Raw genomic sequence first — 57,671 nt, forward strand, 5'->3', positions numbered from 1 at the left:
TGAACTGACCGAGAAGATTGAGCAGTACGAGCGGGAAGGCCGTGCTGAACACGGTCAGCTGGACAAGATTCAGGATTTTATTGATGAAGTCAGCAAGTACGCTGGCATCACCGAACTGAACTATAAGATTCTGCATCAGCTGATTGACAAGATTCTGGTATCCAGAGCGGAAAAGGTCGATGGCGAATACGTCCAGAAAATCCAGATTTTCTACCGCTTTATCGGCCCATTGGATGCCATCGAGTAACAATGTCAGAAAAGTCACCTCCGAGAACTATCCTACAGAGGACGGAAAAACAGAGTAAAAGAGTTTTTGATATTGCAAGCAAGCCGGGCCTGCGGGTCTGGCTTGCTTTTTTTTGAACAACGCAAAACTTGAAAAAGTTGTAAAACCGCGCTATACTTACACATAATTATAAATGGGAAAGGAGGGCAGGCCCATGCTTTTTCGTTCACCGTTCGTGCGCTTTTTCAGCCGCATTCTGAACCGCGTCACCATCACGGTGGTGTTGGTGGCATTGCAGCTGCTGTGGCTGTGCTGGGTGGCGTTTGCCATCACCACCGGCACGGGCCGCGTGTGGGTGAACGGCCTGCTCAACGCACTGAGCCTGCTCATCGTCCTGTACCTTGTGCGCAAGGATGAGAACAGCGCCTACAAGGTGGGCTGGATCGCGCTGATCGGCATTCTGCCGCTGCTGGGCGGTGCGCTGTATCTGGCCTTTGGCAACAAACGCCCGGCCAAGCGTCTGCGCCTGAAAATGCAGGCGGTGGAGGATGCCCACAAAAAAGACCTTGTACAGGAGCCGGGTGTGCTGGAAGGTTTGGATGCCCGCGAGCAGGGGCAGAGCCGATATGTGGCAAAGTACGGCCCCTATCCGGCGTGGCAGAACACTCGCACGCAGTATTTTGCCTGCGGCGAAGCCATGTATCCGCAGCTGCTGGCCGATCTGGAAAAGGCTGAAAAGAGCATCTTTCTGGAATTTTTCATCGTGAGCCACGGCTGCATGTGGAACGGCATTGAAAAGATCCTGCGCCGCAAGGCTGCGCAGGGCGTGGATGTGCGCCTGATCTACGATGATTTTGGCAGTCTGCTGGGTCTGCCCGCCGATTTCATCGTGCGCATGGAGCGGGCGCACATCCGCTGCATCCCGTTCAACCCGGTGGTGCCGCTGCTCTCGCTGGTGATGAACCACCGCGACCACCGCAAGATCGTAGTCATTGACGGTACGGTGGCCTACACCGGCGGCGTGAATCTGGCAGATGAGTATATCAATGCGGAGCAGCGCTTTGGCTACTGGAAGGATGCAGCCCTGCGTGTGGAAGGCGATGCCGCGTGGAACTTTACGGTGATGTTCCTCAACTTCTGGAACGCCTTCCGCCCCAGCGAGACGGATTATGATGCATTTCGCCCCATGCCGCTGGTGCCGCCGGTATCGGACGGCATCGTGCAGCCCTACGCGGACAGCCCGCTGGACGAGGAACCGATGGCTGAGACGGTGTACCTGAACATCCTTGCGCAGGCACAGCGGTATGTTTATATCTACACGCCCTACCTTGCCGTGGGCGAGGAAATGCTGGACGCACTGAAAAACGCGGCCAAGCGCGGGGTGGACATCCGGCTGGTGCTGCCGGGCATCCCGGACAAAAAGCTGGTGTTCCGGCTGAGCCGGTCGTACTATCTGCCGCTTTTGAGGGCAGGTGTACGCATTTACGAATATACGCCCGGCTTTCTGCATGCCAAGTGCTGGGTAAGCGACGATGTAACTGCCGTAGTGGGCAGCATCAACATGGACTACCGCAGCCTGTTCCTACACTTTGAGTGCGGTGTACTGCTGCAAAAGAACAGTCAGGTGGCAGTTCTGCGGGACGATGTACGGGCCACGCTGCCGCAGTGCCGCGAGATACAGGTGACGGAATGCCGCACCAGCCTGCCCGGCACGGTGCTGGACAGTGTGCTGCGGCTGCTGAGCCCCTTGATGTAAAGAAACTCCTTCAGTCACCTCCGGTGACAGCTCCCTCTGGGAGGGAGCCTTTGGCGAAGAAGAAAAGCTTTCTGCACTGCCAAAGCCTCCCTCCGGGAGACAGACTTCCCCCGGCCGGGGGAAGATGTCACGTAAGTGACAAAAAGGGGAACAGGTGGATGCGAACGAAGTGAGCAGACGGAAGGAGTTCCGTTTTATAAAACGTTCCTTTTCCGGGTAAACTAGCCCAAAAGCCCCTTTACGATGGGGGCAGGAAAGGGAGCGTTTTATTATAATGAAAAAGATACCTCGCATGATCCTGGGCTGCACGCTGGCGGCAGCTCTGGCCCTGACCGCCTGCAGCCGAAGCGATTCCGGTTCCTCCGGCAGCATGAGCACGAACATGGGCGGCAGTTCATCGCAGACGGGGCAGAACGCTGCATACCGCACCGGCCTTGGCATCCTGACCGAAGCGTCTGATCAGGAACGCGCGGGCAAGATCGATACCATCGCAGCTGCCGTTCTGCTGGATGCCGAGGGCAGGGTGGCAGATGTGATGCTGGACGAGGTGGAGATCTCGGTCACGGGGGACAGCACCGGCAAGGTGACGATGCCCACCGACAATCGCACCAAGCGCCAGAAGGGCGATGATTACCCGCTGGCGGCGGTGTCCTCGCTGAAAAAGGGCTGGGCAGAGCAGGCGGATGCCTTTGGCAATTATCTTACCGGCAAAACCCCGGATGAGGTGAAGAAGCTTGCCACCGACGATGACGGCAAGCCGAAGGATGCTGACCTGCTCTCCACCTGCACCATTGCGGTGGACGGCTATCGGGATGCTGTGGTGCGCGCCTGCGAGAATGCAAAGGCAGTCGGCTCGGCCCGCGGCGACCGCGCTGTGCTGGGCGTGTCAGTGCGCAATGACACCAAGGAACTGACCGCCGACGATGACCACGATGTGACCGCGCAGGTGGACATCACAGTGGCAGCCCTGACGCTGGATGCTGACGGCCGTGTGACCGGTGCAGTGGCGGATGTGGCAGAGCCTGCCCTTACCGTGGGCGCGGATGGTACGGTGTCGGCACCGGAGATGGTCAAAACCAAGGTGGAACTGGGCGACAGCTACGGGATGCGCGGGGCATCCAGTCTGGGCAAGGAATGGTACGAGCACAGCGAGGGTTGGTGCGATTACCTGAAGGGCAAGACCCGTACTGAGATCGCAGGCATCCCGGACGATGGTTCGGATGCCGACCTTGCGGCACTGTGCACCATCTCGGTGACGGAGCTGCAGAAGGCTGCGCTGGCGGCGTTTGCGGAAGAGTAAAGCGGAGAAAAGAGGGAAGGCGCAAAGCTTTTCCTCTTTTCTTTGTGCAATCAGACCAAAGAATTGGCGAAGAAAAGCCTTGAAAAAGACGAACTGCACTAACTTTTGCATTTCCTCTTGCCAAATGACTGCAAACGCGCTATTCTATAGTCACAGTTTAACACTTTAGCATGATAAAATGCTAAACCGAGAGGGAACACATTTGGGAAACAAAAAGGGAGGAACCTTTTATGAAACGTCTTGTCTCTGCTTTTCTGGCAGGTGCCATGGCACTGAGCCTTGCCGCCTGCGGCGGTGCCGCATCCACTTCCACCGTGGCATCTTCTGCCTCTGCATCCGGGAGCGCAGCCGCCTCCGAGACCGCAGCCAGCGATCTGGACTACATCAAGGAAAAGGGCAAGATGGTCATTGGCTACACCGTCTATGAGCCGATGAACTACACCGATGCCGACGGCAACTTTACCGGTTTTGATACCGAGCTGGCAACTGCCGTGTGCGAAAAGCTGGGAGTCGAGCCGGAGTTCGTGGAGATCAACTGGGATACCAAGGTGGTGGAGCTGGATGCCAAGAGCATCGACTGCATCTGGAACGGTATGACCCTGACCGATGACATCATGGCCAACACCGCCACCACCAAGGCCTACGCCAAGAACGCACAGGTCGTGGTCGTGAAGGACGGCACCGACTACAGCTCCACTGCGGATCTGGTGGGCAAGACCGTGGTTGCCGAGGCTGGTTCTGCCGGTGAAGCCGCCATTGAGGGCGACGAGAACCTTGCACAGGCCGATTATGTCTCCAAGAGCGTGCAGACCGACTGCCTGATGGAAGTTGCCGCAGGCACTGCTGATGCCGCTGTGCTGGATCTGACTCTGGCCAACGCCATGATCGGTGAGGGCACCGACTATGCAAGCCTGAAGATCGTGGACGAGCTGAACGCTGAAGAGTACGGCGTGGCCTTCCGCAAGGGCAGCGATGCCGCCGCAGCTGTGGATGCCGCCTTTGACGAGCTGAAGGCTGACGGCACCATGCAGGCTCTGGCCGACAAGTACGATCTGGCTCTGGCCGACTGAGTTCTATAAGAATGTAATTACTCCTTCCGTCATCGCTGCGCGATGCCACCTCCCTCGGTGAGGGAGGCTTTTTGTTGCCGATATGCGTGAGGCTCCCTCATTGAGGGAGCTGTCACCGAAGGTGACGGAAGGAGTTCAAAAAACGGATTGATGGGTGTGTTCTTGTGTCTGTGATTCTGAGTCGCCTTTCCGGCGCGTTTCTGCTCAACTGTGAGCTGTTCGCTCTGACCCTGCTGTTTGCGCTGCCGCTGGGTCTGGTGGTGGCTTTCGGCTCCATGAGCCGGTGTAAGCCGCTTTCCGGCGCGGTAAAGACCTTTGTGTGGGTCATCCGCGGCACGCCGCTGATGCTGCAGATCATCGTGATCTACCTTGGCCCCGGCCTGCTGGGCATGAATAACCCTTGGCCCTCCGGCTCCGGCGGACGCATGGTGGCGGCGGTGGTGGCTTTTGCCATCAATTACGCCTGCTACTTCTCCGAGATCTACCGCGGCGGCATCGAAGCCGTTCCCAAGGGCCAGACCGAGGCCGGTCAGGTGCTGGGCATGACCAAGACCCAGATCTTTTTCAAGGTGACGCTGCTGCAGGTGGTCAAGCGCATTCTGGCCCCCATGGGCAATGAGGTGATCACCCTCGTCAAGGATACCTCACTGGCAAACACCATTGCCAACAAGGAGATCATCATGATGGCCAAGGAGTACAGCGCAAAGGGCTTGATCTGGCCGCTGTTCTCCACTGCCATCTTCTTCCTGGTGTTCGTGGGTGCACTCACCCTGCTGTTTGGCTGGGCCGAAAAGAAACTGGATTATTTCCGCTGATGAAAGGGAGGAAATTGGATCATGGCACTGCTTGAAGCCTCCGGCATCGGCAAAAACTTTGGCGATACCAAAGTACTCAAGGATATCTCACTCACGCTGGAACAGGGCGAAGCGCTGGCGATCATCGGCTCGTCCGGCTCCGGTAAGACCACCCTGCTGCGCTGCCTGAACTTTCTGGAACGGCCGGACACCGGCATCATCAAGGTGAACGGCGAGACCATGTGGGACGCTGCCGACCCCGCCACCCAGCGCGAGAGCGAGATCCGCAAAAAACGGCTGCATTTTGGTCTGGTATTCCAGAACTTCAACCTCTTCCCGCAGTACACCGCCCTGCAGAACGTAATGCTGGCGGGTGAACTGCTGGCGAAGGAGCGCCCGGACTACAAGGCCAACAAAAAGGCCATCCATGCCGAGCTGGAACAGCAGGCACAGGAACTTCTGGCCCAGATGGGCCTTTCTGCCCGGGCAGGCCACTACCCGCACCAGCTTTCCGGCGGTCAGCAGCAGCGCGTGGCCATTGCCCGTGCACTGGCTCTGCACCCGGACATTCTCTGCTTCGACGAGCCGACCTCGGCCCTCGACCCGGAGCTGACCGGCGAGGTGCTGCGCGTCCTGCGCGACCTTGCCGACCGCAAGACCACCATGATCATCGTCACCCACGAGATGCACTTTGCCCGTGACGTGGCCGACCGCATCATGTTCATGGATGGCGGCGTGGTGGTGGAGGAAGGCCCTGCCAAGCAGCTCATTGAGCACCCGCAGGAGGAACGCACCAAACAGTTCCTTGCGCATTACTCGGAATAAGCAAAATCACCAATTCTTGCGGCAAAAATTCGTAAATGTTGATGCAATGCAAATCTTGTAAATCCTGCGTCACTCCACTATAATATCATTCATGAATGTACACGACGTCCTGCCCCTTTCCGGCAGGGCGTTTTTCACGGCAAAAATCACGACATCAAGCCGGTTCCCAGTGTGGCAGGAGGATTTTATACTATGACAAAGGATATGACCCAAGGCAGTCCGCTCAAGCTGATCCTTGCGTTTGCGGTGCCGCTGATGCTGGGCAGCCTGTTCCAGCAGTTCTACAATCTGGCCGATACCATCATCGTGGGCCGCTTTGTGGGCGTGGAAGCGCTGGCCGCTGTGGGCAGCGTGGGCGGTTTGAACTATCTGGTGCTGGGCTTTGTGAACGGCATCGCCTGCGGTTTTTCCATCCCCATCTCGTGGACTTTCGGCGCAAAGGACTACAAGGAGATGCGCCGCTACACTGCCAACACCGTGTGGCTTTCCATCTTCTTTGCGGTGGTGCTGACCATTGTCACTGTGGCGCTGACCCGCTCGGTGCTGGTGTGGACGAACACCCCGGAAAACATCATCGACCTTGCGGATATCTATATCCGCACCATTTTTGCAGGCATCCCCTTCACTCTGCTTTATAATGTGACCAGCGCGCTGATGCGTGCACTGGGCGACAGCAAGCGCCCGCTGTATTTCCTGCTGGTGGCAAGCTTTTTGAACATCGGGCTGGATCTGGTGTGCATCATCGTGTTCCAGATGGGGGCATTCGGTGCGGCATTTGCCACTGTGGTCAGTCAGGCTGTGGCGGGTCTGGGCAGTCTTTTGTACATCCTGCGCCACTACCCGGAGCTGCGCTGGAGCAGGGAAGAGGGCTGTTTCAGCCTGACCCACTGCGCAAAGCTGTGCAGCATGGGCATTCCCATGGGCCTGCAGTGCAGCATTACGGCCATTGGCAGCGTGGTGCTGCAGGGTGCGGTGAACGGTCTGGGCAGCGACATCGTGGCTGCGCAGACCGCCGGCGGCAAGGCTGCGCAGTTCCTGTGCGTGCCGCTGGAGAGCATCGGCACCGCCATGACCACCTACGCCAGCCAGAATATGGGCGCGAAGGATCTGGACCGTGTGGACCGGGGTGTGTACACCGCCCTCGGCATCGGCTGCGTGTACAGCATTGCGTCCTTCCTCATCCTGCGTGTGACGGATAAGCTGCTCATCGGCCTGTTTTTGGATGCCAGCGAGACTGCCATCATGGCCAATGCCCAGAGCTTCATCTTCTGGAACAGCGTATTCTACATCCCGCTGGCGGTGCTCATTATCTACCGCTACACCATTCAGGGTCTGGGCTTCTCCGGCCTTGCCATGTTTGCCGGTGTGGCCGAGATGATCGCCCGCGCCATGGTGGGCTTCTGGTTCGTGCCGCTGTGGGGCTACTTTGCGGCCTGCATCGCAAGCCCGGTGGCATGGTTCTTTGCCTGCTTCTTCCTCATTCCGGCCTACTTTGTGGTGCGCAAACGCCTGCAGAAGGAAAAGGACGTCGAGAAGGAACACGATGCCCGCACCGCAAACGCTTAAAGAATGTTCGCAAGCTCTCCTGCAAAGGGGAGCTTTTTTGCTGTTCGGGCTGTAGAGTAGGCCGCGTGCTGGGAGCTTTCTCCGCGAACAGCCCGGAACCCACGGTTCCGCCCCTGTGCTTACGCACGGGGCCCCACTTCCCGGACATTCGCTGGAGAAACTCCCAGCCCTTGGTTTCAGGGAACTTTATCAGGTGCTACTGTGGGAGTGTTATCTGATACAGTGACGGATTATTAACGCTGATGCGATGAAAAATACAGTGTATCAAGCTGATACAGTGCCCCTTGATTGATACAGTGAGTCAGTGTATCAGGGCAGGCCAGTGTATCAACCTGATACACTGGCAAAAAGAAACATAAGTAAGTTATATATTTCTCACTGTATCATGTGTTTCTCCACGGTAGGGCTGCACTGCAGTCTGCCCGGATGATTTACAAATCCCGCCAAAAGCGTTATACTACTTATGATTGTGTAATTTGGCAGGAGGTGAGCGCATGGCAGAGCAGCAGCTGGAACAGATCGAGGGCACCGTGGAGGACATCATCTACGAGAACACCGACAACGGCTATATGGTGTTCGAGGTGTCCGGCGGCGGTGTGGTCACAGTGGTGTGCGGCATTGTGGGTGAACTGCACGCGGGCGAAAGCGTGGTCTGCCGCGGCCGCTACGAGAACCACGCCACCTATGGCCGCCAGTTTCACGCACAGGAGTGCGAGACCGACATGCCCAAGGATCTGGAAGCGGTGTACGCCTTCCTTGCCAGCCGGTCACTGCCGTACATCGGGGCCAAGACGGCGGATAAGATCATCGACCTGTTCGGTGCCGAGGCGCTTGAGGTGATCGCCAACGACCCGGCCCGGCTCACGCAGGTGCCCGGCATCTCGGCGGACAAGGCCGACCGCATCCAGCAGGAGTTCAAGCGGATGTTCGGCATGCGGGAGCTGATCGCCTATCTGGCGCAGTTCGAGATCAGCCCGCGCCGCGCGATGGAAGTGTTCCGCACCTTCGGCCCCGGGGCCATGCAGGCCATTGCGGCAAATCCCTATCTGCTCTGCGGCGAACCGCTGCAGCTGGATTTCCGCCACGCGGACAGCATTGCCCAGTATTACCACATGGAAGGTGACTGCGCCCAGCGGCTGGAAGCGGCCCTGCTGCGCACCCTGCGCCACAACGCGGGCAACGGCCACACCTGCCTGCCGCGCACCCAGCTGCTGGAAACGGCATCCAATTTTATCCATCAGCCGCCGGAAAAGCTGGCTGCTGCGCTGGACGAGTGCATCCGCACCGAAGAACTGCGGGTGAAGCTGTTTGACGGCACACCGTATATTTATCTGCCCGACCTGCTGGAAGCCGAGGAGGACATTGCCGCCCGGCTTGCCATGCTGACAAAACGGGGCAAGAATACCGCCCACGGGCTGGATAAAAACATTCAAATTCTGGAACTGACGCAGGGCTTTGCCTATGCGCCCCTGCAAAAGGAAGCCATCCGCAAAGCCATGACCGAGAACTGCCTTGTGCTCACCGGCGGCCCCGGCACCGGCAAGACCACCACCGTCAACGCCATTCTGCAGCTGCTGGAGGATCAGGCGGAACGGGTGGCCCTGTGTGCGCCCACCGGCCGCGCGGCTAAACGGCTGAGTGAGCTGACCGGCCGCAAGGCCAGCACCATCCACCGTCTTTTGGAGGTGGACTACACCGGCGGCGTGGTCAGCTTTATCCACAACGACAAGAACCTGCTCAAGTGCGATGTGGTCATTCTGGACGAAATGAGCATGGTGGATGTGAAGCTGTTTCAGGCCCTGATCGCAGCGCTGCGCTACAGCTGCCGCATTATCATGGTAGGTGATGCCGACCAGCTGCCCAGCGTCGGCCCCGGCAATATTCTGGGCGAGATCATCCGCTCCGGGCTGGTGCCCACCGTGTGCCTGAACGAGATCTTCCGGCAGGCAAAGCGCAGCCTGATCGTGGAGAACGCCCACCACATCATCTCAGGTGAACCGCTGCAGAAGGGCGGTAAGACCGACGACTTCTTCTTTTTGGAATCGGACGGCGATGCGGCCCAGCGGTTGGTGTGTGATCTGGTCACCACCCGCCTGCCGCGCAGCTACGGCTTCGATCCGATCCGGGACATTCAGGTGCTGTGCCCCACCAAGCTTGGCCCTACCGGCACACAGGCACTGAATGTGGAACTGCAGAACCTGCTGAACCCGGAACAGACGGGCAAGCCCCAGCTGCAAAGCGCCGCCCGGGTGTTCCGCGTGGGCGATAAGGTGATGCAGGTGCGCAATAATTACGAGATCATCTGGAACCGCATTGGCGGGGAGCAGGGCGTGGGTGCCTACAATGGCGACATCGGCATTGTGGAGAGCATCAACACGCGGGATCGCTCCATGGTGGTGCGCATGGATGACAAGCGGCTGGTCTACCCGGCAGAAAACCTGGGCGAGCTGGAAATCGCCTATGCCATCACGGTACACAAAAGTCAGGGCAGCGAGTTCCCGGCGGTGATCTTGCCGGTGGCGCAGGTGCCGCCGCGGCTGTGCTACCGCAACCTGTTCTACACCGGCGTTACCCGTGCACGGAAGCTGTGCATCGTGGCGGGCCGCAGGGACGTTGTGAACCGCATGATGGGCAACATCCGCCAGAACCTGCGCTACAGCGGCCTTGCCTATCTTTTGCAGGCAGAGCTGCCGCCGGAACAGACGGAAGCAGAATAACTCCTTCCGTCACCTTCGGTGACAGCTCCCTCGGAAAGGGAGCCTCTGGCGAAGAGGAAAAGCTTTCTGCACTGCCAAAGCCTTCCTCCGGGAGACAGACTTCCCCCGGCCGGGACAGATTCTCCCCGCGCCGGGGAGAAATGTCACCACAGGTGACAAAGAGAGGAACAGATGTCACGTAAGTGACAAAAAGGGGAACAGGTGGATGCGAACAAAGTGAGCAGACGGAAGGAGTTCAAAACCGGTATACTTTTTACGGCAACTATGCTATACTGTAGGCTGGTATGATTTCCGGCCTGCATCAACAGGCCGTTGTTTCGATAGAGAAACCAGAGAAAGGAAAAAGAGAACTTATGGCACAGAACGATATCGGTATCGATCTTGGTACCACTACCATTATCATTGCGCAGGAGGGCAAGGGCGTTGTGCTCAACCAGCCCAGCGTTGTGGCAATGGATACCCGCAAGAAGACCGTGCTGGAAGCAGGCGATAAGGCCCTTGCTATGGTGGGCCGCACCCCGAACTATATTTCTGCCATCTTCCCGCTGAAGGACGGTGTGATCAGTGACCATACCATGACCCGTGAGCTGATCTGCCGTTTTGTCAAGCAGGTGTACAGCTCCCACATGGTCAAGCCCCGCGTGGCCGTCTGTGTGCCCGCTGCCATTACCGGCATTGAAAGCGATGCCGTGGTGGAGGCTGTGGTGGCCGCTGGTGCCCGTCAGGTGTACCTGATCGACGAACCCATTGCCGCTGCCCTTGGCTCCGGCATCGACATCACCCAGCCGGAGGGCCGCATGATCATTGATATCGGCGGCGGAACCACCGATATTGCAGTGCTTTCTCTGGGCGGCAAGGTCAAGGCCACCAGCGTGCGCGTGGCCGGCAACCACTACGACGAAGAGATCCTCAAGTTCGTGCGCAACAAGTACAGCGTTGCCATTGGCCAGCGCACCGCCGAAGAGCTGAAAAAGAACGTGGCCTGCTGCCCCCAGAAGACTGATTTCCACGAGACCATGGAGATCAAGGGCCGCAGCCTGCTCACCGGCCTGCCGGTGCGTGTGAATGTTTCCACTGACGACCTGTACGACCCGGTCATGATGCTCAGCGAGCAGATCGGCACCGCGGCCCATCAGGTGCTGGAAAAGACCCCTCCGGAACTGGCAGGCGATATCTTCCGCAATGGTGTCATGCTGACCGGCGGCGGTGCACAGCTGCACGGCCTTACCGAATACCTGAGCGAAGAGCTGAAGGTGGAGGTGACGGTTTCGCCCGATCCCGTCAACTGTGTGGCACTGGGCACTGCCATGAGCCTTGGCCTGAACGACAAGCTGGAAACCGGCTTTTTGGATGCAACGCCCCGCATTGGCCGCAGATAATCAAAGCTGCACCATTTATCCATGAATCTGAACAAAAGCGCCAAAAAGAAAAAATATCTATTTTTGTTGAAATAAATTGGAAAATAAGGTATAATGTACCCAAATTGATTTTCTGCTGACGATCTTGTATCGGACGCAGTATACAAGAAACAGGAGGAAAACCATGGATTTAGGTTTTGACGTGGTCGTTACCATTACCGGCATCGTACTGGTGTTCTTGATCCTTATCCTGCTGATGGCGATTATCACGCTGGAAGGCAAGATCTTCGATTCGATGAACGCAAAGAAGAAGGCTGCCAAGGAAGCCGCCAAGGCTCCCGCTGTACAGCCCGCTGCACCCGTGCAGCAGGCCGCAGCTGCTCCCGCTCCTCAGGTGGAAGAGGGCATTCCCGGTGATGTGATCGCCGCCATTATGGCAGCAATCCATGCAATGGGCAACGGCAAGTACACCCTCAAGGCTGTGCGCCGCAGCAAGAACGGCTGGGGCAATGCGGGTGTAAACGACACCACCGCACCGTTTTAACAGAGGAGGAAGAGCATGACACAGTTTATTGATACTCTGGTCGGTATTTTCCAAAGCTCCGGCTTTGCGAAGTTTGGCGAGCCGGGCGGCTACCTGTACGCAGTTATGATCTGCGTGGGCTGTTTTTTGCTGTACCTGGCCATCGTCAAAGAGTTTGAGCCGCTGATCCTGCTGCCCATGGCATTCGGCATGATCCTGGCAAACCTGCCCGGCAGCGGCGTTATCCACATGCAATATTTCGTCGGTGACGGTCTGGAACACCCCATGTGGGTGGAGATCCTGAACAACGGTGGTCTGGCCGATATGCTCTACATGGGCGTTAAGTTGGGCATCTACCCGCCGCTGATTTTCCTGGGCATCGGCACCATGACCGACTTCGCACCCCTGATCTCCAACCCCAAGAGCCTGCTGCTGGGCGCTGCCGCTCAGTTCGGCATCTTCGGTACTTACATGGGCGCTCGTCTGCTGACCGCTACCGGTCTGGTGGACTTCACCCAGAAGCAGTCTGCTGCTATCTCCATCATCGGCGGTGCAGACGGTCCTACCGCTATCTTCGTTACCTCCCGTCTGGCACCTGAGCTGCTGGGCTCCATCGCTGTGGCGGCCTACAGTTACATGGCTCTGGTGCCTGTTATCCAGCCGCCCATCATGAAGGCACTGACCACCAAGAAGGAACGTACCGTCGTGATGAAGCAGCTGCGCACCGTCTCCAAGACCGAGAGGATCATCTTCCCGATCATGGTCACCATCATTGTCTCTCTGATCGTGCCCGATGCCGCTGTTCTGGTGGGTATGCTGATGCTGGGCAACCTGATGAAGGAGTGCGGCGTGGTGGATCGCATCCAGAAGACTGCCGGCAATGAGCTGATGAACATCATCACCATCTTCCTGGCACTGTCCGTTGGCTGCACCACCTCTGCAAACACCTTCCTGAACACCCGCACCCTGTTCATCATCGTGCTGGGCCTGATCGCATTCTCCTTCGGCACTGCCGCAGGTGTGCTGTTCGGCAAGCTGATGTATGTGCTGACCGGCGGTCAGGTAAACCCGCTGATCGGTTCTGCAGGCGTTTCTGCTGTGCCTATGGCTGCCCGTGTTTCTCAGAAGGTCGGTCAGAGTGAGAACCCCTCCAACTTCCTGCTGATGCACGCCATGGGCCCCAACGTGGCCGGCGTTATCGGCTCCGCCGTTGCTGCTGGTATCCTGATCAACATCTTCGGCTAAGCACTTTCTGAAAAGCATTTTTTCCGCCCGTCGGTTCGCAAGAGCTGCCGGGCGGTTTTTGTTTTACGATTTGAAATGCCCGCCGCGTTTGCTTTGGGCATAAAATAAGGAAATTATATTATTTATTTCGTGTTTGTCGCAGCCTGCGGGCTGCTCCAAACACATTTTCACAAAAAGGCCGTAACGAAAAACGGCTGCTGTTTCATCAGATGCAATTTTTCTCTACGACCTCTTTCGTGAAAAAGTAACTCCGAAAAGCCCGCAGGCTTTTCGGAGTTACAAATTATAAAAATATTTTTTCCGCTGAAAATAGCCAGAGCGAACGCGGCGGCTATTCTCAATCGTTTTGAAATGTGGTATACTGTATTTTGATAGTATAAACATAAAAGGAACAGGGGAAACCATGGCAACAGATCTCACACAGGAATTCTGCGCTCTGCGCGATACCTATATCGAAAAACAGTTTGGCCGCCTGAACGATATGCAGCGGCAGGCAGTGTTTACCACCGATGGCCCGCTGCTCATCCTTGCTGGTGCAGGCAGCGGCAAGACCACCGTGCTGGTAAACCGCATTGCAAACCTCATCCGGTTCGGCTCGGCCCACGGCTCCAAACAGACACCGCGCCCGGCCACGGAGGACGATATCAAGGCTCTGCGCAACGCCATCATGACCGGCACTGCCGCCCCCAGCTGGCTGGACGGGATGCTGCGCCAGAACGCTGTGCGCAGCTGGAACGTGATGGCCATTACCTTTACCAACAAGGCAGCAGGGGAGCTGAAGGAGCGTCTGCGCCGGATGCTGGGCGGCGAGGAGGGCGACGAAGTGTTCGCTTCCACCTTCCACTCGGCCTGTGTACGCATCCTGCGCCGCTGGGCGGAGGAGATCGGCTATCCGCGCAGCTTTACTATCTACGATACCGATGATTCCCAGCGCGTGATGAAGGCTGTCTACAAAGACCTGAATGTGGACGATAAGTTCCTGCCCATCAAGGCTGCGATCAACCAGATGAGCCGATGGAAGGATCAGCTTGTCAGCCCGGAACAGGCCCTTGCCAGCCCCGCAAAAGATACCAAAGGCGCGCTGACGGCCCGCATCTACGCGGCCTACGAAAAGCGCCTGAAGGAAGCCGGAGCATTCGACTTTGACGACCTGATCTACCAGACTGTGCAGCTGCTGGCCGAGCACAAGGATGTGCGGGATTTCTACCAGAACAAATACCGCTATCTGCTGGTGGACGAGTATCAGGACACCAGTGTGGCGCAGTTCCGTCTGGTGAGCCTCCTCACCGGCCCGGAAAAGAACATCTGCGTGGTGGGCGATGATGACCAGAGCATCTACCGCTTCCGCGGCGCTACCATTGAGAACATCCTTAATTTCGAGCGCATTTACCCGGGCACCAAGATCATCCGTCTGGAACAAAACTACCGCTCTACGTCCAATATCCTGAACGCTGCGAACTGTGTCATTCAGCACAACACCGAGCGCAAGGGCAAGACCCTGTGGACCAGCAATGGCGAGGGCGACAAGGTGCAGGTGTACACCGCCGAGAACGAGCAGGACGAGGCCAGCCACATCGCGGATGTGATCGGCCAGCACCTGAAAGAGGGCGGACATCTGGCCGACCACGCCATCCTCTACCGCATGAACGCCCAATCGGCCCCCATCGAAAGCTACTTTACCCGTGCAGGCATCCCCCACAAGATCGTGGGCGGCCAGCGCTTCAACGACCGCAAAGAGGTCAAGGATATCCATTCCTACATGTCCATCGTGGCGAACCCCCGCGATGATGTGCGCCTGCGCCGCATCATCAACGAGCCTGCCCGCAAGATCGGTGCCACCACCGTGGAGGTGATTGCCGATCTGGCCACGCAGGAGGGCGTGAGCATGCTGGACATCATCGGCCATGCCGACCAATATGCAAAGCTCAGCCGCGCCGTAATGCCGCTGCTCAAGTTCTGGCAGATCTATCAGCGCCTGCAGGATTCTTTGGAGACCCGCACGCTGGACGAGTTTGCAGCCGATGTGATCGAGCTGACCGGCTATAAGGCCATGCTGGAAGCCGATGCAGCCAAGGGCCACGAGGATGCGGCTGACCGTCTGCAGAACCTTGGTCAGCTGGTCAACAATGTCAAGAACTACTGCGACCAGCACGGTGAGGAAGCCACGCTGGAAGGCTATCTGGAAGATATCGCCCTCATCAGCGATATCGACAGCTATAACGAGAGCGCCGATCAGGTGGTGCTCATGACCATCCACTCCGCCAAGGGTCTGGAATTTCCGTATGTGTTCCTGATTGGCATGGAGGAGGGCGTGTTCCCCAGCGAGATGAGCAAGTATTCCGAAGCTGATCTGGAAGAGGAGCGCCGCCTTGCCTACGTGGGCATCACCCGCGCCAAGAAGGAGCTGTACATCTCCAACAGCGTTTCCCGGATGCTGTATGGCCGCACCCAGCGCAACGAGCCGAGCCGCTTTTTGCGGGAGATCGAGCCGGAGTATATCGAGGAGACCCGCAGCCCGGTACTGGAACAGCGCTCCCGCTTTGGCGGCTGGGGCGACAGCTATCGTGATACGGTGCCCGGTGGTGCATCCGGTTACTCCGGGCCGTCCGGATGGGGCCGCAGCGCCAGTGGGTACGGTACGGGCGGCTACGGAAGCGGCTATAGCAATCGCAGCGGCTACCTGAACCGCGAATACAACGCGGGCGAGGGACGCGGCTTTGGCTCGGCCTATGCAAACCGGGGCCAGAGCCAGAGCGGATACGGTTCCGGCTATGGCCGCAGCGGCGCAGGTACGGGATATGGTTCTGGTTACAGTTCTGCATATTCTGACGGAACAACGCAGAAAAAATCTGCAAAGCAAATCTCCTTTACAGGCGCACCGGCAGCAAAAACCGCTGCAAAAGGCGCAAAACACTATGAGCCGGGCGATCTTGTGGAGCACAAGGTGTTCGGACGCGGTCAGGTAGTGGCTGTGAAGCCCGCCGCCGGAGATCAGATCGTGGAGATCAACTTTGAAAAGGTGGGCATCAAAAAGACCATGGCCAATTTTGCGCCCCTGACCAAAATCACTGCGGAGGAATAACACACTTATGATGACTGTTCGTTTGATTGCACATACCCCGGAACCGGAAAAGGTGGTGGCTGCAGCGGCAAAGCTCTGCTATTCCGATGCGCACATCACCGACCTGCTGGACGGCCTGACCGAGGAAAAGACCGCGAAGTTCCTGACCATGCTCAGCGATCTGGGCCATGCCAGCCCCATTGAACATGCCAGCTTCACCTTTGGCATCGAGGGGGTCAGCCGCACTTTGCTGGCGCAGATCACCCGCCACCGCATTGCATCCTTCAGTGTGCAGAGCCAGCGCTATGTGCGGCTGGACGATTTCCGCTATGTGGTACCGCCCGAGATCGAAGCCATCCCGGAAGCAAAGGAAGCTTTCCTTGCCAGCATGGAAGAGGACGCAAAGCGCTACCTCGACCTTGCCCACAAGCTGGAAGAAGGCCACACCGCCCGCCTGATGGCTGAAGGAATGCCGGAAAAGCAGGCCCGTGCCAAGGCCAGCAAGCAGGCCAACGAGGATGCCCGCTTTGTACTGCCCAACGCCTGCGAGACCAAGATGGTGGTCACCATGAATGCCCGCAGCCTGCAGAACTTTTTCCACCTGCGCTGCTGCAGCCGCGCCCAGTGGGAGATCCGGGAGCTGGCCGAAAAAATGTTTGAGCTGGTGTACCCGGTGGCACCGCATATCTTTGCAAAGTCCGGCCCGGCCTGTGTATCCGGCCCCTGCCCGGAGGGAAAAATGTGCTGCGGGAAAACCGCTGAGGTGCGCGCAAAATATGCATCCATCAAGGAGGCTGCAGGCGTATGAGCAAGGGAAAACTGATCGCCATTGAAGGACTGGACGGCAGCGGCAAGGCCACGCAGGCAAAGCTGCTGGCCGGGTATCTGGCTGCACAGGGCCTTGCGGTGCGCGAGGTGAGCTTCCCGGACTACGGCAGCGACTCCAGCGCCCTTGTAAAAATGTATCTGGCAGGGCAGTTCGGCCAGCACCCGGACGATGTAAACGCCTATGCAGCCTCCAGCTTTTATGCGGTGGACCGCTATGCCAGCTACAAAAAGGACTGGGGCAGTTTTTACGAGAATGGCGGCATCATCATTGCCGACCGCTACACCACCTCCAACGCGGTGCACCAGTGCTCCAAGCTGCCGCCGGAGCAGTGGGAGAGTTTTCTCGGCTGGCTGTTTGATTTTGAATTCCATCTGCTGGGCCTGCCTGCGCCGGATGAGGTGATCTACTTACAGGTAGACCCCGCCGTGAGCCAGAAGCTTATGACCCAGCGTTACCACGGCGACGAGAGCAGGAAGGATGTGCACGAGAAGGATACCGAGTATCTTGCCCGCAGCCGCTGCGCCGCCGAGTATTGTGCCGCGCACCTTGGCTGGGCCGTCGTGCATTGCACCAGCGGGGACAACATGCGCAGCATCGAAGACATTCAGGCCGAAGTGCAGGAGATCGTGTTGAAGCAGCTGACATAATTTTCGATAAGAGGGGGCATCCTGACAGATGTATCGTTTGATGCAGCCGGAAGATAAACCGGCAGTGCTGGCTTTATGGCAGAGCCAGCGCAATGAATCAGAAGAATTTGCCAAAAAGGCCATTGAGCAGTTTGCAGGCGAGCAGAACGTCTATGTGGCCGAGGAAAATGATGAGATCGCCGCGGTGGTGCTGGCTGTGCCGGTCACGCTGCAGGGCCGCAGCGGCACCTACCTGTACGGTCTGTGCGGCGAGGGCAGCCTGATCCTGGCGGGCCTTGTAGACTATCTGTGTGCCCAGCAGAAGCTGCGCGGCGCAGGGTTTACGGTGGCAGTGCCCACCAGCCCGGAGCAGGCCGCACTGCTGCAGGATAAGGGCTTTGCATGGGCCTTCGCCCTGCGCTGTCTTCCCCGCGAGGTGGAGCGCAACCTGTGGAGCCAGGCGGAGTTTGATTCCGTCACCGCCAAAAAGCTGTGTGAGCTGCGGGAGCGCTTCTGGCCCGATACCGTGCAGCTGACCCCGGAGCGCATGGCCGTGGTGCTGGGAGATCTGTACTCCTCCGGTGCCACCATCGTTTCCAGCGCCCACGGCTATGGTATTTATTTCCGCAAGGAGGATACGCTTTACTTTGTGGAGCTGCAGGCCGACAATGACCGCGCCGCCGAAGTACTGATGGAAGCCGCCCGCGAAAAGGAAGTCATTGTGGAAAAGGCGGTCATTACCGTGGGCGCATCCCAGCCGCTGTTCCTCGGCGAGGGCACCCGGCAGGACTACGGCATGATCCGCTTTGATGCCGAACCCTTTGATGTAGCCGAAAGCTACATGCGCCTGATGCTGGAAAACTAAGATAAAAGGAAGGTGCTTATGGCACACGAAAAAAACACCCGCAAAAAAGGCGGTGTAGGGAAGATCCTGCTGGTGCTGGTGGTACTGCTGGCGCTGGCCGTTGGCGGGGCGCTGCTGTTTGCGCACAACGAGATCAGCGGCAATGGCAGACCCGGCACGGAGGTAACGGTGAGCATCCCGCAGGGCAGCGGCGTTTCCGTCATTGCGCAAAAGCTCAAGGATGCGGGTGTGATCCGCTCGGCCTATCTGTTCCGCTGGTATGTGGGGCAAAAGGGTGCGGCATCAAAGCTGCAGTATGGCGATTTTACCCTGCAGAAGAGCGCCTGTTCTTACGATGCCATTATTGCGGTCCTGTCCACCTACGCCAAGGCCGAAACGGTGCGCGTGACCATCCCAGAGGGCACCACGGCCATTGCCATTGCCCAGAAAATGGAAGCCGCCGGGCTGTGCAGCGCGGAGGACTTTTTGAAGGAAGCCAACGAGGGCGATTTCAGCGAATACACCTTCTGGCAGTACGTGCCGGACGATGCCGACGCGCCGGACCGCTTTATGAAGTGCGAGGGCTATCTCTTCCCGGAGACCTACGAATTCTTAAAGGACGACACCGTGCACAACTATGTAGCCACCTTCTATGCCCAGTTCGATGCACAGATCACCGATGAGATGTATGCAGAACTTAAAAAGCAGGATATGACCCTGCCCCAGCTGATCACACTGGCATCCTTTGTGCAGGAGGAAGCGGGCAACAGTCAGGACTCGAACGTGGCACAGGTGTTCCGCAACCGTCTGGCTGCGGATTCGCCCTACCCGCGCCTGCAGAGCAACACCTCCAGCCACATCCAGAGCGACAGTGACAACAATTACCTCTGGAACTGGGTGGCACCCTACTATGGCGGCTGGGATAATATCCCGGAAAATATCGTGGCTGCGTATGATACCTACAGCTGCAAGGGCCTGCCTGCCGGGCCGATCTCGAACCCCGGCATTGCGGCCATCAGGGCAGCGCTGGCCCCCCAGCCCAATGAGGAGGCCAAGGATGCCTATTTCTTTGTGACCGACCTCAAGGGCAGCTATTATTATGCCCGCACCCTGAGCGAACACAACGCAAACTGCCAGAAGGCAGCACAAGTGAACAAAACTGTGAATACGGAAAAATGAGAGGAATTTGAACTATGCTGCAAATCCCGGAACTGCTGGCCCCGGCAGGCGATCTGGAACGCCTGCGCTATGCCATCAACTACGGTGCCGATGCCGTTTACTGCGGCCTGCCTGAATTTGGAATGCGGTCTGCTCCGGCCAACTTTACGCCGGAACAGCTGGCCGAGGGTGTCATCTACGCTCACGCCCGCGGCCGCAAGGTCTACCTGACCATGAACACCCTGCCCACCAACGAGGAAGCCGACCGCCTGCCCGAGGCCATCAAGGAAGCAGCCAAGGCCGGTGTGGATGCCTTTATCGTGGCAGACCTTGGTGTGCTGGATGCCTGCAAGACCTTTGCACCGGACATCGATGTGCACATGTCCACCCAGACAGGCATCACCAACTGGGCTGCGGCCCGCGCCGCCTACAACATGGGCGCAAAGCGCGTGGTGCTGGCCCGTGAGATGACCCTGCAGGATATTGCGATCCTGCGCGATAAAACACCGCCGGAGCTGGAGATCGAAGCCTTTGTGCACGGTGCTATGTGCATGAGCGTTTCGGGCCGATGCCTGCTTTCCAACTACATGGCGGGCCGCGACGCGAACCGCGGCCAGTGCGCCCAGCCCTGCCGCTGGAAATACTATCTCAGCGAGGAGACCCGTCCGGGCCAGCTGTACGAGATCGGCGAGAACGAGAACGGCAGCTACATCCTCAACGCCAATGATATGTGCACCGCGCCTTTCCTTGATCTGATCTGCAAGGCCGGTGTGGACAGCCTGAAGATCGAGGGCCGTGCCAAGACCTTCTACTATGTGGCAAGCGTTACCGCCGCCTACCGCAGGGCGCTGGACGCTTATCTGGCCGACCCGCTCAACGACAACTTTGAGCTGCCTGCTGAAGTGTACGAGGAGCTTACCCGTACCAGCCACCGCCACTACTCGCCGGGCTTCTACTTTGGCCGCGAGCAGGCCAGACAGGCCACCGACAGCGCTACTTACATCCGCGAGTGGGAGTTTGTGGGCACGGTGGACGGCTGGGAGAACGGCGTTGCCTCCTGCCAGCAGCGCGGCAAGTGGAGCCTGGGCGACACTCTGGAAGCCCTCTGCCCGGATGGCCGCAGCATTCCGCTGAACCCTGAGTGGATCGAAAACGAAGCCGGTGAACGGGTGGAGAGCACCCCGCATGCCATGGAAAAATACACCATTCCCACGCCGGAGCTGCCGCCCATGAGCCTGCTGCGGCGCAAAACGGTATAAGGAGACCACAATGGAAGCAACACGCCTGTGTCCATACTGCCTGCAGCCGCTGCCCGGAGCAGCACAAAGCTGCCCGCACTGCGGCAAAAGCTTTGCCGGGCGCAACCCCGGCGGCACCCTGCCGGTGGGCACCGTGCTGGCCGGGCGCTACACCGTAGGGGAAATGCTGAGCATCGACGGCGAGGGCATCCTCTACCGCGGCGCAGAGAATCTGGGCCGTTTCCGGGTGACCATCAAGGAATATCTGCCCATTACCCTCACGGCGGAGCGCACCGCAGAAAGCACCCTGCGGCCCAAGACCGGCAGTGAGGTGCTGTTCAAGACCACCCGCATGGATTTTGCGGACCTGTACCGCTCCATCCAGCGCATCACTCCGGCCAATGGTCTGGAAGCCGTGCTGGATGTGGTGGAAGCCAATAACAGCGTTTACGCCATTCTGGAAAATCTGGGCGGCACCCCGCTGGATCAGTGGCTGGAAAACCACCCCGGCACCATCCGCCCGGACGATGCCTGCACCATGCTGCAGCCGGTGTTTGAAGGCGTAGCCGCCATGCACAAGATCGGTCTGGTGCACCGCGGTATCTGCCCGGAGAACATCCGCGTGATGGAAAACGACCGCTGCCGTCTGGCGGGCTATGCCACGGTGGGCCTGCGCACGGCGGGCAGCGGCCTGCACGAACAGCTGTACGAAGGCTATTCCGCCCCGGAGCAGTATTCCACCGCAGAGTTCGAGGGCCGCTATACCGATGAATACAGCCTTGCGGCCGTGTTCTACCGCATGGTGTGCGGGCAGGCCCCGGTGCCTGCAGCGCAGCGCATGGTGACAGACTCCAACCCACGCGCAAAATCGGTGAACGGCAGCCTGCCGCTGTACGTCTCGCAGGTGCTGCAGCTGGGCCTGCGCCTGCGGCCCATGGAGCGCATCCAGACCGTGCCGCAGCTGTATCAGGCCCTTTCTTCCAAGGAATACACCGCCGAGCTGACTCGCACCATGAAGCCGGAGGCTCCGGTGCACACAGCCCAGCCGGAGCCGGAACGCAAGGAGCATCTGCTCAGCTTAAAAGCGCTGCTGGCGGGCATCGTGATCCTGCTGTCCATCCTCATTCTGCTCACGCTGTGGAGCGTGCTGAGCCAGCACATCCACCAGCCTGCCGCGTCGGCTGCGGAGTCGGAACCGGCCAGCAGCGAGGTGATGGTGCCGCAGAACCTTGTGCCGAACTTTATTGGCATGGACTACACACAGGTGCAGAACAACCGGGAATATACCAGCATGTATCTGTTCTATGTCACCGAGGAATACAGCGATACCGCCCCGGCGGGCCAGATCATCCAGCAGGAGCCGAGCGCGGATACTGTGCTCAAGGCAGGGGAGACCATACGGCTGGTGGTGAGCAAAGGCCCGCAGATGGCCGAGATGCCCAATATCATCGGCTTTACGCAGGATGGCGCGGTAAAGGAACTGGAAGCCCGGGGTCTTGTGGCCAGCTGCTTTATGGTGGTGAATGATGGCTCCTATGCATCCGGCTGCGTGGTGCGTACCAGCGAGGAGCCGGGCACCAAGGTGGAAGTGGGCACGGTGATCACCGTGTATATTGCGGCAGACCCCAGTGTGCAGATCACGGTAACACCGGAGGAACCCGCCGCTACCGAACCCACCACGACAGAGCCGGCCCCTCCGGAAACAACAGATCCTACCCCCACGGAACCGGAATACAATACAGACTAAAAAACAAAAGCAGAAGCGGGAGCCTTGCAAAGGCCCCCGCTTCTGCTTGTTTAGGATAGGAAAGAGAATGGCTTAGTTAGAGGTTGGTGTAGCCCATCAGGTAGCGGTCTACCTCGGCGGCGCAGTCGCGGCCTTCGCGCAGGCCCCACACCACAAGGCTCTGGCCGCGGCGCATATCGCCGCAAACGAACACCTTTTCCACGTTGGTCTTGAAGCTGTGGTCTGCCACGTTGCCGCGGGCGGTCAGCTCCACACCAAATGCATCGGCCACGTAGCTTTCGCAGCCGGTAAAGCCTGCGGCGATGAACGCCAGCTGGCAGTTGTAGGTGAATTCTTCACCGGTAGGCACCATGCTGGTACGGCCGGTCTCGGGGTTCCGTTCCGGCTTCAGGTAGGAGATGATAGCACCGGTCAGATTGCCCGCATCATCCTTCAAAAATTCCTTCACGGTGGTCTGGTACACGCGCGGGTCCTTGCCAAACTTTGCAAGACACTCGGTCTGGCCGTAGTCCACCTTCAGCACACGGGGCCACTCCGGCCACGGGTTGGAGGCTGCACGCTCCTTGGGCGGCTGCGGCATCATTTCCAGTGCCACCAGATCGGTGCAGCCCTGCCGCAGGGCCGTGCCCTGACAGTCGTTGCCGGTATCACCGCCGCCGATCACCAGAACATTCTTGCCCTTGGCATCGATGGCCTTGCCGTCCGCGAACTGGCTGTCCAGCAGGCTCTTGGTCACGCTGGTCAGGTAGTCCACGGCAAAGTGCACGCCGTTTGCATCGCGGCCGGGCACATTCAGGTCGCGGGCCTTCTTGGCACCGCAGCACAGCACCACGGCATCGTAGCCGTTCAGCAGCTCTTCGGCGGCAACAGCCCCGCCCACATCCATGTTGGTGCGGAACTCCACGCCCTCGGCCTGCATGATCTTGATGCGGCGCTCGATGACGGATTTGTCCAGCTTCATGTTGGGGATGCCGTACATCAGCAGGCCGCCCACGCGGTCTGCACGCTCGAACACAGTCACGGCGTGGCCGCGCTTGTTCAGGTATTCGGCCACCGAAAGGCCGGAGGGGCCGCTGCCCACCACAGCTACGCTCTTGCCGGTGCGGGAGGGCGGCGGTGCGGCGTGCAGCCAGCCCTTGGCGTAAGCCGTCTCAATAATGGCGTGCTCGTTCTCGCGCACGGTCACGCTGCTGCCGGTCACATCGCCGCAGGTGCAGGCCGCTTCACACAGGGCAGGGCACACCCGGCTGGTGAACTCCGGAAAACGGTTGGTGGCCATCAGCCGATGCATGGCCAGCTCCCACTTGCCATGATAAACAAGGTCGTTCCACTCCGGGATGAGGTTGTTCAGCGGGCAGCCGGAGGCCATGCCGCCGATCATCATGCCGGCCTGACAGAAGGGAACACCGCAGTCCATGCAGCGTGCTGCCTGCGTCTGCTGCTCCTCGCGGGAGAGCCAGACATGAAATTCGTTAAAGTTTTCAATGCGTTCCAGCGGCGGAACATCCGTGCTGGTTTTGCGCGTATAGTCGATAAATCCAGTTGTCTTACCCATAACGCTGCCCTCCTTACTTCTTCTTCTGCACCGTGTAGAATGCTTCGATCTGTGCCTGCTCGCCGTCCAGACCGCGCTCCTCAACGGATGCGATCACACGCAGCATACGGTCATAATCGTAGGGCAGAACTTTCTTGAACTTGGGCAGGAATTCGCTGAAGTTGTCAAGAATCTCTTTGCCGCGGGGAGAGCCGGTGGCCTCCACATGTTCGCGGATCAGCTCTTTCAGGGTGGCAACATCGTACTTGTGCTCCACAGGCTCCAGGCTGACGGTCTCCTTGTTCACGCGCTGGTAGAAGTCCCAGTTCTCGTCCAGCACATAGGCGATGCCGCCGGTCATACCGGCTGCAAAGTTCTTGCCGGTCTGGCCCAGAACCACCACCGTGCCGCCGGTCATGTACTCGCAGCCGTGGTCGCCAACGCCCTCCACAACGGCGGTGGCACCGCTGTTGCGCACGGCGAAGCGCTCACCGGCCACGCCGGAAATGAACGCCTTGCCGCTGGTAGCACCGTACAGGGCCACGTTGCCGGTGATAATGTTCTCCTCGGGCTTGAATGTGATGCCCTTGGGCGGGCGCACGACGATCTTGCCGCCGGACAGGCCCTTGCCCATGTAGTCGTTGCAGTCGCCCACAAGGTCCAGCGTCAGGCCGCCCGGGATGAAGGCACCAAAGCTCTGGCCGCCTGCACCCACACAGTGGGCGGTGTAAATATCATCCGGCAGGCTGTTGCCGTATTTGCGGGTGATCTCGCTGCCAAAGATGGCACCAAAGGCGCGGTCGGTGTTGGAGACATCCAGCGTCACGCTCTGGGCATTCTTGCTGCTGAGCTTGAACTTCTTCATCAGCACCTTCATATCGAGGGTGTTTTCCAGATGGAAGTCGTAGGTGTCCTCCTTCACGAAGTGAACATTGCTGTTCTCGATGGCAGGGTTGTGCAGGATGCAGTCGAGATCCATCTTGGAAGCGCGGCTGCCGGGTGCGGCAGGCTTGACCTTGAGCAGGTCGGTGCGGCCCACCAGTTCATCGATGGTGCGCACGCCCAGTTTTGCCATGTACTCGCGCAGCTCCTCGGCCACAAAGGTGAGGTAGTTGATGATGTATTCCGGCTTGCCCTTGAAGTTCTTGCGCAGCTCCGGGTTCTGGGTGCAGATGCCCATGGGGCAGGTATCCAGATTGCACACACGCATCATCACGCAGCCCTCGGCCATCAGCAGGGTAGTGCCGAAGCCGAACTCCTCTGCGCCCAGCATACAGCTGATGGCAACATCGCGGCCGGAGAGCAGCTTGGAGTCACTCTCGATGCGCACGCGGGTGCGCAGGCCGTTCAGGATCAGGGTCTGATGGGTCTCGGCGATGCCCAGCTCCCACGGCAGGCCAGCGTGCTTGATGGAAGTACGCGGTGCTGCACCGGTGCCGCCGTCGTAGCCGGACACCAGAATGACCTGTGCGCCGCCCTTGGCAACACCGGCCGCAATGGTGCCAACGCCGGCCTCACTGACCAGCTTGACATTGATGTTGGCGCTGCGGTTGGCGTTCTTCAGGTCGTAGATCAGCTCTGCAAGGTCCTCGATGGAGTAGATATCGTGGTGCGGCGGGGGAGAGATCAGGCCCACACCGGTGGTGCTGTGGCGGGTCTTTGCAATCCACGGATATACTTTGGCACCGGGCAGGTTGCCGCCCTCACCGGGCTTTGCACCCTGTGCCAGCTTGATCTGGATCTCTTCCGCAGAAACGAGGTATTTGCTCGTTACACCAAAGCGTGCGGAAGCCACCTGCTTGATCTTGGAATTGCTCTCGCTGTGGTAGCGCTCTTCGGGTTCGCCGCCCTCGCCGGTGTTGCTGCGGCCGCCCAGACGGTTCAGGGCAATGGCAATGGTCTCATGGGCTTCACTGCTCAGGGCACCGTAGCTCATGGCTGCGCCCTTGAACCGCTTGACGATGGAGCTTACCGGCTCCACCTCTTCCAGCGGGATGCCGCCGTCAGGAGCATAGTTGAAGTCCAGCAGGCTGCGCAGATGCACGCCGTCAGCACCCATATTGTCCACGGTGCTGGTGAACTGCTTGAAAGCCGAGTAGTCGTTCGTCCAGCAGGCTTTCTGGAACAGGTGGATGGTCTGGGGGTTGAACAGGTGTTCTTCCTTGCCGCTGCGGAATTTGTGTGCGCCGCTGTCGGCTAGCTCCATGTTGATGTCCAGACCCAGCGGGTCGAAGGCTGCGTTGTGCTGGGCTTCCACATCGGCCTGAATGTCCGAAAGGGTAATGCCGCCCACACGGCTCACCGTGCCGGTGAAGTATTTGTCGATGACATCCTTGGAGATGCCCACAGCCTCAAAGATCTGGCTGCTCTGGTAGCTCTGGATGGTGGAAATGCCCATCTTGGAGGCAATCTTCACAATGCCGCTGAGGATGGCGTTGTCGTAGTCCTCCACGGCTGCATAGTAATCTTTGTCCAGCAGGCCTTCGTCGATGAGCTGGCCGATGGTCTCATGTGCCAGATAGGGATTGATGGCGCAGGCACCGTAGCCCAGCAGAGCGGCAAAGTGGTGCACCTCGCGCGGCTCTGCACTTTCCAGGATCAGGGCCAGTGCGGTGCTCTTCTTGGTGCGGATCAGGTACTGCGAAACCGCGGAAACTGCCAGCAGGCTGGGAATGGTCACGTGGTATTCATCCACATCGCGGTCAGAAAGGATGATGATGTTTGCACCATCCTTGTAGGCGCGGTCAACCTCCAGAAATACACGGTCGATGGCCTTTTCCAGACTGGTATTCTTATAGTAGTTGATGGACACCGTGGCTACCTTGAAGCCGGGCACGTTCATGTATTTGATCTTGAGCAGGTCGGTGCTGGTCAGGATGGGGTTGTGCACCTTGAGCACCTTGCAGTTCTCGGGCTTGTCCTCCAGCAGGTTGCCGTGTGCGCCAATATACACGCTGGTGGAAGTGACCACCTTTTCGCGGATGGCATCGATGGGCGGGTTGGTGACCTGCGCAAAGCGCTGCTTGAAGTAATTGAACAGCGGCGGATGCTGGTTGCTCAGCACAGCAAGCGGGGTGTCGGTGCCCATAGCGCCGGAAGGCTCTACGCCTGCCCGTGCCATGGAGAGGATCATGGTGTTCACATCCTCATACTTGTAGCCGAACACCTTCTGCAGGCGGGTGAGCTGATCGCCGGTGTAGCTTTCCACCTTCACGTTGGGAATTTTCAGTCTGGCCAGCTCCACAAGGTTGCGGTCGATCCACTCGCCGTAAGGCTCACGGCTGGCGTAGAACTCCTTGAGCTTTTCGTCGTCCACCACTTCGCCCTTCACGGTGTCCACCAGCAGCATTTTGCCGGGGCGCAGACGATCCTTGACCAAAATATTATCCGGCTCGCATTCCAGCACACCCACCTCGGAGGACAGGATCATGCGGCCGTCCTTGGTGATGTAATAGCGGCTGGGGCGCAGACCGTTGCGGTCCAGCACAGCGCCCATCACGTCGCCGTCCGAGAAGAGGATGGCAGCGGGGCCATCCCAAGGCTCCAGCATGGTGGCATAATACTGGTAGAAATCGCGCTTTTTCTGGCTGATGTTCTTGTTGTTCTCCCACGGCTCGGGAATGGTGATCATCACGGCCAGCGGCAGATCCATGCCGTTCATCACCATGAATTCCAGCGCGTTATCCAGCATGGCGGAATCGGAGCCGGAAGTATTGATGATGGGCAGGATCTTGTTCATGTCGTCCTGCATGATGGAGCTGGAGATGCTCTCTTCACGAGCCAGCATGGCATCCGTGTTGCCCTTGATGGTGTTGATCTCGCCGTTGTGCAGGATGAAGCGGTTGGGGTGTGCGCGCATCCAGCTGGGGTTGGTGTTGGTGGAGAAGCGGCTGTGCACCATGCCGATAGCGGATTCATAATCCTCGTCCTGCAGGTCGGTATAGAACAGGCGCAGGTCGTGCACAAGGAACATGCCCTTGTACACGATGGTGCGGCTGGACAGGCTGGGCACATAAGTGCCGTTGCTGGCTTGCTCGAACACGCGGCGCACAATGTACAGCTTGCGGTCAAAATCGATGCCCTTGCTCACCTTGGCGGGCTTTTTGATGAAGCACTGCCAGATAGCAGGCATACAGTCGCGGGCTTTCTGGCCCACGGCATCCGGGTTCACGGGAACCTTGCGCCATGCCAGAAATTCGAGGCCTTCCTTGCGGGTGACCACCTCAAACAGCTTCATGGCCTGCGCACGCAGGTGTTCGCTCTGGGGGAAGAAGAACATGCCCACACCGTACTCGCGCTCGTTGCCAAGGCTGATGTTCAGTTCTTCGGCCACCTTGGAGAAGAACTTGTGGCTGATCTGCAGCAAAATGCCCACACCGTCGCCGGTCTTGCCCTCGGCATCCTTGCCGGCACGGTGCTCCAGCCGTTCCACAATGGCTAGTGCATCGTCCACGGTCTGGTGGCTTTTGCGGCCCTTGATATCCACCACAGCGCCAATGCCGCAGGCATCGTGCTCAAACTGTGGATCGTACAGACCAAGGGTGTTTTTCTGCTCTGTAAAGTTTTCCATAGACTTTCCCATCCTTATCTAAAATCCTCACCGGTGCGGCACCCTCCGCATTTTGACAAAAAAGAAAAGCGCCCCGCAAGGGCATACTTTACCCTTGCGGAACGCCTTTGTTCCGGTAACTATTATTATACTGAACGCTGAAAAATCTTCAAGTGACAGCTGCACCAAATATGACAACTGCTTTACACCACTTCTTGTGCGAAACGCCGCGTATGGCGGTCAGTTGTAGCTATAGTGAGAACAGTGCAGGCTCAATGTCTGCCCAGAATGGCCTGCAGGTCATTTTCCGGCGTTGTTACGGCTTTTAAATCGTACTTTTGCTGCAGGGCAGCCACAACGACCGGCGAGAGGAACGGGGGCAGGGTAGGCCCCAGCCGGATGTTCCGGATGCCCAGCGCCAGCAGCGCGATGAGGATGCACACGGCCTTCTGCTCAAACCAGCACAGCACCAGCGAGAGGGGCAGGTCGTTGACGCCGCAGCCAAAGGCGTCGGCCAGCGCCAATGCGATGCGGATGGCGCTGTAGGCGTCGTTGCACTGGCCCACGTCTAGGATGCGGGGCAGGCCGGTGCCCGGCACGGTGCCAAGGGGCAGGTCGTTCAGGCGGAACTTGCCGCAGGCCAGGGTCAGCAGGATGGTGTCGGGCGGGGTAAGGCGGGCAAACTCGGTGTAGTAGCGGCGGCTGGGCCGGGTGCCGTCGCAGCCGCCCACCAGAAAGAAGTGCCGCAGCTTACCGTCCCGCACCGCCTGCACGATCTCGTCCGCGTGCTGCAGCACGGCGGTGCGGGCAAAACCGGTGGTCACCGTGGAGCCGCCGTTCAGGCCGGGCAGCAGGGTGTCCTGCGCGTAGCCGCCCAGCTCCAGCGCCTTTTCGATCACCGGGGAAAAGTCGCGCCCTTCGTCGATGTGGGGCACGCCGGGGTAAGCCACCACCGAGGTGGTGAACACCCGGTCGGCGTAGCTGGCGCGCAGGGGCATGATGCAGTTGGTGGTGAACAGGATGGGCGCGGGGATGTCCTCGAACTCCCGCTGCTGGTTCTGCCATGCGGTGCCAAAGTTGCCCTTGAGGTGGGGGTAGCGGCGCTTCAGCTCCGGGTAGCCGTGGGCGGGCAGCATCTCCGAGTGGGTGTAGACGTTGACGCCCCGGCCTGCGGTCTGTTCCAGCAGCTGCTGTGCGTCGTAGAGGTCGTGGCCGGAAATCACGATGAACGGCCCCTTTTCAATGGTCAGGGGCACCTGCACCGGTTCCGGATCGCCAAACGCGCCGGTGTTGGCCGCGTCCAGCAGCTCCATGCAGCGGTAGCTGGCTTCTCCTGTGGCCTGCACCAGCTGCCACAGGGCGTCGGTGGTCTGGCCGGGGTCGCCCACGGCCTGCAGGGCGGTACAGAAGAACCGGTCCAGCTCCGGGTCGATGCGGCCCAGCACCCGGGCGTGGTAGTTGTAGGCGGCCATGCCCCGCAGGCTGAACAGCACAAAGCATTTCAGGCTGCGCCGGTCGGCGTCCGGTTCCCGCCAGAGGGCCTGCATGTCGTAGTCCGGGCCGGTGCCGGGGCTGGCGTCGTGCACCCGGCGGGTCAGCGCGTCCACGGCGGCGGGGTCAAAGTTCACGTTGGTAATGGTGGTGAACAGCCCCTGCATCAGCAGCCGGGCCTGTTCCGGGGTCGGGCCGCGCCCCGCCGCGATGAGCTGCCCGGCAAACGCGATGAGCGCCCCGGTGAGCCGGTCCTGTGCGGCGGCTGTCTCGGCCGACTTGCCGCACACCCCCGCTGCGCCGGTGCAGGCGGTGCAGCCCGCCGCCTGCTCACACTGAAAACAAAACATCTGCTCGTCCATACAAAACTCCCTTTCTGCCATAAGATACTGCCAGTGTGGGCAGAGCGGGGCGGGGTTATACCAAAAAAGAGCCGCACCCCTGCGGGCGCGGCTCTTAGACGACGCGGTATGACTTAGTAGGTGATGCCCTGTGCCATCATGGCGGTAGCAACCTTCAGGAAGCCTGCGCAGTTTGCACCGACCATCAGGTTGCCCTCGGAACCGGCAGCCACAGATGCATCGTAGGAAGCGTGGAAGATGCCCTCCATGATGCCCTTCAGCTTGGCATCGACCTCTTCAAAGGTCCAGCTCAGGCGCTCAGAGTTCTGGCTCATCTCCAGACCGGAGGTAGCCACGCCGCCTGCGTTGGAAGCCTTTGCAGGTCCGTACAGGATGCCGTTGGACAGGTAGACCTCGATGGCCTCCGGGGTGCTGGGCATGTTGGCACCCTCGCACACGACAGTGCAGCCGCCCTTCACCAGAGCCTCAGCGGACTCCTTGTTGATCTCGTTCTGGGTTGCGCAGGGCAGGGCGATGTCGCAGGGGACAGTCCAGACCTTGGTGCAATCTGCAACATAGGTTACACCCTCGTGGGTCTCGGCGTACTCCTTGATACGGCCGCGGCGGACTTCCTTCAGATCCTTGACGTAGGCCAGATCGATGCCGTTGGGATCGTAGACATAGCCGTTGGAGTCGGACATGGTCACGACCTTGGCACCCAGCTGGGTAGCTTTCTCGCAGGCGTAGATCGCAACATTGCCGGAACCGGAGATGACCACGGTCTTGCCCTGGAGGCTGTCGTTGCGCATGCACTTCAGAGCTTCAGCGGTGAAGTAGCACAGGCCGTAGCCGGTAGCCTCGGTACGGGCCAGAGAACCGCCGAAGGTCAGGCCCTTGCCGGTGAGCATGCCGCCCTGGAAGCTGTTGGTCAGGCGCTTGTACTGGCCGAACATATAGCCGACCTCACGGCCGCCGACACCGATATCACCGGCGGGGCAATCCACGAACTGGCCGATGTGGCGGTACAGCTCGGTCATGAAGCTCTGGCAGAAGCGCATCACTTCCATGTCGCTCTTGCCGTGGGGGTCGAAGTCAGAGCCGCCCTTGCCGCCGCCCATGGGCAGGGTGGTCAGGCTGTTCTTGAAGGTCTGCTCAAAGCCGAGGAACTTCAGGATGCCCTGATTGACAGAGGGATGGAAGCGCAGGCCGCCCTTGTAGGGGCCGATGGCGCTGTTGAACTGCACACGGTAGCCGCGGTTCACCTGAACCTTGCCCTGATCGTCAACCCAAGGCACACGGAAGGTGATGATGCGCTCCGGCTCGACCAGACGCTCGATCAGAGCGGCCTTCTCGTACTCAGGGTGCTTCTCCACAACGGGCTGGATGCTCTCCAGAACCTCGCGCACAGCCTGCAGGAACTCAGGCTCGTTGGCATTGCGCTTTTCCAGACCTTCGTAAACGCGCTTCAGGTATTCATTTGTCAGCATAGTAGAATACTCCTTTTCCCAATTACTCTATAAAATTTGAAAAAGACGAGACCGCCCAGCCCGCCGCACAGCGGACGCGCTGCTAAAACGCTTTGGGACGATCCCGGATTTCCGTTCTTACACACCGGCCTGCTTATGGCTGCAGACCGCTTTATTATTATAAAGCATTTCTGTGGGTTTGACAATAGCGAGAAAGCAGAAAATGCTTCAAAAAAACAGATGAAAAGTTGAGACCGCTTCACAAAACGAAAAATAAAAGAAAAAAACGGCACAGAACCTTGTTTTTTAAAGCGCCGGCAGAACAAAAGAAATACGGAAAAGAATGTCTTTTCTCCATTTTGCTGCATTCCGCAGGCGCAGAAAGCCATATTTTCTGCAAACAAAAAGCCCTGCACCACGCAAACGGCACAGGGCAGAGAAACGATTTTTACTTCTTCAGCAGCTTTTCGCAGGCATCGGCGGCACCTTCCAGATATTCGCCGCCGTAGGTCTCGATCATACCGGCATCGGAAAGCGCAGCCAGCTGGGGATCGATGGGGCACTTTGCCAGCACGGGCAGGCCGTGCTTTGCAGCCACCTCATCCACATGGCTCTCGCCGAACACATTGATGTGCTTGCCGCAGTCGGGGCAGACGATGTAGCTCATGTTCTCCACAATGCCCAGCATGGGCACCTTCATCATCTCAGCCATGTTCACGGCCTTGGCCACGATCATGCTCACCAGCTCCTGCGGGCTTGCCACCACAACAATGCCGTCCACCGGCAGGCTCTGGAACACGGTCAGGGGCACATCACCGGTTCCCGGAGGCATGTCCACGAACAGAAAGTCCACGTCCTTCCAGACCACATCGGTCCAGAACTGTTTGACGGCACCGGCGATCACCGGGCCGCGCCACACAACGGGATCCTCCTCGTTTTCCACCAGCAGATTGATGCTCATAACATCGATGCCCATGCGGCTCTGGATGGGCCAGCAGCCCTTGTCGTCGGCCATGGCACGGCCATGGATGCCGAACAGCTTGGGAATGGACGGGCCGGTGATGTCGGCATCCAGAATGCCGCAGTGGTAGCCGCGGCGTGCCATGGCGCAGGCCAGCAGGGCGCTGGTCATGCTCTTGCCAACGCCGCCCTTGCCGGACACAACGCCAATGACTTTTTTGACGCTGCTGTTGGGGTTGGGGGCATCGTGCTTGGGCGCTGCATCGCGGGAAGAACATGCTGCTCCACAGCTGGAGCAGTCATGGGTACATTCTTCGCTCATTCTCTTTTTGCGCACGGCTGGCTCAGAGGCATTGGCCGTGTGCTTCCTCCTTGATCAGAATACGGCTGCAAAGGCCGCCCCTTTACTATACCATAAAAGCGCTCAGGAAACAACCCGCCGCGCCGCTCTGCTTTTGCATATCCTGTTCCGCCGCTTCATATGCTGGAACCGGAACATTCCGGCAGGAGGTGCGCCATGCGGCAGAGCTATTTGAAAAATGCGGCGCTGCTCACCGGTTCAGACGTGGTGCTGCGGCTGGCCGGCATGGGCCTGCGCATCTGGCTGGCAAACGAGCTGGGCGGCGAGGGGATGGGCCTTTACCAGCTGGTGCTGGCGGTGTATTCACTGTTCGTCACGCTGGCAACGGCGGGCGTTTCGGTGGCGGCTACCCGGCTCATGGCCGAGGAACTCAGCGGCCCGGCTTCCGCCCGTGGTGCAGCCCGCGGCATGCTGCGCCGTCTGCTGGCGGCAGGACTTGTGCTGGGGCTGTTTGCCGCCGCGCTGCAGCTGACGACAGCGGATCTTGCGGCCCGGTTGTGGCTTGGCGATGTCCGCGCCGTCGGTGCTTTGCGCGTTTCAGCGCTGGGAATGCCATGGATGGCGGTCTCGGCGGTGCTGCGCGGTTTTTTCATCGCCCGGCGGCATGTAGCCCCCAATGTGTTCAGCCAGCTTACGGAGCAGACGGTGCGCATCGCGCTGGTGGCACTGGCGCTTACCCGCACCGAGGGCCTTGCGGTGGGCGTGCGCTGTATGCTGGTGCTGGGAGCTACCGCCGTCAGCGAAGCGGTGTCGGCGCTGTGCATGCTGGCCTTTTACCGGCGGGATGCCCGCAGTGCCTTTACGGGGCAAAAAGCCGTCCGCCCGGCAGACCCTGCCCGCCGTCTGTGGGAGATCCTGTGGCCGGTGGAGGGCGGGCGGGTGCTGGCAAGCGCCCTGCACACGGCGGAGAATATGCTGGTGCCCGCCTGCCTTGCGGTCTATCTGATCAACGCGGGCGGGCGCACCGCTGCGCTGGAGCAGTACGGAGAACTGAAAGGCATGGCTCTGCCGCTGCTTACGTTCCCATTTGGCCTGCTGGGCAGTCTTTCGGTGCTGCTGATGCCGGAGATCACGCAGGCTCACATTCTGGGCCAAACCAAACGGCTCAACGCACTTTTGGACCGGATGCTGCGGCTCACCGGCTATTTTTCCGCGCTGGCAGGGGTGCTGTTCTGGGTGTGGGGACGGCCGCTGGCACAGCTTTTGTACCAAAGTGCGGATGCCGGGTTTTATCTGGAAACGCTGGCTCCTGCCATGCCGCTGATGTATCTGGAAAGCATGGTGGACGGTGCCATGAAAGGGGTAGGAGAGCAGAAGGCGGCCTTCCGCTACAGCGTGTGGGATTCCATCCTGCGCATTGGCGGGGTGGTGGCGCTGCTGCCGCGCTTTGGCATGAAGGGCTTTTTGGCAGTGATCCTGCTTTCCAGCCTGTACACCTGTGCGGCCAACACCGGGCATCTGCTGTTTTCCAGCGGCACGCAGCATGCATTCCGCCGCTGGCTGGGTGCACCGGCACTGGCAGCTGTGCTGGCTGCGGCGGCTGGTATGGCGCTGCGGAAGCTGCTTGCGGATGGGTTTGCGGCTCGGCTGCCTTTGCAGCTGGCCGCGTTGGGCATAGGCGGCTGCGCTACCACAGGAGTGTTCCTACTGGCGGCATGGCCGCTGGGCCTTGGAGAGGAAGCAGCCGCGCTCTGGGCTGCGCACCGGCCCGGCAGACCGAAAAAATAGAGGGAGTTTGGCAGCGGATTCAAATTTTCTGGACATTCTGCAGTGTTCTGAGTATAATATAAAGATAGGACTGTCCGGTGCGCCGGGCAGGACGGAACGCCGGAAGCTCCTTCCGGCAAAAACAGCGGCGTTTTACGCCGTGTGCAAAAAGAGGACTTTTTTGTGAAAGATAAAAAGAACACGCCGCAGGTGCTTGCGCGCCGGGCGCTGCTTGTGCTGCTGGATGCAGCCATTGTTGCATTCAGCTTTTATTTTGCGCTTCTGCTGCGTGCAGACGGAGCAGTGGAAGCTGCCTGGTGGCCGCATAACCGTGAGCTTCTGTACGAAAATCTGCCATGGATCGTGGCGGTGTACATTGCCAGCTTTCTGTTCAGCGGGCTGTACTCCGTACTGTGGAAGTATGCCGGTGAACGCGACCTGATGCGTCTGGCGGGAACGGTGGCTGTGCCTACCGTTGTCGTCTACTGTGTCAACCGTCTGTGCATCCACGGCGTGCTGTTCAACTCCGCCAACTGTATGGCGGCGGTGCTCATCTTCCTGCTGGTGGGCGGCAGCCGTCTGGCATGGAGGCTGTTTTTGAACCATCCGCTGGGCGAAAAGCTGCGCGGCGCTGCCAGCAAGGACCCCAACCGCCCGGTGATGATCGTAGGTGCAGGCGAAGCCGGTGCGTGGGCCATCAACGTGTGCAAATCCAATAAGGAATATGGTCACGCGGTGGTGGCGGTGGACGATGATCCCACAAAACTCAACCAGACCATCCACGGGGTGCCGGTGAAGGGCACGCTGGAGGATATCCCGGACCTGTGCAAGCGCTACGGCATCCACAGCATCATCATCGCCATTCCTACCCTGAAGGGCAGCAAGCTGAACCATGTCATCGATCTGTGCGTCAGCACCCATTGTGCGGTGCAGCTGCTCAGTGACCCGCAGCTGGTGGGCAGCGGTACACCGCAGCAGGGAGCCTTCCGCGAGTTGAACCCGGCGGACTTCCTTTCCCGCGATGAGGTGACGCTGGATACCGATCAGATCTCCGGCTACCTCACCGGCAAGACCGTTCTGGTCACGGGCGGCGGCGGCTCCATCGGCAGCGAACTGTGCCGTCAGGTGATGCGCTTCAAGCCCGGCAAGCTGCTTATTTTTGATATCTACGAGAACTGCGCCTATGAGCTTTTGATGGAGCTGCAGCAGAAGTACGGCCGGGATATCCCGGTAACGGTGCTCATTGGCTCCATCCGCGATAAAAAGCGTCTGGATGAGGTTTTTGAAACATATCATCCCACTGTGGTGTTCCATGCGGCAGCACACAAGCATGTGCCGCTGATGGAGGTCAGCCCTGCAGAAGCGGTCAAGAACAATGTTCTGGGCACCAAAAATCTGCTGGTGAGCGCCAGTGAACACGACGTGGAGCGGTTCGTGCAGCTTTCCACTGATAAGGCCGTGAACCCCACCAGCGTGATGGGCTGCACCAAGCGCATCTGCGAAATGCTCATCCAGACCTTTGCGGGCAACACGGATATGAAGTGTGTGGCTGTGCGTTTTGGCAATGTGCTGGGCAGCCACGGCAGCGTCATTCCGCTGTTTGAGGCCCAGATCAAAAAAGGCGGGCCTGTCACCCTGACGGATCCCAACATTGAGCGCTACTTTATGACTATTCCGGAAGCGGCCCAGCTGGTGCTGCAGGCCGGTGCGCTGGCCGAAAGCGGCAATATCTATGTGCTGGACATGGGCGAGCCGGTCAAGATCATGAATCTTGCCAAGCAGCTCATCCGCTTTTACGGCTATGAGCCGGGCGTGAATATGGAGATCAAGATCGTGGGTCTGCGTCCGGGCGAGAAGCTCTACGAAGAATTGATGATGGACGAGGAGCAGGATAAGATGCGCCGCACCCAGCACAATAAAATTTTTGTGGCTTCGCCGCGCAGCATCGATCTGGCCGAGTTCTACGGGCAGCTGCAGGAGCTTGCCGCTGCGGCAGAGCACAACGATGAGGGTGTGGTGCAGCAGCTGGCAAAGATGATCCCGACCTTCACCCCCACCCGCCAGAATCTGAAGCTGTAAACTCCCCCAGTCTGCTGCGCAGACAGCCCCCTCAAAGAGGGAGCTTGTCCGTGCGGCAAAGCCTCCCTCTTTGAGAAAGACTTCCCCCCGGCCGGGACAGATTCTCCCTGCGCCGGGGAAAATGTCACCACAGGTAACAAAGAGAAAAACAGATGTCGCGCCAGCGACAAAAAGGGGAATGGGTGGCATCGCATCAGCGATGACGAAAGGAGTTTCTACTGATGTCACTGCGGCGATCGGCCGCGTGCATATAAAATGAGAGGGATGTTACTATGGAAAAGAAACCGTTTCTGACCGAGGCGATGGCACAGGAGATCATTCAGGATGTGCCCACGCCGTTCCATGTCTACGATGAGAAGGGCATCCGTGAAAATGCCCGCCGCATCAACAAGGCATTCAGCTGGAACAAAGGCTTCAAGGAGTATTTTGCCGTCAAGGCTCTGCCAAACCCTGTCATCCTGCAGATCCTCAAGGAGGAGGGCTGCGGCGTGGACTGCTCGTCCCTGACTGAGCTGATGCTCAGCGAGGTGTGCGGTTTCTCCGGCAGTGAAATCATGTTCTCCTCCAACCAGACTCCCGTGGAGGATATGAAGAAGGCCTACGAGTTGGGTGCCTATATCAATCTGGACGATGCCACCATGGTGGAATTTCTGGAGCGTGTCGCCGGTGTGCCGGAGAACATCTTCTGCCGCTATAACCCGGGCGGCACCTTCAGTCTGGGCGAGAGCGAAGAGGGCTTTCAGGTCATGGACAAGCCCGGCGATGCCAAGTACGGCATGACCGAGGAGCAGATGATCGAAAGCTACAAGAAGCTGGCCGCCAAGGGTGCCAAGAACTTCGGCATCCACGCTTTCCTTGCTTCCAATACCATTTCCGATGAGTATTACCCGGAGCTGGCAGGTATCCTGTTCCAGCTGGCTGTCCGGGTGCAGAAGGCCACCGGTGTGCACATCGGTTATATCAACCTGTCCGGCGGTGTGGGCATCCCGTACCGCCCGGAGCAGACCGAGAACGATATCATGGCCATCGGCGAGGGTGTGCGCAAGAAGTTTGAGGAAATTCTGGTGCCCGCAGGCATGGGCGATGTGGCCATCTTTACTGAGATGGGCCGCTTTACCACCGGCCCCTACGGCGCACTGGTGGCAACTGCCATCCACGAAAAGCACATCTATAAGGAATACATCGGTCTGGATGCCTGCGCAGCCAACCTGATGCGCCCGGCCATGTACGGCGCTTACCACCACATCACCGTGCTGGGCAAGGAAAATGAGCCTTGCGACCATATGTACGATGTGGTGGGCGGTCTGTGCGAGAACAACGACAAGTTTGCCATTGACCGGATGCTGCCCAAGATCGACATTGGCGACATCGTTTATATCCACGACACCGGTGCACACGGCTCTGCCATGGGCTACAACTACAACGGCAAGCTGCGCAGCGCCGAAGTGCTGCTGTGCGAGGATGGCACCCACCGTCTGATCCGCCGTGCCGAGACTCCGCGCGATTACTTTGCAACGCTGGATTTCCTGCCCCTGATGAAGCCGCTGTTTGAAGATTAAGAGGTATCATAAATGTTTTTTGGCTTTCAGCTCACCCTTGGCCTGATGATGGTATTCTACGGCTATTCGGTCATGAAAAATCCCCGTGTCTGGGGAGATCAGGGCCGTCGTGCCGTCAAAGCGGAACACTTTGAGGAATACTGCCGCCAGAACGGCCTGTTCTTTTTGAAGGCAGGCTGTGTGGTGGCGGTGATCGGTGCACTGGATGCGCTCATCACGCTGGATGCCCTGCTGTACGCTCTGCTGTACCTCTTCGGTCTGGCTTTCGCCTTCTATCCGCTGGTCAAATGGTGCCGTGAGAACGAGGGCTTCAGCTGGCCATGGCCCCATGTCCAGAGCGAGAAAAAGCGCATCAAAGAGCTGCGCCGTGAACAGGAATCGCAGGAAAAGGCGGAGCAGGACTCCGACAAAAAGTAAAGAACAAAAAGAAAAACGGCTGCTGTACGGTGAAGTACAGCGGCCGTTTTTTACAATTCATCAATGCTTTTTTGAAGCGTTTGATAAAACTGCCCCAGGTGATACCCATCGATGAACCGGTGGCTCACCTCAAGGCTCATGCCCAGCGTTTCGCGGCCGTTTTCCGGTACAAACTTGCCCCATGTGATGCGGGGGATGGCGTCGTCTTTGTCAAAATCCCGCTCGTTGGTGCAGCTGGTCAGATCAAACCACGGCGTGGTGGAAATGTAGATCAGCGCGTCCGTCTCGCAGTCCTGATCCAGAAAGCTCTGCTGTGCAGCGCTCTTAGCTTTTGCGGCGCAGCAGAACTCGTCCAGCGTGCCGGTCTTGGGCAGTGTGACGATGTGGAACTGCTCACTGCCGGGCTTCAGGTCGGTCAGGCTGGGGATGCGCTTATCCAGCAGCCAGACCTCGCCGTCCCGGATGGTATAGCGGAAATTCACCACGCTGTTCACGGCATCGGTCACGAGATAGCCGAGGGCATAATAAAAGGAAATGCCGCGGGCTTTGGTGTAGGCGTGGAGATTCGTTACGTCCACCCGGAAGGTGACACTGTAAAATGGCTGTGACACTCCGGAAAAAAACCGGAACAGCTCTGCCCGCGGCCACGTGTTCATGTCGATTTTATGCATGGTCGTTTTCCCCATCTGCCTTGCTCTTATCCAGTGCATCGAACTGCTTTACGATCTGGGGGTCCTTCAGCTTGACGACCTTGCCGGAGAGATAATGCAGGGTGTTTTCCTCGGGAATATCAAGGAAAGTGACCCGCACAGCGCACAGGGCCTGCGTTTTGGTGCCGGTGCGCTCGTTCATCTTGCGGTTGCCGTACTTGATGTCGCCCAGAACCGGACGGCCCAGATAGGCCAGATGTGCACGGATCTGGTGGGTGCGGCCGGTGACAAGGCCGATCTTGCACAGGGCGAACGGCCCGGCGGTGCGCAGTACGTCCACGTCCGTAATGATCTGCTTGCGGCGCTCGTCCTGCGACTGATGTGCATGGATGCTTACCTTGTTGTTCTTCTCGTCGTGCTCCCACCATGCGGTGAACCGCCCGGACTGCGGGATACCCACCGTGATGGTGTAGTACTCCTTTTTGAGTAGGTCAGTGCGGATGATCTCGTTCATGTCCCGCAGGGCGGTGTAGCTCTTGGCGGCGATCACAAGGCCCTCGGTGCCGCGGTCCAGCCGGTTGCAAATGCCGGGCTTGAACCGGTTCTCGCCGTGGGGGTCGTATTCGCCTTTTTCGGCCAGATACTGGGTAAAAGCATCCACAAGGTTCGCATCGCCGGTGCGGTCGCTATGGCACAAAAGGTGGGTGGGTTTGTACAGCACAGCAATGTTTTCGTCCTCATAAATGACATTGACCTTGGGCTGATTCTGCTTTTTTTTCGGCGCGGCCTTCTGCACGATTTTTGCGCCTTCCGGCGGGAAAAACTCGTCGTTGATGTACAGCTCGATCAGGTCGCCTGCCTGAATGCGGTACTCCGGCACGGCCTTTTTTCCGTTTACCTTCACGCGCTTATTGCGGAAGCTCTTGTACAAAAGGCTGGTGGGAAAATCGCGGGTCACGCTCTGCACAAAGCGGGAAAGACGAACGCCGTCGTCGTTGGCGGTTGCGGTATATTGTTTCATAAATGTTCCTCAATTTTCAAGAGATACCTTTATAGTAATACAGCCTTGGCTGCAAGTCAACGCGGAAACGCCCCGGATCAAAACTATTTTACCGCAAAGCCTTGAGTTCCGGGCGCAAAATGGGTACTATTATAAGGAATGAATCAGAAGGAGAGTACCGCAATGGCAGAACACAAACGGCATCAGGGACACCGCCAGCGGATGCGCGAACGGGTGCAGAACTACGGTCTGGACAGTCTGGCCGAGCACGAAGCGCTGGAATATGTGCTGTACCTCACCAACGCCCAGAAGGACACCAACGGCATCGCTCACGACCTGATCGACCGCTTTGGCGATTTTGCCGCTGTGCTGGAAGCCAGCGAGGAAGAGCTGTGCACTGTGGAGGGCGTAGGCCCGGCCACAGCCCGGATGCTGCATCTGCTGCCGGAGATCAGTCGCTACTATGGCCGCAGCCGTACCAGCACTACCCGCTGCATCAGAACTACGGAGCAGATGGGCAGCTATCTGATGGCGAAGTTTGCGTGGTCGGATTACGAGCGTGCAATGCTGGTCAGTCTGGACAGCCGTAAGCGGGTGCGCGCGGCGGTCTGGCTGCGGGAAGGCACCACCGACCGGGTAAGTCTGGACATCAAGGATGTGGTATCTGCGGCCATCAAGGGCGGCACCGACACGGTGGTGCTCAGCCACAACCACCCCAACGGTGCGGCCTTGCCCTCCATGGAGGATCTGGAGGCCACTGGCAATATTGCCCGGGCATTGGGCCTTGTGAACATCCATCTGCTGGATCACTTCATCCTGACCGATACGGAGTATTTCTCCATGCGGGACGCAAACCGCCTGCCGATCTATGACTTTAAAACAGGTACGCTTTTCTGGCCTTGATTCGTGAAACAACAAAAAAGTGTTTACATTATAAAACTGGCGTGCTATAATCAAATCGTAAAATACAACTGATTGTGGTTCTTTGCGCGAGGGCCGGAGAGGAGAGGGAAGATGGCAGACGAAAAATTTGAACTGGTATCCTCTTACCAGCCCACCGGCGACCAGCCGCAGGCCATTGAAACACTGGTGAAAGGCGTGGAGCGGGGCGACCGCTGCCAGACCCTGCTGGGTGTTACCGGCAGCGGAAAGACCTTTACCATGGCCAATGTCATTGCAAAATGCAACCGGCCCACGCTGGTTCTGGCCCACAACAAAACGCTGGCGGCCCAGCTGTGCACCGAGTTCCGGTCGTTTTTCCCCAACAACGCGGTGGAGTATTTCGTCTCCTACTACGATTACTACCAGCCGGAAGCCTATATCCCCAGCACGGATACCTATATTGAAAAGGACAGCGCCATCAACGACGAGATCGACCGCCTGCGCCATTCGGCCACGGCGGCGCTTTCGGAGCGGCGGGACGTGATCATTGTAGCATCGGTTTCCTGCATCTACTCGCTGGGCGACCCCATCGACTACCGCAGCATGGTCATCAGCCTGCGCCCCGGCATGCAGATGGAGCGCGACGCGCTGTGCCAGAAGCTTGTGACGCTGCAATATGAACGCAATGATGTGAATTTTGTGCGCAATAAGTTCCGTGTCCACGGCGATATCGTGGACATCTACCTTGCCTATATGAGCGAGCTTGCCATCCGTGTGGAATTTTTTGGGGACGAGATCGACCGCATCACGGAGTTCAACCCTCTCACCGGGGCCAAACAGAATGTAGTCAAGCATGTAGCCATCTTCCCGGCCAGCCACTATATCGTCAGCGCCGAGAAGAAGGCCGCAGCACTGGAAAAGATCCGCGCCGAGTGCGACGCACAGGTGAAGCAGTTCACCGCCGAGGGCAAGCTGATCGAGGCGCAGCGCATTGCCCAGCGCACCAATTACGACATTGAGATGCTTAACGAGGTGGGCATGTGCAAAGGCATCGAGAACTATTCGGCGGTGCTTTCGGGCCGTGCGCCGGGCAGTATGCCCACCACTCTGCTGGATTATTTCCCGGATGATTTTCTGCTGTTTGTGGATGAGAGCCATGTTACCCTGCCGCAGGTGCGCGCCATGTACGGCGGCGACTATGCCCGCAAAAAAACGCTGGTGGAGTACGGCTTCCGCCTGCCGTCCGCCTTCGATAACCGCCCACTCAAGTTCGAGGAAGTGGAGTCCAAGCTGAACCAGATGATCTTCGTTTCGGCTACGCCCGGCGACTACGAGCGGCAGAACAGCACGCAGGTGGCGCAGCAGGTCATCCGGCCCACCGGCCTTTTGGACCCGCTCATTTCGGTGCGCCCGGTGGAAGGGCAGGTGGTGGATCTGTTGGGCGAGATCAATACCCGCATCCAGCGGCACGAGCGCGTTCTCGTGACCACGCTGACCAAGAAAATGGCCGAAGACCTGACCGACTACCTTACCGAACAGGGCATCAAGGTCAAGTATATGCACCACGAGGTGGACACCTTTGAGCGCATGGAGATCATCAAGGACCTGCGCCTTGGCTCCATTGATGTTGTGGTGGGCATTAACCTGCTGCGCGAGGGTCTTGACCTGCCTGAGGTGAGCCTTGTGGCCATTCTGGACGCGGATAAAGAGGGCTTTCTGCGCAGCGAGACCAGCCTGATCCAGACCATTGGCCGCGCGGCCCGCAATGCCGAGGGCCTTGTCATCATGTACGCGGATGTCGTCACCGACAGCATGGAACGCGCCATCACCGAGACCGAGCGCCGCCGCGCCATCCAGATGACCTATAATCAGGAACACGGCATCGTGCCCAAAACCATCGTCAAGGCCATTGCAGACAGCATCGAGATCAGCGATAAAGCGGAGAACGCTAAGCTGAACACCCGCCGCATGGGCAGGATGGAGCGGGAGGCCGCCATCGAGCGCCTGACCCGTGAGATGAAGGAAGCGGCGAAGCTGCTGGAGTTTGAACACGCGGCCTTCCTGCGTGACCAGATCGACCGACTGCGCCGGGGCGAGAACCCGACGGTGGACTCTGCGGCAGAAACGGAGCGCAAACAGAATCATTCACAGACACAACGAAAAGGGAGAAAATACCTTGGCAAACGATAAAATCGTCATCAAAGGTGCCCGCGAGCACAACCTGAAAAATGTTAACCTGACCCTCCCGAGGGAAAAGCTGATCGTCATGACCGGCCTTTCCGGTTCGGGCAAGTCGAGCCTTGCGTTCGACACCATCTATGCCGACGGCCAGCGCCGCTATGTGGAAAGCCTTTCCAGCTACGCACGCATGTTTTTGGGCCGCATGGACAAGCCCGATGTGGATGAGATCACCGGTCTGTCACCGGCAATTTCCATCGACCAGAAAACCACCAGCCACAACCCGCGTTCCACCGTGGGCACCGTGACGGAGATCTACGATTATCTGCGACTTCTGTACGCCCGCGTGGGCGTGCCCCACTGCCCGGTGTGCGGGCGGGTGATCAGCCAGCAGACCGTGGACGAAATGGTGGACGCGGTGCTCAAACTGGACGAAGGTACGAAGTTTCAGGTGCTGGCTCCTGTGGTGCGCCAGCGCAAAGGCACCCAGCAGAAAGAGCTGGATGCTGCCCGCCGCAGTGGCTATGCTCGTGTGAAGATCGATGGCAACCTGTATGATCTTGACGAAGAGATCAAGCTGGAAAAGAACATCAAGCATACGGTGGAGATCGTGGTGGACCGCCTTGCCATGCGCAAGGGCATCCGGGGCCGTCTGGCAGATTCGCTGGAAACCGCGCTGGCGCTTACCGGCGGCATCGCCGAAGTGGACGTGATCGGCGGCGATTGTATGACCTTCAGCCAGAACTTTGCCTGCCCGGAGCACGGCATTTCCATCAGCGACCTGTCACCCCGGCTCTTCTCCTTCAATAACCCGCTGGGAGCCTGCGAAAAGTGTACCGGCCTTGGCACTTTTATGCGAGTGGACGAGGAACGCATCCTGCCCAACCGGAACCTTTCCATCCGTGAGGGTGCCATCAAGGCCAGCGGCTGGTACTATGCCGAGGGGTCTGTATCCGAAATGTATTACCTTGGCCTTGGCAAAAAGTACGGCTTTACGCTGGATACGCCCATCAAAGAGATGAGCACCGAAGCTGTCAATGCGTTGCTGTACGGAACCAATGGCGAAAAAATTGAGATGCATCGCACGAATGAGTTCGGAAGCGGTGTGTATTATAATACCTTCGAGGGCATCGTGGAGAACCTTGAGCGCCGCTTCCGCGAGACCAACAGCGAGTGGATGAAGGAAGAAATCGGCAGCTTCATGTCCGGCGTGGAGTGCCCGGACTGCCACGGAAAGCGCCTGAAACCCGTGGTGCTGGCTGTGACCATCGGGGATAAGAACATCAGCGATTTCTGCGAAATGTCCATCCGGGACGAGCTGAAATTCATTGCCGAGAACGAACCGAACCTGACCGAAAAACAGAAGCAGATCGGCGGCCAGATCATGAAGGAGATCCGGAACCGCCTGCAGTTTTTGCAGAGCGTGGGTCTGGATTATCTCACGCTGGCCCGCTCAGCAGGCACTCTTTCCGGCGGCGAGAGCCAGCGCATCCGCCTGACCACTCAAATCGGCAGTGCGCTTTCCGGCGTGCTCTATGTGCTGGACGAGCCGTCCATCGGCTTGCATCAGCGCGATAACGACAAGCTTATTGCCACCCTGAAAAATCTCCGCGACCTCGGCAATACGGTGATCGTGGTAGAGCACGATGAAGATACCATGCGCAGCGCGGATTATATCGTGGATGTAGGCCCGGGCGCAGGCGTGCATGGCGGTGAGATCGTAGCCGCTGGCAGCGTGAAGGACATCTGCAAGGCAAAGCGCAGCATCACCGGCGATTATCTCTCCGGCCGCAAACGCATTGCCGTACCGCAGACCCGCCGCACCGGCAACGGCAATTACCTTACTGTACGGGGTGCACGGGAAAATAACCTGCACAATATCGACGTGAAATTCCCGCTGGGAGAGTTTATTTGCGTTACCGGCATTTCCGGCTCCGGCAAGTCCAGCCTCATCAACGAAATTCTGTATAAGACGCTTGCCTGCGAGCTGAACGGTGCGCGTTCTCGCGCAGGCAAATGCGATGGGGTAGAAGGGCTGGAATTTGTGGATAAGGTCATCGGTATCGACCAGCAGCCCATTGGCCGTACGCCGCGCTCCAATCCGGCCACTTATACCGGTGTGTTCAATGATATCCGCACGGTATTCTCCCAGACACAGGATGCCAAAATGCGCGGTTACGGCCCGGGGCGTTTCAGTTTTAATGTCAAGGGCGGCCGCTGCGAAGCCTGTGAGGGCAACGGTATTCTGCAGATCGAGATGCACTTCCTGCCGGATGTGTACGTGCCCTGCGAGGTATGCAAGGGGGCGCGTTACAACCGCGAAACGCTGGAAGTGAAGTATAAGGAAAAGACCATCTCCGATGTGCTGAACATGACCGTGGAGGAAGCAGTGGTATTCTTTTCCAACCAGCCCAAGATCGCCCGCAAACTGCAGACCCTGTTGGACGTGGGTCTTGGTTATGTAACACTGGGCCAGAGCGCCACTACCCTTTCCGGTGGCGAAGCACAGCGCGTGAAGCTGGCCAATGAGTTGGCCCGCCGCAGCACTGGCAAGACCGTGTATATTCTGGACGAGCCTACTACCGGCCTGCATATTGCAGATGTGCACCGCCTGATCGAGGTGCTGCAGAAGCTGGTAGATGCGGGCAACACGGTTATTGTCATCGAGCACAATCTGGATCTTATCAAGTGCGCCGACCATATCATTGACCTTGGCCCTGAAGGCGGCAGTGCAGGCGGCGAGATCGTGGCCGAAGGCACGCCGGAACAGGTGGCAGAGGTGCCGGGCAGCTTTACCGGTCAATATCTGAAACCGCTTTTGGAAAAAGACAAGCTTCTGCAAGCGAAAGAGCAAAAATGAATAAAGCGCGTACTTTCGCAAAAATCAGACTTTTTACGAAAAAAGCAAAGAAAATTGTAAAAATCTGTTGACAAAACTGCTGTATCTGAGTATAATATCTCATGTCGCCACGCTTCGGTAGGGAAGCGGCGGTCGATATCCGGGTGTAGCGCAGTTTTGGTAGCGCGCTTGAATGGGGTTCAAGAGGCCGTGAGTTCGATTCTCGCCACTCGGACCAAACAAAAATAATCCGAACTTGTTTCCGATAGGAGATGGGTTCGGATTATTTGTTTTCTTCGGAAAATTAGCGTTTGCGAAGCAATGAAAGCCCCAGTGGGGCTTTTAAGCGATGGAACGGTCTGCGTTAGCAGATGGAGGGGCTTTGCCCCGACAAGTTCCATGCAGGTGTCCGTGGAAGGTGAAATCCGAAATCATAGATTGACCGACATAAGCCACAACATGATTTCAGGAGGATACGAACATGAAGTACGATGCAAGAGCCTGCAAATTCAACATGGACACCGGCTGCGTGGAACTGTTGCTCCGGGATGCGACTGCACCGGGGTCGAGGATGCGTTGAATGTGACCATGGCGCAGAGGTCGGAATTGGATTACCTTATCTACAATGACCTACTGGCGTATGCAGAGCTGATTCTGAATGGCGAGCCGAAAGAATATTTGAAAAATACGGCTGGGAGCCATGGGCTAGAAGATTAAGAGAAATGCCGTTCCAAAAGCAACTGGAATGGCATTTCTTATTTTTCGCCATTCGGAATCTTCTGTCCCCGCAGCTCCTGTCGGATGGCACGGAACTGCTCCGGCACATCCGCATCGGTCATTGCACCGGGGACATCCACCGTCCCAGCGGCTTTGGCGGTTTCATAGAACCAGCATTTATACTCCACGGTCTCCAGCGTATGCTGTAACTGCTGGATCTGCTGGGTGAGCGCCTCGCGCTGATGCCGGAACATTTCCAGCCGGGTGTCAATGGTGTCGTCTCCCTGCATGGAAAGCTCAATATACTGCCGGATATCCTTGATGGACATTCCGGCTTTTTTCATGCAGCGGATGACCTGCAGCCACTCGAAGTCGGTTTCCCGGAACATCCGAATGCCGCCGGAGGAACGCTCCACAAAGGGAAGTAACCCTTCTTTGTCGTAGTAGCGCAGGGTGGAGGCAGGTACGCCCAGCTTTTGTGCCATTTCACCTACGGTATAGATCATCTGAAACCTCCGTTTTTTCAAAAAGCCCTTGACTTAAAGTGCGCTTTAAGTTGTATGATAAAATCAAACTTTATCAACATCATAATGCGGATGCACTCTGCTGTCAAGGAGGTTTCTATGAGCAAGAAGGTATTGATTTTGTCTGGCAGTCCCCGGAAGGGCGGTAACTCTGATATTCTATGCGATGAATTTCTGCGTGGAGCGCAGGATGCCGGGCACAAAGCAGAAAAGATCCGGGTCGCTGAGAAAAAGGTGGCTCCCTGTTCCGGCTGCTACTACTGCAGCACCCACGGCGGAGCCTGCGTCCACAAGGATGATATGGCAGACATCCTGCAAAAGATGATCGATGCCGATGTCATTGTGCTGGCAAGCCCGGTATACTTCTACTCCATCAGTGCCCAATTGAAGGCAGTAATCGACCGTACCGTGGCACGGTGGCTTGAGGTCAAGGACAAAGAGTTCTACTACATCACCACCATGGCAGACGAGGAAAAAGCCTCTGCAGATACTACGCTGGCCTGCTTCCGGGGCTATGCAGACTGCGTGGAAGGAGCCGTGGAAAAGGGAGTCCTTGTAGCGGGCGGTGTCTATGAGCCGGGTGCAGTGTGCGGTACGCCTGCCATGGCACAGGCTTACGAGATGGGGAGGAACGTATAATGGCAGTGAAACAGACAGCAGGGCGGGATGCTCTGGGCGAATTTGCGCCCAAATTTGCGGAACTTAACGATGAAGTACTATTCGGGCAGGTGTGGAGCCGAGAGGATAAACTCTCCCTCCGGGACCGCAGCCTTGTGACAGTGGTGGCACTGATGGCGCAGGGACTGGCGGACTCCTCGTTTCGGTATCACCTGACGGCAGCGAAAAACAACGGTATTACCCGGACTGAGATTGCAGAGATCCTGACCCATGCGGCGTTTTATGTGGGTTGGCCCAAGGCGTGGGCGGCTTTCCGTATGGCCAAGGAAGTCTGGGCAGAGGACGCTGCAGAGGATGCCAAGGCAAAGCACCAGAGTGAAATGGTGTTCCCCATCGGTGCATCCAACGACGGTTTTGCACAATATTTCAGCGGAAAAAGCTATCTGGCACCCCTGTCCACCGCACAGGTTGGCATTTACAACGTCACCTTTGAGCCGGGCTGCCGGAACAACTGGCACATCCATCATGCCGCAAAGGGTGGCGGGCAGATCCTTGTCTGCGTGGCAGGCCGGGGCTACTATCAGGAATGGGGCAAAGCGCCGCAGGAGCTGCATCCGGGCGATGTGTTGAACATTCCCCCGGAGGTCAAGCACTGGCACGGTGCTGCACCCGATTGCTGGTTCTCTCATCTGGCAGTGGAAGTGCCCGGCGAAGGCACCTCTAACGAGTGGTGCGAGCCGGTGCCGGAAGAAACCTATAAGGAGTTGCGGTGATGCGTTTTGACGTACACCCAACCACGATGAAACAAAAATAGGGTGCGCCCACCCGGACGCACCCTGCCAAAAGTCACAGACAACAGCGATATGTACAGCAGGGCGTTCCCCGTAGCAGAGTTCCCATAAAACAGTATTTGCAAAAGTTCCCTAAATGGGGAAGATTTGGCGTGACTTCGGTCACGCCTTTTCTTTTGCTTCCAGTTCATCCAGAGGGATGTACCCCAGCCCATCGTACTTGATATGGATGTGCTGCACCCGCTTTCCGCTGGACTTATCCGGGGCATCCACATAGATGGCCGACACCAGTTCACGGAGAGCATAAGGGGTGAGTTCTTCAATATGAACGTACTTGTGCGCTTTCTGGACGATCTTTTCAATATTCTCGATCTGCTGTTCCTGGACTTCAATTTCCTGCTGGATGGAGAGAACTTCCTCTTCCAGCTGCTTCTGTTCGGCAGCGTAGCTCTGACTCATCATGTCGAAGCGGTCATCGCTAAGCTTTCCGTTAACATTGTCCTCGTAAATCTTCATGAACAGCCGTTTGAGGTCTGCGATCCGCTTCTCATTCCGGGCAAGCTGCTTCTTCAGGACAGTCAGCTTTTCGGTGCTTTCCACCCGAAGCTGCTCCTCCATGACCTTGCGGAAGTAGTCCTCATGACGGAGAATGTAGTCCGTCACCCGCTGAACATGGCTTAGCACACGGCCCTCCAAAACCTTTACCCGGATGAAGTGTCCCTTGCACTTGCTCCGATTCTTCTTGTGTAGGGTGCAGTCAAAGAAGTCTTGACTGAAGTCCCTGTGATTGGACGAACCATATTGCATCTTGGAACCGCAGTCAGCGCAGTAGACCATACCGGAGAAAATGCTGCTCTTGCCTGTCCGGGTCATGCGGTGACGCTGGCTACGAATCTCCTGAACCTTTTTAAACACATCATCGTCAATAATGCGCTCATGTGTATCCGGGAAGATAGCCTGATTTTCCACGGGATTCAGATGTCTCTTTTTATCCCAGATAGAGTTAGTATAGGTCTTAAAGTTGACTGTGCAGCCAGTGTACTCCAGGCGTTCCAGAATCGAACTTACTGCTCTTTTATCCCAGCGATAAGGGTCTTCCGGGGCGGGTGAATTCGTACTCAGGCCATGGCTCAACTTATAGGCGGTGGGAGTCAGAACTTTGTCCACCCACAGTTGGTTTGCAATTTGGGTCGGGCCACGACCTTCCATGCACATGGAGAAGATGCGCTTCACGATTGCAGCCGCTTCTGGATCAACAAGCCAATGTTTCGGGTTCTCCGGGTCTTTCACATAGCCGTACGGCACATTGACCGTCAGCGGTACTCCACGCTCTCCCTTGGCCTTCTGAACAGCCCGAATCTTGCGGCTGGTATCACGGGCGTAAAACTCGTTGAACCAGTTCTTAATGCCCGCAAAATCGTTGTTTACGCTGTTCGGGTCAATGGTGTCGTAGTTGTCGTTAATGGCAATGTAGCGAACGCCATACTGGGGAAAAGTGAAGTTTGTGTACAGACCTGTCAAGGCAGAATTGCGTCCCAGTCGGGACAAATCCTTCGTGATAACGATTCCTATATGCCCTGCTTCGATCTCGGTCAGCATACTCTGGAAGCCGGGACGGTCATAGTTCGTGCCGGAGTAGCCATCATCCACAAAGAACACCGGGTTCGGGAAATGGTTCTTTTTGGCGTATTCCAGAAGGATGGCCTTCTGGTTCTCAATGGACAGGCTTTCGCCGAGCCGTGCGTCCTCTTGCGACAGCCGGCAGTAAAGTGCGGTGATCTTATTCGTTGCTCCAGACATTGTTGAGTCCTCCTTACTCTGTGGAGCAACTGTCAGTACAGGATTGGTTACCGGGTCAAGTATAGCAGAATTGGGTGCAGTTGTCATTCGTCTGCACCCTCATCTTCAAATTTTTGCTGGGCGTTCTTGGCAACAATGCGCTCCAGCTTCTTCAAAAAGGATTCCTTGCCCTCATAGCTGCCGGTCACGGTGTAGGTGGTGTGACCGACTTTCTCCGTGGTGGTCAGTTCCGGAATCCAGAAAGCGGACAGGTTCTTGACATGGAGGTTGCCGTTCTCGTCCACATAAGAGCCGTGTTTCTTCTGCTCTTCGGTCAAGGGCTTCCGCTTGAAATAGATTTCATTTTCGGAGATGCTCACAGTCTCGCTGGTCTGCTCTTTCGGGGCATCGTCATACAGCTGTGCGAAAAATGCCAGTGCATCTTCGGGTGAGTCTTCCTCCATGAGCTGCTCGAAAACTCGCTGTTCCTCTGCCGAGAGGTTGTTCCATGCGGCTTCCAACTCCTGCTCGTTGGCTGCGTTGACAAAGGCTTCGATCTCTTTTTTCATGGTGCATCCTCCTTTGGCTGCGAAAAGCGGATTCTCAAAAAGTATGGGTTTTCGTGAGAGCAAGAATCGTCCCGTGGCCACAAATTTTCAATTCTTGAAAATTCTTGCCCTTTTGGGACAGCTTCTTGTTGGGGCGTGCCTGCCCCAAACCCTGCTAGGTGATTTCATTCTTGGTGGTTGCTATATTGCTTATATGCCTTTTCAAATCCTGATTTGTTATATATGATAAATTTATAACATTCTCCATCTTTCATGGAAATTGCTGCAACAGGAACGACCATCTGACTCCATGAAAGCTCCCTTATCTCGTTCATGGGCAATACAAGGTTGCGATACAGTGGACTGACTGTGAGCTTTTGAGTTGAATATGTAATGCTCTGTTCATCAATGTACAAACCACCGCCAATGATTCCATTACGGCATAAGCTACACACAAAAGTTTTTCCCATAATATTACCGCCTCCTATTAGTTGATGGTTGGTTAAGTTGAGTATATCATATTGATTTCCAGAAGAACACCCCTATATAGGAGATTTTAGCCGTTTTACTGCGTACGTGCGTACGAGAGATTGGTACGCACGTACGCAGCGATTTGCCCGAAGCGCACCCTATATAGCCGTTTCCCCCTCGGAGAGCCCACTACACTTTGCAGACCGCAGGGCTGAAAGCGTCATAGTGGGTTATTACACTTCCGCAGAAGTGCCTTTTCCTCGCCGCAGACAGCCCGGTGCACCTTTGTGAGAGCTTTCTGTCCGGCGAATCCACATCGCCCACAGGCGATGTGAGCAGGGATTCCAAAGGGGCGCAGCACCCTTGGCACACGACTTTGGTACAAAGTCTAGTGTGTTACACCTTTCAAGAGATGTACACGTTCCTGAAATGCAAAAAGCCCCATACCCAACACCTTGACGGTGCGGACATGGGACTTGATGCTTCCTCGGCCTAGCCGGGTACTCCGTAACCAATCCTGACAGGCAGTTGCCGTGTCATTTTTCGAAAACTGTTTTACGGATACCCAGCAGTCGGGAACGCCCTGTTTCTCTTTGCTGGTAGTGTGATGAGCCTGTTCCGCCTGCCATAGGCAAGCTCGCGTTTGCGCAGCGCAGCGGAGCAATGAAAGCCCCAGTGGGGCTTTTAAGCGACCGAACGGTCTTGCGTTAGCAAGATGGAGGGGACTCCGCCCCGACAAGTGACCGCTGGCCTTCCGCGCTGTTCCAGCAGACAAGGATGGCCGGGTAGAATGCCCGCGCCAGACGGTCAATGACTTCATCGGGATAAGGGGAAGTATTTGTGGACTTTTTCTTTTTGTTCAAACGCACGCTCCTTTGATCGTCCCACCGTGGCAAAGTCGGGCGAGAAAATCAAAGTTCCAATTTTTATCAGGCGCAAGGGCGCGGAAGTTTTCCACCCTGCACTTGCGGCTGGTGGCTCATTGATGGCTTAAAGCAAAAAGCTCTAGGCTTAACCCCTCTTCTTTGCGGATCTTTCTGATCCGCTCTCCAACAAGGGATGCTAGTTCGGCTGGTTCAGATTCAGGCTGATCGCTTTTTTCACAGAGAACATCTCATTTGCGGGCAATCATCAGATGCCACGGAACGTAAAGGTGAACTCCACAGGCTTAGTCACATCAGGAATATACTCCGGGTGGACATTGGCACCCCAGCTGTCATCGCCGCCGACGCCCATCTGCTCGCCGATGGCACGAATCACCGTGTAATGCACCGGGGGTAGCTCGTAGGGGTGCTTGGCACTCTCCATTTCATGGGGAGTGTAGGGCAGCGCAGAGAAGAACATGGGCTTTGCGGCATCCGCGGTAAACAGCAGCCCGCGACCCTTGCGGTCCACTACCTTTGCCCAGCGCACAGCGGTCTTTGCACCGCACTCCTGCGGCACAAGGTACTGTGCCATGTTGTCTGCGACCTTGTTCTGGTAAATGCCCAGCTTTGCACCATGCTGACGATCCCAGTAGGTCTCCGCAGGGCCGTTTCCGTACCACTCCACCGTGTCGTAGTCAGCGTCGATTTTGAACAGTACGCCGAACTCCGGCATTGCTGCAAGTCCTTCCACCGGGTCATAGTGCAGGGTGGTCTGGATGCGGCCATCACCGAACACACGGTACTGCAGGCTGCACTCTGCTGCGGGGCTGGTCTGGAGGTTATAGAGATAAGTCACGACCACGCTGTCGGCTTCCACCTCGCAGGTGGGGTTCTGGAGGATGGTGCCGCCGTGAACAGACGGGATCTCCTTGCCGATGCCCTTGGCGGTAGCGTACAGGCTTGCCAGCTTCCACTGACCGCGAACGCCGCCCATGTTGTTGCCGCAGTCGTTGTCGGTGGGAGCGCGCCAGAAGTTGGGACGGGGAATCTCCTGAATCATCTCTTTGCCGGCATAGCGGTAGGAAGTCAGGCCGCCATTCAGATCGGAGAACAAAACATCGAAATTCTCACCCCGGACACCGATGTTGTGTGTACCGTGCGTAACGGTAAACGGCGTGACCTTCTTGCTGGGAATGGAACGAACCACAGCGATCACACCCTGTCCAAAGGCGACTTCATGGCCTTTCTTTGCCCAGCTGGTGTCCTCCTTCAAACGGAAGCTGATGGTCACTGCATATTCACCGGGGAGCGCAGGAACCATAAACGGCAGCGGGAAGCTGGAACGCTCTTCGGGAGCAACATCAATATTGATCAGTTCCTGCTGCTGATACAGCTTTCCATCACGATGCAGCAGAGCAACGCAGTCGAAAGCATCCGTAGAGGTGAACAGGTTCTTGTTCCAGACTTCAAATCCAGAATTGTCGATGGAAACTGCGATGTTCTGATAGCAGAACTTGACCTCCTGCATCTTGGGAGAAGGAGCACGGTCACCACCGTAGGCAATGCCGTTTCCGCTGAAATTATAGTCGGTAGGACGCTCACCGAAGTCGCCGCCGTAGGCTTGGAACCACTTGCCGTAGCGGTCTTTTTTCCAGATGGACTGGTCGATGTAATCCCAGATGAAGCCGCCCTGATAGCCGCAGTCCTTCTGGTCGGCAAGTTCCGTGTACTTGTGCAAAGCACCGTTGGAGTTGCCCATAGCATGAGAATATTCGCACTCGATATAAGGCCGCTTATCGCCCTGTGCCAGATACTCTTTAATGTCCTTCACAGTGCTGTACATATGGCTCTCGATATCGGTGGTTTCGAGGAAGCGGGGATCGTTGACCACACCTTCGTAATGCACCAGACGGGTGTCATCAAAGCGGCGGACCATCTCTGCCATCTGGAGCAGGGTCTCACCGCCAAACGATTCGTTGCCCAGAGACCAGATCAGAACAGCAGGGTGATTTTTGTCACGCTGGCAAGTGGAATTCATGCGGTCAAACAAGACAGCTTTCCACTCCGGCTTATCATTGGGCAAAACGCCCTCGATGCCGCGAATGCCCGCCTGATGGATGTCCCATGTGCCATGGGATTCCAGATTGTTCTCTGCGATCAGATACAGACCATACTCGTCGCACAGGTCGTACAGTGCATCCTGATTCTGGTAATGGCTGGTACGGATGGCATTGATGTTGTTCTGCTTCATGGTGATGATGTCCCGAAGCAGTTCCTCATGGGTGTGTACGCCCACAGCACGACCCGTAATGGAGCTGAAATCATGACGGTTGGCACCCTTGAACACGATGCGCTTGCCGTTGAGCAGCATCCGATTGTTCTTCAGCTCGAACTTGCGGAAACCGACTTTCTGCCCGGTCACCTCTGCCGGATGGCCTGCATCGTCCAGCAGCTCGATTTCCAGTTCATACAGAGCCGGGTCCTCTGCACTCCACAGGTGGGGGTTCTCCACCGCATGGCTGAACAGAGCAGAGCCGCCGTTCAGTGCGATTTTTTCGGAGAACACTTCCAGTTCACTGCGGCGCAGGGTCAGACGGGCTGCGCCCTTACCCTCCACCTGCAATGCAACTTCCAGTGTGGAATGAGTAAAATCATCCCCGGCAAACAGCGTTTTGACGGATATATCTTCCAGATGCACGGTGGGGATGGCGTACAGCCACACGCTGCGGAAGATGCCGGAGAAGCGGAAGAAGTCCTGATCTTCGCACCAGCTGGAGGAAGTCCACTTGAACACCTGCACGGCAAGTTTGTTCACGCCCGGCTGGAGATAGGGAGTCAGATCGAATGCGTGTGCGGAGAAGCTGTCCTCGGTGTAACCCACATAAGATCCGTTCAGCCAAAGAGCCATGCCGCTTTCCACACCCTCGAACTCGATGTGGACGGGCTTGCCCTGCATGGATTCCGGCAGCTCGAAGTATTTTACATAGCTTGCCACCGGATTGAACCGCTGCGGGATCTCACCCGGCTGTACTTCTTCACGGCCATCCCACGGATACTGAATATTCGCGTACTGGGGAATGTCGTAGCCCTCCATCTGGATGTGTGCCGGAACATGAATGTCATCCCAGCCGCTGCAATCGTAATCCGTCTTTTCAAAGCCGGGGATGGCACTGGTGTAGTTCTTTGCGTAGGCGAATTTCCAGATACCGTCCAGCTTCAGCGCCAAAGAAGAGGAGCCTGTCCGATATTCTTCGCGGGAAGCGTAAGTACGGAAACTTGCATGAGCATTCAGCACGTTTTCCTTGAAAAAGGTGGGGTCTTTTACTTTTGCAAAATCAAATGCAGCCATAGTATTTCCTCATTTACCTTTTATAATTTTATAATATTTCTCCAGCCTCCCCGGAGGAATCGCTGGATTCCTCCGGGGAACAGCAGATGAAGGAGAAATGATAATGGCTTGTTATCAGACTGCTGCACGCAGTTTTTCATTTGCTTCTTCAACTTTCAGATGAGACAGAATGAAGGTGATGATGGCATCCAGAGCAAACGGAATCACCAGATACATGATCTTCAGCATATTGATGCAGGAATCCGGCTGAACGGTCAGAGCGCTGTCAAAATGGCTTGCTGCCAGCAGCCAGCCGGTGATGGCAGTACCCAGACCGCCGCCAAGTTTTACGCCCAGAGAAGTGCAGGAGTACATCGTTCCGTCCACACGCTTGTGCTTCGTCAGCCAAGTATATTCAGAGCAAGCAGCAATCACAGCGTTCATATCGCCCTGCCAAGGACCCTGACCAAGAGCTGCGATTGCAGTAAAGAGCAGCATCAAGGTCACATTGCCGCTGCCCATGTAACCAGCTACAGCAACCAGTGCACGAGAAATCGTTGCCAGAGTATAGCTCATTACATTCAGCTTATACATTCCATTCCACTTTGCAACCAAGGTCGGGGTGAACACCAGTGCGATGATCAGAGGAATGTTGATTGCCCAAGAGAATACACCGAACAGATTCTGGTTGCCAAGGATGTAGGTTGCATAGTAGGTGCCCATGCTGATCATGGCACCGTAGATCTGCTGCAAAATGTAGGTGACGCAGATCATCATATAATATTTGTTACCAGCAAGCAGCTTTGCAGCCTGAACCAGATTGTACTTTTCGTCCTGCTCGATTTCCTTTTTGTCGGTGGTATCCACCAATTCGCCTTCCGGCAGTTCCTTCACGGAGAAAACGGAGAGGGTGTTGACAAGCAGACCGATGATGGCGTAGATGATTGCAACAGTGCGCCAACCGGCAGCACCACCGCCCAATGCCGTAACAGCACCCAGCGTGATGGACTGGATGAGCAGGCTGGTGGCAAAGGCGAACATGAAACGCCAAGAACCCATCTCGACCTGTTCGGCACTGTTCTTCGTGACGAGAGCAGTCAGTGCAGAGTAAGCAATGTTGTTGGCAGTGTAGA

40 protein-coding genes, 1 tRNA gene and 1 pseudogene (1 of these 42 running past the window's edge) are annotated in these 57,671 nt (G+C 57.5%); 29 read left to right on the forward strand and 13 right to left on the reverse strand.

The window, feature by feature from the left end; translation table 11 throughout:
• The 18 genes from DWY76_RS12425 to DWY76_RS12510 form a co-directional block, all read left to right on the forward strand.
• Positions 1-247 (forward strand): DUF4368 domain-containing protein (locus DWY76_RS12425; RefSeq protein ID WP_120081490.1); only part of this gene is annotated, 247 nt, incomplete at its 5' end.
• A 193-nt stretch (positions 248-440) separates the two neighbouring features.
• Positions 441-1,982: a cardiolipin synthase gene (cls, locus tag DWY76_RS12430; protein ID WP_120081491.1), complete on the forward strand. Its 1,542-nt coding sequence runs from the start codon at positions 441-443 to the stop codon at positions 1,980-1,982.
• Positions 1,983-2,256: 274 nt separating this feature from the next.
• Positions 2,257-3,282, forward strand: coding sequence for a hypothetical protein (locus tag DWY76_RS12435; protein WP_120081492.1), 1,026 nt, complete (start codon positions 2,257-2,259; stop codon positions 3,280-3,282).
• Positions 3,283-3,512: 230 nt separating this feature from the next.
• Complete coding sequence (locus tag DWY76_RS12440; RefSeq protein WP_005938948.1) at positions 3,513-4,352, forward strand: transporter substrate-binding domain-containing protein; 840 nt, start codon at positions 3,513-3,515, stop codon at positions 4,350-4,352.
• Between the two features lie 170 nt (positions 4,353-4,522).
• On the forward strand, positions 4,523-5,167 hold the full coding sequence (locus DWY76_RS12445; protein ID WP_005938622.1) for an amino acid ABC transporter permease: 645 nt from the start codon (positions 4,523-4,525) through the stop codon (positions 5,165-5,167).
• Between the two features lie 21 nt (positions 5,168-5,188).
• A complete protein-coding gene (locus tag DWY76_RS12450; RefSeq protein WP_005938624.1) occupies positions 5,189-5,971 on the forward strand; it encodes an amino acid ABC transporter ATP-binding protein in 783 nt (260 codons plus the stop codon).
• A gap of 192 nt (positions 5,972-6,163) precedes the next feature.
• Complete coding sequence (locus tag DWY76_RS12455) at positions 6,164-7,537, forward strand: MATE family efflux transporter (protein WP_097775428.1); 1,374 nt, start codon at positions 6,164-6,166, stop codon at positions 7,535-7,537.
• Between the two features lie 494 nt (positions 7,538-8,031).
• Complete coding sequence (locus DWY76_RS12460; protein WP_097777679.1) at positions 8,032-10,254, forward strand: ATP-dependent RecD-like DNA helicase; 2,223 nt, start codon at positions 8,032-8,034, stop codon at positions 10,252-10,254.
• Between the two features lie 353 nt (positions 10,255-10,607).
• Positions 10,608-11,633 carry a rod shape-determining protein gene (locus tag DWY76_RS12465; protein ID WP_005941460.1) on the forward strand — a complete coding sequence of 342 codons (1,026 nt, stop codon included), beginning with the start codon at positions 10,608-10,610 and terminating at the stop codon, positions 11,631-11,633.
• A 163-nt stretch (positions 11,634-11,796) separates the two neighbouring features.
• Positions 11,797-12,156: an OadG family transporter subunit gene (locus DWY76_RS12470; RefSeq protein WP_097782221.1), complete on the forward strand. Its 360-nt coding sequence runs from the start codon at positions 11,797-11,799 to the stop codon at positions 12,154-12,156.
• Positions 12,157-12,171: 15 nt separating this feature from the next.
• Positions 12,172-13,380, forward strand: coding sequence for a sodium ion-translocating decarboxylase subunit beta (locus tag DWY76_RS12475; RefSeq protein WP_120081493.1), 1,209 nt, complete (start codon positions 12,172-12,174; stop codon positions 13,378-13,380).
• Between the two features lie 403 nt (positions 13,381-13,783).
• Entirely contained in the window at positions 13,784-16,462 is a 2,679-nt protein-coding gene (locus tag DWY76_RS12480; protein ID WP_120081494.1) for a UvrD-helicase domain-containing protein, read from the forward strand.
• 7 nt (positions 16,463-16,469) lie between these two features.
• Complete coding sequence (gene thyX / locus DWY76_RS12485; protein ID WP_120081495.1) at positions 16,470-17,249, forward strand: FAD-dependent thymidylate synthase; 780 nt, start codon at positions 16,470-16,472, stop codon at positions 17,247-17,249.
• The gene (locus DWY76_RS12490) at positions 17,246-17,917 is read left to right on the forward strand and encodes a deoxynucleoside kinase (RefSeq protein ID WP_120081496.1); all 672 of its coding nucleotides are present in this window, start codon (positions 17,246-17,248) and stop codon (positions 17,915-17,917) included. Before thyX ends, DWY76_RS12490 begins: the two co-directional genes overlap by 4 nt.
• A gap of 28 nt (positions 17,918-17,945) precedes the next feature.
• Positions 17,946-18,761, forward strand: coding sequence for a hypothetical protein (locus DWY76_RS12495; RefSeq protein ID WP_005941478.1), 816 nt, complete (start codon positions 17,946-17,948; stop codon positions 18,759-18,761).
• Between the two features lie 18 nt (positions 18,762-18,779).
• Positions 18,780-19,919: an endolytic transglycosylase MltG gene (gene mltG / locus DWY76_RS12500; protein WP_120081497.1), complete on the forward strand. Its 1,140-nt coding sequence runs from the start codon at positions 18,780-18,782 to the stop codon at positions 19,917-19,919.
• A gap of 14 nt (positions 19,920-19,933) precedes the next feature.
• Positions 19,934-21,157 carry a U32 family peptidase gene (locus tag DWY76_RS12505; protein ID WP_005941481.1) on the forward strand — a complete coding sequence of 408 codons (1,224 nt, stop codon included), beginning with the start codon at positions 19,934-19,936 and terminating at the stop codon, positions 21,155-21,157.
• A 10-nt stretch (positions 21,158-21,167) separates the two neighbouring features.
• Positions 21,168-22,883, forward strand: a complete 1,716-nt coding sequence (locus DWY76_RS12510; protein ID WP_120081498.1) for a PASTA domain-containing protein — start codon at positions 21,168-21,170, stop codon at positions 22,881-22,883.
• A 76-nt stretch (positions 22,884-22,959) separates the two neighbouring features.
• Here the strand turns inward: DWY76_RS12510 and DWY76_RS12515 are convergent, their stop codons facing one another.
• From DWY76_RS12515 to DWY76_RS12535, 5 genes are all read right to left on the reverse strand, one after another.
• The gene (locus DWY76_RS12515; protein ID WP_120081499.1) at positions 22,960-24,438 is read right to left on the reverse strand and encodes a glutamate synthase subunit beta; all 1,479 of its coding nucleotides are present in this window, start codon (positions 24,436-24,438) and stop codon (positions 22,960-22,962) included.
• A 13-nt stretch (positions 24,439-24,451) separates the two neighbouring features.
• Positions 24,452-28,987 (reverse strand): glutamate synthase large subunit, encoded by a 4,536-nt coding sequence (gene gltB / locus DWY76_RS12520; RefSeq protein ID WP_243112041.1) that lies wholly within the window; start codon positions 28,985-28,987, stop codon positions 24,452-24,454.
• Positions 28,988-29,238: 251 nt separating this feature from the next.
• Complete coding sequence (gene hcp / locus DWY76_RS12525) at positions 29,239-30,819, reverse strand: hydroxylamine reductase (RefSeq protein ID WP_097782211.1); 1,581 nt, start codon at positions 30,817-30,819, stop codon at positions 29,239-29,241.
• 113 nt (positions 30,820-30,932) lie between these two features.
• A complete protein-coding gene (gdhA, locus tag DWY76_RS12530; protein WP_120081501.1) occupies positions 30,933-32,285 on the reverse strand; it encodes an NADP-specific glutamate dehydrogenase in 1,353 nt (450 codons plus the stop codon).
• 427 nt (positions 32,286-32,712) lie between these two features.
• Entirely contained in the window at positions 32,713-33,546 is an 834-nt protein-coding gene (locus DWY76_RS12535; RefSeq protein ID WP_044953699.1) for an Mrp/NBP35 family ATP-binding protein, read from the reverse strand.
• A gap of 195 nt (positions 33,547-33,741) precedes the next feature.
• On the opposite strand from DWY76_RS12535, the gene DWY76_RS12540 reads away from it, so the two are divergent.
• The 4 genes from DWY76_RS12540 to DWY76_RS12555 all read left to right on the forward strand — a co-directional run bounded on the left by DWY76_RS12540 (position 33,742) and on the right by DWY76_RS12555 (position 39,347).
• A complete protein-coding gene (locus tag DWY76_RS12540) occupies positions 33,742-35,313 on the forward strand; it encodes an oligosaccharide flippase family protein (RefSeq protein WP_120081502.1) in 1,572 nt (523 codons plus the stop codon).
• Between the two features lie 162 nt (positions 35,314-35,475).
• Positions 35,476-37,371: a nucleoside-diphosphate sugar epimerase/dehydratase gene (locus DWY76_RS12545; protein WP_120081503.1), complete on the forward strand. Its 1,896-nt coding sequence runs from the start codon at positions 35,476-35,478 to the stop codon at positions 37,369-37,371.
• Between the two features lie 272 nt (positions 37,372-37,643).
• Positions 37,644-38,930, forward strand: a complete 1,287-nt coding sequence (locus tag DWY76_RS12550; protein WP_097775440.1) for a diaminopimelate decarboxylase — start codon at positions 37,644-37,646, stop codon at positions 38,928-38,930.
• Between the two features lie 12 nt (positions 38,931-38,942).
• Positions 38,943-39,347, forward strand: coding sequence for a hypothetical protein (locus DWY76_RS12555; RefSeq protein ID WP_097775441.1), 405 nt, complete (start codon positions 38,943-38,945; stop codon positions 39,345-39,347).
• 50 nt (positions 39,348-39,397) lie between these two features.
• Here the strand turns inward: DWY76_RS12555 and DWY76_RS12560 are convergent, their stop codons facing one another.
• Positions 39,398-39,958, reverse strand: a complete 561-nt coding sequence (locus tag DWY76_RS12560) for a CatA-like O-acetyltransferase (protein WP_243112042.1) — start codon at positions 39,956-39,958, stop codon at positions 39,398-39,400.
• 52 nt (positions 39,959-40,010) lie between these two features.
• On the reverse strand, positions 40,011-41,018 hold the full coding sequence (locus DWY76_RS12565; RefSeq protein WP_120081505.1) for an RluA family pseudouridine synthase: 1,008 nt from the start codon (positions 41,016-41,018) through the stop codon (positions 40,011-40,013).
• Between the two features lie 162 nt (positions 41,019-41,180).
• Here DWY76_RS12565 and radC point away from each other — a divergent pair, with 162 nt between their 5' ends.
• The 5 genes and pseudogenes from radC to DWY76_RS12595 all read left to right on the forward strand — a co-directional run bounded on the left by radC (position 41,181) and on the right by DWY76_RS12595 (position 47,613).
• On the forward strand, positions 41,181-41,900 hold the full coding sequence (radC, locus tag DWY76_RS12570) for a DNA repair protein RadC (RefSeq protein ID WP_044953632.1): 720 nt from the start codon (positions 41,181-41,183) through the stop codon (positions 41,898-41,900).
• A gap of 111 nt (positions 41,901-42,011) precedes the next feature.
• Positions 42,012-44,069 carry an excinuclease ABC subunit UvrB gene (gene uvrB, locus DWY76_RS12575; RefSeq protein WP_120081506.1) on the forward strand — a complete coding sequence of 686 codons (2,058 nt, stop codon included), beginning with the start codon at positions 42,012-42,014 and terminating at the stop codon, positions 44,067-44,069.
• Positions 44,056-46,917 carry an excinuclease ABC subunit UvrA gene (gene uvrA / locus DWY76_RS12580; protein WP_120081507.1) on the forward strand — a complete coding sequence of 954 codons (2,862 nt, stop codon included), beginning with the start codon at positions 44,056-44,058 and terminating at the stop codon, positions 46,915-46,917. The genes uvrB and uvrA overlap by 14 nt, the downstream gene beginning before the upstream one ends.
• A gap of 139 nt (positions 46,918-47,056) precedes the next feature.
• Positions 47,057-47,134, forward strand: a tRNA-Pro gene (locus DWY76_RS12585).
• Positions 47,135-47,377: 243 nt separating this feature from the next.
• Positions 47,378-47,613, forward strand: a pseudogene (locus DWY76_RS12595) (DUF6061 family protein).
• Between the two features lie 38 nt (positions 47,614-47,651).
• On the opposite strand, the gene DWY76_RS12600 reads toward DWY76_RS12595, so the two are convergent.
• Positions 47,652-48,119: a MerR family transcriptional regulator gene (locus DWY76_RS12600; protein WP_120081508.1), complete on the reverse strand. Its 468-nt coding sequence runs from the start codon at positions 48,117-48,119 to the stop codon at positions 47,652-47,654.
• Positions 48,120-48,236: 117 nt separating this feature from the next.
• Here DWY76_RS12600 and DWY76_RS12605 point away from each other — a divergent pair, with 117 nt between their 5' ends.
• Positions 48,237-48,776: a flavodoxin family protein gene (locus DWY76_RS12605; protein ID WP_120081509.1), complete on the forward strand. Its 540-nt coding sequence runs from the start codon at positions 48,237-48,239 to the stop codon at positions 48,774-48,776.
• Positions 48,776-49,528 (forward strand): carboxymuconolactone decarboxylase family protein, encoded by a 753-nt coding sequence (locus tag DWY76_RS12610; RefSeq protein WP_120081510.1) that lies wholly within the window; start codon positions 48,776-48,778, stop codon positions 49,526-49,528. The genes DWY76_RS12605 and DWY76_RS12610 overlap by 1 nt, the downstream gene beginning before the upstream one ends.
• A gap of 180 nt (positions 49,529-49,708) precedes the next feature.
• Here the strand turns inward: DWY76_RS12610 and DWY76_RS12620 are convergent, their stop codons facing one another.
• From DWY76_RS12620 to DWY76_RS12650, 5 genes are all read right to left on the reverse strand, one after another.
• Entirely contained in the window at positions 49,709-51,346 is a 1,638-nt protein-coding gene (locus tag DWY76_RS12620) for a recombinase family protein (RefSeq protein WP_243112043.1), read from the reverse strand.
• An 83-nt stretch (positions 51,347-51,429) separates the two neighbouring features.
• On the reverse strand, positions 51,430-51,894 hold the full coding sequence (locus tag DWY76_RS12625; protein WP_097774989.1) for a hypothetical protein: 465 nt from the start codon (positions 51,892-51,894) through the stop codon (positions 51,430-51,432).
• A gap of 164 nt (positions 51,895-52,058) precedes the next feature.
• The gene (locus DWY76_RS12630; protein WP_015538118.1) at positions 52,059-52,343 is read right to left on the reverse strand and encodes a hypothetical protein; all 285 of its coding nucleotides are present in this window, start codon (positions 52,341-52,343) and stop codon (positions 52,059-52,061) included.
• 1,132 nt (positions 52,344-53,475) lie between these two features.
• Positions 53,476-56,559: a glycoside hydrolase family 2 TIM barrel-domain containing protein gene (locus DWY76_RS12645; RefSeq protein WP_120081512.1), complete on the reverse strand. Its 3,084-nt coding sequence runs from the start codon at positions 56,557-56,559 to the stop codon at positions 53,476-53,478.
• A 114-nt stretch (positions 56,560-56,673) separates the two neighbouring features.
• Positions 56,674-57,671, reverse strand: the 3' portion of a protein-coding gene (locus tag DWY76_RS12650) for a glycoside-pentoside-hexuronide (GPH):cation symporter (protein WP_120081513.1). Its footprint extends 373 nt past the window's final position; only the last 998 of its 1,371 coding nucleotides appear in the window; its start codon lies off the right edge, out of view; the stop codon is at positions 56,674-56,676.

The organism is Faecalibacterium sp. AF27-11BH, from assembly GCF_003603005.1.
GTDB lineage: Bacteria > Bacillota > Clostridia > Oscillospirales > Ruminococcaceae > Faecalibacterium > Faecalibacterium taiwanense.

Bases quoted from the DNA above. Each gene is read 5' to 3' on its own strand.
- DWY76_RS12495 (WP_005941478.1), top strand. From the start codon at position 17,946: ATGTATCGTTTGATGCAGCCGGAAGATAAACCGGCAGTGCTGGCTTTA.
- DWY76_RS12435 (WP_120081492.1), top strand. From the start codon at position 2,257: ATGAAAAAGATACCTCGCATGATCCTGGGCTGCACGCTGGCGGCAGCT.
- DWY76_RS12490 (WP_120081496.1), top strand. From the start codon at position 17,246: ATGAGCAAGGGAAAACTGATCGCCATTGAAGGACTGGACGGCAGCGGC.
- DWY76_RS12565 (WP_120081505.1), bottom strand. From the start codon at position 41,018: ATGAAACAATATACCGCAACCGCCAACGACGACGGCGTTCGTCTTTCC.
- radC (WP_044953632.1), top strand. From the start codon at position 41,181: ATGGCAGAACACAAACGGCATCAGGGACACCGCCAGCGGATGCGCGAA.
- cls (WP_120081491.1), top strand. From the start codon at position 441: ATGCTTTTTCGTTCACCGTTCGTGCGCTTTTTCAGCCGCATTCTGAAC.
- mltG (WP_120081497.1), top strand. From the start codon at position 18,780: ATGGCACACGAAAAAAACACCCGCAAAAAAGGCGGTGTAGGGAAGATC.
- hcp (WP_097782211.1), bottom strand. From the start codon at position 30,819: ATGGACGAGCAGATGTTTTGTTTTCAGTGTGAGCAGGCGGCGGGCTGC.
- gltB (WP_243112041.1), bottom strand. From the start codon at position 28,987: ATGGAAAACTTTACAGAGCAGAAAAACACCCTTGGTCTGTACGATCCA.
- DWY76_RS12600 (WP_120081508.1), bottom strand. From the start codon at position 48,119: ATGATCTATACCGTAGGTGAAATGGCACAAAAGCTGGGCGTACCTGCC.
- DWY76_RS12620 (WP_243112043.1), bottom strand. From the start codon at position 51,346: ATGTCTGGAGCAACGAATAAGATCACCGCACTTTACTGCCGGCTGTCG.
- DWY76_RS12510 (WP_120081498.1), top strand. From the start codon at position 21,168: ATGGAAGCAACACGCCTGTGTCCATACTGCCTGCAGCCGCTGCCCGGA.
- DWY76_RS12540 (WP_120081502.1), top strand. From the start codon at position 33,742: ATGCGGCAGAGCTATTTGAAAAATGCGGCGCTGCTCACCGGTTCAGAC.
- DWY76_RS12505 (WP_005941481.1), top strand. From the start codon at position 19,934: ATGCTGCAAATCCCGGAACTGCTGGCCCCGGCAGGCGATCTGGAACGC.
- DWY76_RS12645 (WP_120081512.1), bottom strand. From the start codon at position 56,559: ATGGCTGCATTTGATTTTGCAAAAGTAAAAGACCCCACCTTTTTCAAG.
- DWY76_RS12470 (WP_097782221.1), top strand. From the start codon at position 11,797: ATGGATTTAGGTTTTGACGTGGTCGTTACCATTACCGGCATCGTACTG.
- DWY76_RS12475 (WP_120081493.1), top strand. From the start codon at position 12,172: ATGACACAGTTTATTGATACTCTGGTCGGTATTTTCCAAAGCTCCGGC.
- DWY76_RS12550 (WP_097775440.1), top strand. From the start codon at position 37,644: ATGGAAAAGAAACCGTTTCTGACCGAGGCGATGGCACAGGAGATCATT.
- uvrB (WP_120081506.1), top strand. From the start codon at position 42,012: ATGGCAGACGAAAAATTTGAACTGGTATCCTCTTACCAGCCCACCGGC.
- DWY76_RS12450 (WP_005938624.1), top strand. From the start codon at position 5,189: ATGGCACTGCTTGAAGCCTCCGGCATCGGCAAAAACTTTGGCGATACC.
- DWY76_RS12460 (WP_097777679.1), top strand. From the start codon at position 8,032: ATGGCAGAGCAGCAGCTGGAACAGATCGAGGGCACCGTGGAGGACATC.
- DWY76_RS12480 (WP_120081494.1), top strand. From the start codon at position 13,784: ATGGCAACAGATCTCACACAGGAATTCTGCGCTCTGCGCGATACCTAT.
- DWY76_RS12555 (WP_097775441.1), top strand. From the start codon at position 38,943: ATGTTTTTTGGCTTTCAGCTCACCCTTGGCCTGATGATGGTATTCTAC.
- DWY76_RS12610 (WP_120081510.1), top strand. From the start codon at position 48,776: ATGGCAGTGAAACAGACAGCAGGGCGGGATGCTCTGGGCGAATTTGCG.
- DWY76_RS12440 (WP_005938948.1), top strand. From the start codon at position 3,513: ATGAAACGTCTTGTCTCTGCTTTTCTGGCAGGTGCCATGGCACTGAGC.
- DWY76_RS12630 (WP_015538118.1), bottom strand. From the start codon at position 52,343: ATGGGAAAAACTTTTGTGTGTAGCTTATGCCGTAATGGAATCATTGGC.
- gdhA (WP_120081501.1), bottom strand. From the start codon at position 32,285: ATGCTGACAAATGAATACCTGAAGCGCGTTTACGAAGGTCTGGAAAAG.
- DWY76_RS12605 (WP_120081509.1), top strand. From the start codon at position 48,237: ATGAGCAAGAAGGTATTGATTTTGTCTGGCAGTCCCCGGAAGGGCGGT.
- DWY76_RS12515 (WP_120081499.1), bottom strand. From the start codon at position 24,438: ATGGGTAAGACAACTGGATTTATCGACTATACGCGCAAAACCAGCACG.
- DWY76_RS12465 (WP_005941460.1), top strand. From the start codon at position 10,608: ATGGCACAGAACGATATCGGTATCGATCTTGGTACCACTACCATTATC.
- DWY76_RS12455 (WP_097775428.1), top strand. From the start codon at position 6,164: ATGACAAAGGATATGACCCAAGGCAGTCCGCTCAAGCTGATCCTTGCG.
- DWY76_RS12535 (WP_044953699.1), bottom strand. From the start codon at position 33,546: ATGAGCGAAGAATGTACCCATGACTGCTCCAGCTGTGGAGCAGCATGT.
- thyX (WP_120081495.1), top strand. From the start codon at position 16,470: ATGATGACTGTTCGTTTGATTGCACATACCCCGGAACCGGAAAAGGTG.
- DWY76_RS12625 (WP_097774989.1), bottom strand. From the start codon at position 51,894: ATGAAAAAAGAGATCGAAGCCTTTGTCAACGCAGCCAACGAGCAGGAG.